Genomic DNA, 55,481 nt, shown 5'->3' with positions numbered 1-55,481 from the left:
TCACAAGGGACGGTGTGGACGTCCGGAGGATGCCGCAGCTGGTACCTCGACGGCGAAGGGGTGAACCGGGCGGTCTGGCCCGGCTCTACGCTTTCGTACTGGCGGACCACCCGCGCGATCAACCTCGGCGACTTCGAATACACCCGCCGCGAGGACCGCGAGAACGACGACGCCTATCATGGCCCCGCGCACCTGATCGACGAGAACGGTGACGAATACACGGTCCGGGCGCACATCATCGCCCACTTCGAACCCCTGGACAACACGGTGCACTGGTCAGGGCGGCTGGAACAGTCGTCCGGCCTGATTCGTCTGCACCAGAGCCTGAATCAACCCGTGCACCTCCGTATCCCCGGCGAGGACGCAGTGCCGGCGATGCTGACCGACAACGACCCGTGGGGTGGCAGTCAGATCGTCGGCGAAGGAGCGTCGCCGTACCCGATGTACGACGCCGCAGATATCGAGGCGGCGGTCCATGCGTGAGTACCGCGGAAAGACGGTTGTCATCACCGGCGCCGGCGGCGGGATCGGCGCAGCGATGGCCGACGAATTCACCTCTCGTGGAGCCCACCTTGCCTTGTCGGATATCGACGGCGCCAGCCTCGACGAGACGGTGCGGCGATGCGCGGCGCGCGGCGCGACGGTTGCCGGTGAGGTGCTCGATGTGGCCGATCGTGACGCGATCTACGATTACGCCGGTCACGTTGCGGCGAAGTTCGGTGATATTCACGTGGTGGTGAACAACGCCGGGGTGGCCGTGCACGGACCCGTGATCGATACCGCTGACGACGACCTGGAATGGATCATGCGGATCAACTTCTGGGGTGTCGTACACGGCAGTAGGGCGTTTCTGCCACACCTGATCGCCTCTGGCGATGGGCAATTGGCGAACGTGTCAAGTGTTTTCGGACTCGTCGCCGCACCAAAGGACGCGGCCTACAACGCCTCGAAGTTCGCCGTACGGGGGTTCACCGAGTCCCTGCGCCAAGAACTACGCCTGAGCGGTGCGCCGGTAGCGGTGAGCTGCGTGTTGCCGGGCGGAATCAAGACCGGCATCGCGCGGTCGGCCCGGGTCATCGGTGATCACCCCGATAGCGTGCAGAAGCTCTTCGATCGGGTGGCGATGACCTCGCCTGACAAGGCAGCCCGCATCATCGTCAATGGCCTGCGCCGGAGCCAGGCGCGCATTCTCGTCGGGCCCGACGCCCACGCCATCGCAGTGCTTCCACGCGTGTTCGGTGCTCAGTACGGCCTTTTAGTTGAATCCGCAGCACGCTTGCTCCGCGCGTGATTCGGTTTCTCAAATCTCTCAAGGATTCTCGTGGCATACGTCATCACCCAAAACTGTTGCAACGACGCGTCGTGCGTGGCGGCCTGCCCGGTCGGGTGCATTCACCCGTCGCCGGACGAGCCAGGCTTCGCCGCCGCTGAGATGCTGTACATCGATCCCGGCACGTGCATCGACTGCGGTGCGTGCGCCGATGCGTGCCCGGTTGAAGCAATCCGTCCAGGCAAAGAGCTCAGCGTCGAACACGAGCGCTATCGGCAGATCAACGCTGATTACTATCGGCGGCACCCGTCGCCGGCAACGTTCAAACGAGCCGCTATCCCGCGCCCACTGGTCACCCAGCCATTGCGTGTGGCCATTGTGGGATCGGGCCCAGCCGGCCTCTACAGCGCGGAAGCCTTGCTGCATCACCCAGGTGTGCGAGTGGACATGTTCGATCGACTCCCATTTCCGCATGGCCTGGCTCGCTATGGAGTGGCGCCCGATCACCCGGCCACCAAAGCGGTCGTCGACCAGTTCGATTTCTCCCCGGAGAAGTCGCAACGCTTCGGCCTGCACCTGGGAATCGAGATCGGCACCGACATCTCGCACACCGAACTGCAACAGCGGTATTCGGCAGTCATCTACGCCACCGGGGCGTTTCATCCGCGGCTCCTGGACATCCCTGGTGCCCAGCTGCCGGCTCTGTACCCGCCGCGGCCTTCGTGGGCTGGTACAACGATCACCCCGATCATCGTGACCTCGGGCCCGACCTGTCCGGTGACCGGGCGGTCATCGTGGGGAACGGCAACGTCGCCCTCGACATGGCCCGGATCCTCGGCGCCGATCCCGAAACCCTGCGCAACACGGCGATTTCCCAGCATGCACTGAGTGCTCTGCGCGACAGCATGATTCGCGAGGTTGTCGTCATCGGCCGGCACGATCCGCAGGACGCTGCCTTCACAGTTCCCGAGCTGCTGGCTCTGACGCATATGCCGGACATCGATGTCATTGTCGATCCCGCTGATCTGTCGCGCGGTCCCGCGTCGAGCCCAGGGATGCAGCTGTTGAACGAGATCGCGCACACGCCGGCCAGTGGGGCCCGGACCCGCATCGTCTTCCAGTTCAACTCCACACCGACTGCGATCCGGGGCGGTCAGCGCGTCAGCGGACTGCAACTGCAGACGGCGGCCGGCGCGCTCCATGAGATCGAAGCCGGCCTTATCCTGCACTCCATTGGTTTTCAGGGGAGGGCGATACCGGGCGTCCCCTTCGATGATCACCGACACACGGTTCCGCACCAGCAAGGACGTGTCCTGGACACCGCCACCGGGCAGCCGATGCCCGGCGTCTACACCGTCGGATGGATCAAGCGCGGCCCCACCGGTGTGATCGGCACCAACCGCACCTGTGCCGACGAAACAGTGTCTGCGCTCCTCGAGGATGCCGGCGCCGGGAAGCTCGCCGCATCAAGTCTCCAATCCGCGATGTGATGCATATGGATGAGTTCGATTACGACGTCCTGGTCATCGGTTCTGGCTTCGGAGGCAGTGTTGCGGCCCTGCGTTTGACCGAGAAGGACTACCGCGTGGGTGTGATCGAAGCCGGACGGCGGTGGGATCCGGAGGATCTGCCGAGGACCAATTGGAATGTCCGGAAATCGATTTGGGCACCGCGCCTCGGCTGGACGGGACCGCAGCGGATCACGCTGTTGGGTAAGTGCATGGTGGCCAGCGGCGCAGCCGTCGGTGGGGGATCGATCGTCTACGGCAACACCTTGTACGAGCCGTTGCCGGACTTCTACACCGACGTGGCGTGGGGGCACATCGCCGACTGGCGCGCGGAACTTGCGCCGTACTACTGCCAGGCCAAACGAATGCTCGGCGTTGCGGCGAACCCTCGAACTACCTCAGCCGATGAAATCCTGCTGGACGTCGCAACAGACCTGGGGGTGGCCGACACGTTCCATGCGACGAACGTCGGCGTGTTCTTCAACGAGGGCCGTGAAGGGGAGCCGGTCGATGATCCCTACTTTGGTGGTGTGGGTCCGCAGCGGGCGGGCTGTACCCACTGCGCGCGGTGCTTCACCGGCTGCCCGCACAACGCGAAGAACACGACTACCCGCAATTACCTCTACTTGGCCGAACAAGCCGGGGCACAGGTCATCCCGTTGACAACCGCGACGGCTGTCCGGCCACTTCCGGAAGGCGGCTATGCGGTCGATACGCGCCGCTCGACCGGCGTGACCGGACGGGGCAAGCGGACTTTGACCGCCCGCCAGGTGGTGCTCGCCGCTGCCGCGCTGGGCACCCAGAAACTGCTGCACACGATGCGCGACAACGGGATCCTGCCGCATTTGTCTCCTCGTCTCGGTGAGCTCAGCCGCAGTAACTCCGAGGCCGTGCTCGGCGCACGGAGCCGCACCCGCACGGACTTCGCCAGCGGGGTGGCCATCACTTCGTCGATCCACCCCGAACCCAACACTCACGTCGAGGTATGCCGGTATGGCAAGGGCCAGAATGCGATCACCGTTCTGACGGTTCCGCTCATCGATGGTGGCCCATACCGTCTGCTGCGTTTCCTGCTTGCTGCGGCACGACGGCCGCTGGTGTTCCTGCGCACCCAGAACGCACGCAGGGCATCCGAGAAGGCGGTGGTCCTGCTCGTGATGCAGTCGCTGGACAACTCGCTGACGTCATACCTTCGTCGAGGACGGCTGACCACCAGGCAGGGCGGCGGCGACCCCAACCCGGAGTGGATTCCGTTGGCCCACGACATCGCCCGTCGTTTCGCGGACAAGATCGAGGGCGACCCGGAAGGCGGCGTCAACGACGTCGTCAACATCCCGACCACCGCTCACTACATCGGCGGATGCGTCATCGGCACGTCGGCCGACGAGGGTGTGGTCGATCCGTACCAGCGCGTGTTCGGCCACCCCGGATTGCATATCGCCGACGGATCGGCGATCACCGCCAATCTCGGCGTCAACCCGTCGCTTACCATCACAGCGCAGGCCGAGCGGGCAATGGCATTCTGGCCCAACAAGGGTGAGCCTGATCCACGCCCCGGCCTCGGTGAGCCCTACCAAAGGGTCATGCCAGTCACGCCGAAACATCCAGTCGTTCCGCAGGACGCGCTGGGTGCGCTGAGGCTGCCTGTCAGATCCTGAGATCAGTGACCCACCGTCTAGGACGAAGACAGCCTGGACGGCATCCTCGGTTCACGGATTATCTATCACCCACCGGTCAGGCCGCCGCTGCCCCTCTGGTGAGCGTGACGTCGAGTCGGGAGAGTCCGCGCAGGTTGGGGTTGGTGGTCCAGATGGGTGTTCCGGCCACTTCGACCCGGTCGACCTGGTCGACGATTTCGCGCAGCACTGCCTGGCCCTCCAGGCGGGCCAACTGAGCTCCGAGGCACAGGTGCACGCCCGAGCCGAAGGCCACGTGCCCGGTGGGATTTCGGTCGGCCCGGAACACGTCCGGATCCTCGAACTGGCGCGGGTCGCGGTTGGCCGCACCCCACGCCAGCAGCACCCGCGAACCCGCCGGGATCGTGACATCGCCCACCTGGTAGTCGACACGTGCTGTGCGGTAGAAGCTTTGGATAGGGGAGAGAAACCGTAACTGCTCTTCGATGGCGGACGGGATCAGGTCGGGATGCCGGCGCAGGACATCCAGCTGGTCGGGGTGCTGGGCCAGGGTGAGGAACAAGGTGGAAAGCAGGTTGGTAGTGGTCTCATTGCCGGCCAGTAGCAGCAGCACCGCGACAAAGAACAACTCCTCGTCGCTGAGTTGCCCGGCCGGCCGGCCGTTGTCGGTGCGCCGGGTCAATCGACCAAGCACGGTGTTCTCGTCGAGTAGCTCGCCCCGGCCGAGCCGGTCGGTGAAGAAGTCATACAGATGACGGAAACCATTGAGAGTCGGCACAATTTCGGCCAGTCCCGACCAGGTGAAGTTCACGTCCGCAATGCGGATCGCCTCGTTGGACCAGTCGCGGAACGCAGACTGGTCTTCCTCGGCGATGCCCAGGATGTGCGAGATCATTGCCATCGGCATCGGCACGGCCAGTGTTGACACGACCTCTGAGGTACCTCGGGTGGACATCTGTGAGACCAGGTCTCGGGCGAGGCGGTCGATCATCGGCTGCCATGACTCGAGGGAGCCACGGGTGAAGCCCGGCAATGCCTGCTTGCGCATCCGGGTATGTTCCGGTGCGTCCGTCATCAGCAGCACCGGCAGCCGGATCCGGCCGTAGGTGACTCCCTCCGCGCTGGACAGCACATTGTCGGCGCGTGCGCCGGCCCGAACGTCGGCGTACCGGGTCAGTACGTAGATATCGCGTCTCGGGTTGTAATGAACTGGTGCTCCGGCGAGCAACTCTCGGTAGCGTGGGTAGGGATCGGCGGCCGTGGCCGGGTCGAACGGATCGAAATCGGTGAGATCCACCCCGGTCGGGATGGACCTGTTCCTGACTCGCGTCACAGCCTCTCGGGTCAAGTTGCCGGCGAGTGTCCTGGCGATCAGCGGCCCGTATCTGCCGGCCAACCGGATATCGCTTCGCATCGTCATATCCCCAAAGTAGGAAGCGTCGGGCACAGGCGGAATGAGGCATTGGGACAGAAGCTTGATAATTCCGGACACCGGCGGCCACGGTTGATACCTTCAGCGCGATGACCGGTCACAGCGCTCAGGTTCGGCGCCCCGCGGTGGCTGCGCGTCACATCTGCGCGGTGGCCGCCGAGATGGGCCTCGATGTTGACGGTGTGCTCGTCGGTACGTCAGTCGCACCCGCCGACCTGAGAGATCCCGAGTTCGAAGTCTGCGGCGAAGACGAGATCACCATGGCGCGCAATCTGATTCGAATCGCTTCTGATCCACCGGGCCTGGGTGTCGCGGTCGGAACTCGGATCAATCTGACCAACCTCGGCATGTTCGGATTTGCCGCAATGGCATCGGGGACTCTGCGCGAGTTGATCTCGGTAGGACTGCGTTTCTTCTCGCTGACGACGTTGCACGTGTCGATGACGTTGATGGAACAACCCATCCGGTGCGACGTTGCCCTGGATGCCGACCACCTTCCGGAGGATGTGCGGCGGTTCTTCGTCGAACGCGACGTCGCGGCCATCGTCGCGACGGTGCCAACCTTCGTTTACCCGGTACTTGCCCGCTATGTCGGTGAGATGCACGTCGAAGTCGCCGCCGACGAGGAATACCTGCGCCCGTTGTTCGAGGCGGTGGGAATCCGCAACGTCAGTTACGGATGCCGGCGCACCGTCACGGGCTTTCCCAGCGCATTGCTCGATGAGCCGTTGCCGCAGGCTGATGAGCACACGCTCGCCGAATGTGTCGCCCAATGCGAGCAGATTGTGGCACGACGCAATCTCCGACACGGGTTCTCGGCGCTCGTGCGCTCGCAATTGCTGTCCTCGCCCGGCGCCATGCCGGGCCTGGATGAGGTTGCATCCGCCCTGCATCTGCACCCGCGCACCCTGCGTCGCCGGCTTACCGCAGAAAGCACGACATTTCGTGCCCTCACCAACGAGGTGCGGGCGTCATTGGCGACCGAACTCTTGTCACAGGTCGGATTGACCGTCGAGGAGGCCGCCCGCCGACTCGGTTACGCCGAGACCGCTGCGTTCAACCACGCGTTCTCACGCTGGTTCGGCGTCGCCCCCACCGAGTACCGTCGGCGCCGAGCCGGTCTCGGTGAGCCCCATGCCCGGTGACCGCTTGTTCAAACGCATCGGTGGCCATCGCGGCGAATGTCGCTACCGGTCCGACGATTCTGGCGTGTGAGGCGCTGCTCGACGCGACCCATGCTGTTCGGTGGAAGTGTCGTTCGCGGCCATCAGCATGCAATTTAAATGCCGATTTGCTGGTTACTTGAGCCGTTCCGGCAATTCAACGACGTAAGATGCAACGGTGACCGCGCGCGGGGACGGGCAAGCCAGGCGGCGCACGCAGGCCGAACGCAGCGCCGCGATGCGCAGCCGGCTGCTGGACGCCACCGTGGAATGCCTGGTCACCTACGGTTACGCGGGTACCACCACGCAGCGGGTCGCCGAGGTCGCCGGTGTGACTCGCGGTGCTCAGGTTCACCACTTCCGGTCCAAGGAAGACCTGGTGGTGGCGGCGATCGAGCATCTTGCGGAGCAGCGTGCGCAGGCTGCGGTCCGCGATCTCGGTCGGGTGACGGCGAGCCCCGACGCTGCCTCGATGGTGCTCGACTATCTGTGGGAATCGCATCAGGGACCCGTTTTCGTTGCAACACTTGAACTCTGGGTGGCAGCGCGCACCGATGAAGTGTTAGCCGCGCAGATCGAGCGCGTCGAACCGATCGTGACCGGCGCCTTGGTCGGCGCGCTTGCGCAGCTGGTCCCGGACCGGGTCGCACAGAAGGAACTGCGCGACCTGGCCTATACGGCCATGGATGCGCTGCGGGGGATCCTGTTGTCGAGTTTCGCCGATCGCGACCCCAAGCGGGCCAGGAAACGCTGGGACCGCGTGTGTGTGCATTTGCGCCGCATGATCTCCGACTCCCTGAGTGCTGAAATCTCGTCGTAGCCCCGGCCGCACTGCGGCCTGTTCTCGATAGTTCATTCACGACTCTGAAGGGGTCCGTCGGCCCTCTTGTTAAGATACCAACAGGTTGGTATGTTTTTTTCATCGCACAGAAAGAGAGGGTGTTGATGCCCAACAAGGTGTATGTGATCGGTGTCGGGATGACGAAGTTCGAGAAACCCGGCCACCGGACCAACGACGACGGGTCGGCGTGGGACTACCCCGACATGGCGCGCGAATCTGGCTCGAAAGCATTGGCGGACGCGGGGATTGAATACCGCGAGGTTCAGGAAGCCTATGTTGGCTATGTCTACGGAGAGTCGACGTCGGGTCAGCGGGCGGTCTACGAGCTCGGGATGACGGGTCTACCGGTCGTCAACGTGAACAACAACTGTTCGACCGGTTCCACCGCGTTGTACCTCGCGGCACGCGCGGTGCGTAGCGGCCTGGCCGACTGTGCCCTGGCGCTGGGGTTCGAGAAGATGCAGCCCGGTTCCCTCGGGTCGACCTACGACGATCGCGAGCAGCCGATGGCCAAGCATTTCCTGGCCCTCGCGGAGATCTCCGAGGTACTGTTTCCACCCGCGCCGTGGATGTTCGGCGCGGCAGGCCGCGAACACATGAATCAATACGGCTCCACGGCAGAGCATTTCGCGAAGATCGGGTACAAGAACCATAAGCATTCGGTCAACAACCCGTACGCACAGTTCCAGGACGAGTACAGCCTCGAGGACATCCTCGGTGCGCGGATGATCTACGACCCGCTGACCAAGCTGCAGTGCTCACCGACCTCTGATGGGTCCGGAGCGGCAATCCTGGCCAGTGAGGACTTCGTCGACAAGCACGGCCTGGCAGACCGGGCCGTGGAGATCGTCGGCCAGGCGATGACCACCGATTTCGAGAACAGCTTCGACGGCACCTGCAAGGCGTTGATCGGGCATCACATGAATGTCGCTGCCGCTCGGCAGGTTTACGACGAATCCGGGTTGGGGCCCGAAGATTTTCAGGTGATCGAGCTGCACGACTGCTTCTCAGCCAACGAACTCCTCCTGTATGAGGCGCTGGGCCTGTGTGGCGAGGGCGAGGCACCGAAGCTGATCGACAACGGTGACACCACCTACGGCGGGCGGTGGGTGGTCAACCCGTCCGGCGGGCTGATCTCCAAGGGGCATCCTCTCGGCGCGACCGGCCTGGCCCAGTGCGCCGAATTGACCTGGCAGCTGCGGGGCACCGCCGACAAACGTCAGGTCGACGGCGTCACCGCCGCACTGCAACACAACATCGGACTCGGCGGAGCCGCAGTCGTGACCGCCTACCAGCGCGCCGAGCGCTGACCGGAAAACCCGACAACACAAGGAGTTACGATAATGGGACACATCGAAGCAACCCGTGAACTGGCGGCCGGACCGGACGCGCTGTGGGCGACCGTGTCGGATCCGCAGACCTGGGACAAGTGGTTTACCGTCCACGACAAGTGGCTCGAGGAGCCGCCCGCCACGTTGACCGCCGGGGCGAAGCTCAGCGCCAAGATCGTGATGCTGGGCATGGCGAACAAGATCGACTGGACCATCGAATCTGTCGACGCGCCCAACAGCCTCGTGCTTTCCGGCACCGGCATGGCCGGGGTGAAGGCGAAGTTCGCGTTCACCATCGACCCGATCGACACCGGATCTCGGTTCACCGTCAGTGGTGACTTCGAAGGAGCGCTCGTCAAGGGCGCGCTCGCGAAGGCCGTGGAGAAGGACGGTGTCAAACAGCTCGACAAGAGCCTCGATGCACTCGACGCGCTGGCATCGGCGTCGGCATGACCGCCGCGAACAAGGCCACAGACGAAGAACTGGTCTTCGACGACAGCGGGCTGAACACCTGGACCGATGAGGAACGGTTCGAGGTCACTCGTGAGCGACTGGCCGAATACGCCGCAGCCACCAATGATCCGATCCCGGCGCACCGCTCCGGCGATGTGGCCCCTCCGGTGTTCGCGATCGTTCCGGTGTTCGAGGCCTTGCTGGTGCCCGCAGTCGACGTGCTGCCGGTCGAACTCATCCCGCGGGTCGTGCACGGCGAACAGGACTTCCACTTCCACCGGCCGATCCGGCCCGGCGACAAGTTGGTGTCACGCGGAAAAATGATCGGCTACGAAGGCCTGGACAACGGCACCCGGGCAGCGATATATCTCGAATGCCGCACAGAAGACGGCGAACTGGTCAACGAACAGTACGTCACCACGTTCGTGCGGGGCTTCGATGCCGGCAAGACGATGGGGGAGTTGAGCCCGAGTCACCGGTTCGATGAGACATTGCGTGCCGGGGCCCCGGTTGCCACCGTCGTCCAGCATGTCGACGACGATCAGACGTTTCGGTACAGCCCCGCCTCGGGTGACCCCATGCCGATCCACCTCGACGAGGAGGTGGCGCGCGACGCCGGTCTGCCCGGAATCATCGCGCACGGTCTGTGCACCATGGCGTTCACGTCATGGGCCGTGCTCACCGAGGTTACCGGGGCGGATGTCAACCGGCTCAAGAGGTTTGCCGTGCGGTTCTCGAAGATGGTGCTTCCCGGCGATGACCTTGAAACCCGTATCTGGCAGAAAGGGTCGGCCGACGGCATCACGTCCTACGCGTTCGAAACCGCACGAGGATCCGATCTCGTCATCACCGACGGCCTGGCCGAAATAGCAGAGGAGACATAACCATGGGTGCACTGGAAGGACGCGTCGCGGTGATCACCGGCGCGGGCCGCGGCATCGGCCGTGAACACGCACGGCTGTTCGCATCGGAAGGCGCCAGCGTCGTCGTCAACGATCTGGGCGGCAGCAATGCCGGTGAGGGCGCAGACGCCGGGCCGGCCCACGAGGTGGTGGCCGAGATCGAGGCCGCCGGCGGCAACGCAGTGGCCAACACCGCGAACGTGGCGACCTGGGATGGCGCGAAATCCCTGGTTCAACAGGCGATCGACGAGTTCGGTCGACTCGACGTCGTCGTCAACAACGCCGGAATCCTGCGGGACGGGTTCATCCCGACGATGGCCGAGTCCGATTGGGACGCGGTGATCGCGGTGCATCTCAAGGGGCATTTCTCGGTGCTGCGACATGCGGCCGAGTATTGGAAGGCACAGTCGAAGGCGGGCGATCAGCCGATCGCCTCGGTGATCAACACGGCATCGGGTTCTGGCACGACGATCCCCAATGCCGGCCAGGTGAACTACGGATCGGCCAAGGCGGCGATCGCCGCGATGACCCTGGTAGCCGCCGATGAGTTGGAACGCTACGGCGTCCGGGTGAATGCGATCGCGCCGATCGCTCGGACCCGGCTCACCCTGGCCACCCCCGGGATGGGTGCGCTGATGGCCGAACCCGAGGATGAGGGAGAGGCAGACCTGTTCAGCCCGGCCAACATCTCACCGCTCGTCGCCTACCTCGCGACGGAGAAGTGCCCGGTCACCGGTCGGGTGTATGCCGTTCAGGGCGGGGCAATCTCGCAGTTGGCGGGTTGGCACGACGTCGAGACCATCGAGACCGACGGAGTGTGGCAGATCGACGATATCGCCGGGCGGTTGCCGTCATGATCGAGTGGTCCGACACCGACATCATCATGCGCGACACGGTGCGCGAGTTCATCGACAAGGAGATCCGGCCGCACCTCGACGGGCTGGAGAGCGGTGAGCTGTCGCCATACCCGTTTGCCCGCAAACTGTTCAGCGAGTTCGGTCTCGACGTCATGGCAGCCGAAGCCGTCAAGACCATGCTCGACAAGGAGCGCGAGCGCGGATCCGGCGAGAACCGGCAGAAATCCGGCGGCATCGGTGGTCTCGGCGAGCAGGTGTCAATGGCCGCGGTCATGGTCTCCGAGCTGGCCGGGGTGAGTATCGGGCTGCTCAGCACCGTCGGTGTCAGCCTGGGGCTAGGGGCGGCGACCATCATGAGCCGCGGCACGCTGGCGCAGAAGGAGCGGTGGCTGCCCGAGCTGATGACACTCGACAAGGTCGCCGCCTGGGCGATCACGGAGCCGGATGCGGGGTCGGATGCGTTCGGCGGGATGAAGACGTATGTCAGACGTGCCCCAGATGGCACAGGCGACTATCTGCTCACCGGGCAGAAGACCTTTATCACCAACGGTCCCTTCGCCGATGTGCTGATCGTCTACGCCAAGCTGGACGAGGGTGATCCATCGGTTGACCGGCGGGACCGCCCCGTGCTCACCTTCGTCCTGGAATCCGGGATGCCGGGCCTGACCCAGGGCAAACCGTTCAAGAAGATGGGCATGATGTCCTCACCCACGGGTGAGTTGTTCTTCGACAACGTGCGGATCAGCCCCGATCGGTTGTTGGGGGAGACCGAATCCCACTCCGGCGGCGATGGACGTGACAGTGCGCGGGCCAACTTCGCGGCTGAGCGGGTTGGTGTGGCGCTGATGTCGCTCGGCATCATCAACGAGTGTCACCGGTTGTCTCTCGACTATGCCAAGACGCGCATGTTGTGGGGCAAGTCCATCTCGTCATTCCAGCTGATCCAGCTGAAGCTGGCCAAGATGGAGATCGCCCGGATCAACGTGCAGAACATGGTGTTCCAAACTCTGGAACGGCTGAAAGACGGCTCGCTCCCAACACTTTCCGAGGCGTCGGCGATCAAGCTGTATTCCTCTGAGGCCGCGACCGAGGTGGCAATGGAAGCCGTCCAGCTGTTCGGCGGCAACGGCTACATGGCCGAATACCGCGTCGAGCAGCTTGCGCGGGACGCCAAGTCGCTGATGATCTACGCGGGCAGTAACGAGGTGCAGGTGACGCATATCGCGAAGGGGCTGCTCGCGGGATGATCGCCGAAAGCCGGGCCACGATCGACGGGGTCGGCACCAGGGTGTTGTCGGTGCCGGGCGACGGAACCCCGGTGGTTCTGCTACACGGCTATGCCGACAGCGCCGACACCTGGCGCGCGGTGCTCACGCGACTGGAAGCATTGGGACGCCAGGCGTTTGCGGTCGATCTGCCCGGCTTCGGTCGGGCAGATCTCCGCCGCCCCGGTCCACTGCTTCCGCAGTTCGATGCGTTCGCCGACGCACTCCTTGCCGATCGCGGACCTGCGATTCTGGTCGGCAATTCGCTCGGCGCGGCGACTGCGGTCCGCGCGGCGACCCGCAATCCCGACCTGGTGGCCGCATTGGTTGCCCTGGATGATCCACTCAACGCACGCCACTGGATTGCCAAACTGGCCCGAAATCGGGTTGTCCCAGACGGATTCTGGTCATGCGTCGCCCGCATCCCGGTTCCGGCGCGCACGCTGCGCCGGCTCACGATGAAAACTGTGCCGAGGGTGCTCTACGGCCCTGGGATAGCCGCGGATCCCGAGGTCGTGGCATATTGGTCCGGCCTGGTGTCGGGGGCGTCCGATGTGGCGACGTTGGGTCGGGACGCCTTCCGGTATGCCCATGAAGCCCTGGGTACCCACCGTGACGTCCGCGTCGGTTGTCCAACCGTGGTCGTACATGGCGCACGCGATCGAATAATCCCGGTTCATGCCAGTCAGGCACTGCACCAACAGATTCCAGGAAGTGAGCTCGTCGTGCTGTCCAGATCCGGTCATTGCCCCCAACTCGACGATCCCGATTCGGTGGTTCGGCTCATCACAGGTATCGGAGCGCCCGGATGATGGGTCCACTGTGTCAGCTACGCGATGTCATTGCGGCGGCTCTGGTTCTGCGACGGCGCGGTCTGGTCGATCTGGGCAATCCCGTCGAAGCCGTCCGCGCTTCTCACGCCATCCGCAAGTACGGGTCATTCGGCGGTCTGATCACCCACACCGCCTCGCGCTACGGTGACGCGACCGCGCTTGTGGACGAAGCCGGAACGCTGAGCTTCCGCGATCTCGAACGAACGTCGAATGCATTGGCTCGTGGGCTTTCCCGCAAAGGCATCGGTGCCGGTAAGGTAGTCGGAGTCCTCGAGCGCAATCATCGCGGGCTGATGCTTGCGTTGGCAGCGGCGGGCAAGGCCGGCGCCAGGGTGGTCCTGCTCAACACCGGATTCGCCGCGCCGCAGCTGGCCGATGTCTGTGCCCGGGAGCATGTTTCCGCGGTCGTGGCCGATCAGGAGTTCTCCGCACTGCTCGACGTGTTGCCGGACGACATCGAGCGCATCGTCGGATGGGCCGATGGCGCGACGACGCTTACGACTCTGGACACCATCGCAGGGGACGAGTGGACTGATCCGTTGCCCGCCCCGGCCAGCACCGGCGGGATGGTGTTGCTGACCAGCGGCACCACCGGAACGCCCAAAGGGGCGCCGCGAAACAAGGTGAGCCCGCTGCAATCCGCTCAACTGCTCGACCGGATCCCGTGGCCTGCGGGCGGCGCCTACTGCGTGACGGCGCCGATGTTCCATGCCACCGGCCTGGCCACGTGTTCGCTCGGGCTTGTCCTGGGCAACCGTGTCGTGCTGATGCGCCGGTTCGACCCAGAGGAAACGCTTGCGTCGATCGAAAGTCACCGGGTGAGCGCGCTCATCGTCGTGCCGACGATGCTGCAACGCATCCTCGACCTCGGACCCGACGTGCTGGCCCGCTACGACACCTCTTCCCTGAAAGTGATTTTCGCGGCCGGATCGGCGCTGTCCCCAGACCTGTGCCGGCGCACCGCGGAGGTTTTCGGCGACGTGCTCTACAACCTCTACGGGTCCACCGAGGTCGCCGTGGCCGCTGTCGCCACCCCGAGGGAGTTGCGCGTCGCACCCGGCACCGTGGGACGCCCGCCGGTCGGATGCACCCTGGCCGCCTACGACGACCGACGCCGCCGGATCACCGAACCCGGGCGGACCGGAACGCTTTTCGTTTCGAGTGGGCTCAGCTTCTCGGGATACACCGACGGTGGCCACAAGGAGATCGTCGACGGTCTGTTGTCATCGGGGGACACCGGCCATTTCACGGCTGACGGGCTGTGGTTCGTCGACGGTCGTGACGACGACATGATCGTCTCCGGAGGAGAGAACGTCTTCCCGCTCGAGGTTGAGAACCTGCTCGCCGATCACCCCGCGGTGGTCGAGTCGTGTGTCCTGGGCGTGGACGACGATGACTTCGGAAAACGGTTGCGCGCATTCGTGGTTCGCAATCCGGATGTTGATCTGGATGCCGATGGCGTCAGGACGTATGTACGTGCGGGGCTGGCCCGGCACAAAGTGCCCCGGGACGTGATCTTCGTCGATGCCCTGCCGCGCAACGAGACGGGGAAAGTCCTCAAAGGCGTATTGCGGGAGGAGTTTCGATGAAGACGACCGCATACCAAGGTGGCCGTGTGGTAGCGATCACCGGGGGAGCCAGGGGAATCGGCAGGGCGTCTGCAGCCGAGTTCCTACGGGCGGGTGCGCGGGTCGCACTCGGCGACGTCGATGCAGACCTGGTCGCGACGACCGCGGTCGAACTCGCCGAGGCGACCGGGGGTGTGGTCTGCGGGCTGCCGCTCGACGTCACCGACCGGACATCGTTCGCGTCGTTCCTCGATGCCGCCGAAGATCGGTTCGGTCCATTGGACGTGTTGGTCAACAACGCCGGCATCATGCCCACGGGCAAGTTCGCCGACGAGACCGACGACATGACCGACCGCATGGTCGCGATCAACCTCTGCGGTGTCCTTCACGGATCGAAGATCGCCGCGAAGCGGATGGCCGGACGAGGCGGTCACATCGTCAACGTCGCGTCATTGGCCGGTGTGAGCGCGTTTCCGGGCCTGGCCACCTACTGCGCGACCAAGCACGCCGTCGTCGGGTTCTCCGAGACACTTCACCTCGAGCTTGCGGCGGACGGCATCGGAGTCACCGCGGTGCTGCCGGGTGTCGTGCACACCGAACTCTCTGCCGGACACAGCACTCCGAAATGGATTCGGCCGATCTCGGAGGTGGAGCCCGACGATGTCGCGGCCGCGATCGTGGCCGCGGTGGGGAGTCACCGGACCAGGGTTGCGGTACCGCGAACTCTCGGAGTGGTGATGAAGATCGCGTCCGGTCTACCCGACAGAGTGCGGCACAGACTCTCCCACGCCGCGCATTTCGACACCGCGTTCACCCACGTCGACCCCGGCGCACGAGAGGCCTATCACCGGCGGCTCCGGTCCTGAGCTCTCAAAGCTGGCCGTGGCGAGGCGGTTTCGTGCCTGAGAGGGTGTAGTTGCCGATGTGACGGACCTTCCACCGGGTGGCGTCGTGCAACGTGTGGGTGCGGGCGTCACGCCAGTACCGCGACAGGTTGCCGGACGCCGAGGCGCTGCGGGTCCCGCCGAACTCGAACAGTGCGCTGCCGGCCTGCACCGCGGCCCGCGCGGCGGACACCTTGGCGATCGCCACCGCGATCGAGGCGGCCGCGGCGCTGTCCTCGGTGAGATCGGCTCGGGCCGCATCGACCTGGCGGGCCGCCTCGACGAGAAGCGCTTCCGCACCGCGCACCGTCACCGTCAGCTCACCGGCCACCTGCACCAGGGTCGGGTCTTCGACGGCGCTGGACACCGCGGCCTCGAAATGTGGCCGGGCCTTGGCGGCCTGACGCACCGCCTCCTCCAGCGCGCCCGTGGCGATACCCACGTCGAGAGCCGCGTGCAGCACCTGGGCTCGGGCCCCGTACACCGTGGGGCGCGTGAAGATCGGGCTGAACTCGACCACATGTGCCGCCGGCACCTCGACGGCGTCGAGGGTGACGGTGCCCGAGGCGGTGGTCCGCTGGCCCATGCCGTCCCAGTCGTCGACGACCTCCACCCCGCGGGCATCGCGCGGAACGAACGCGATCGCCTTGGGTGTGGTCGCCGTCGGCACCTGTCCCGAACCATCGGCCAGCGAGGCCCGCACGATCAGCCAGTCGGCGAACAACGCGCCGGTGGAGTAGAACTTGCGGCCGCTCAGGACATACCCGGTGTCGGCCAGCGTGAGCGTCGTGGTGTCCACGTCGATGGGGTGCGGACCCCGTTCGGATTGGGCATTGGCGAACAACGCCCCGTCCAGCACCAGCCCGTAGAAGTACGCCTGCTGTGCCGGCGTGCCCTGCAGTCGCAGCGCCTCCAGGAACGTGAAATGTGAGTGCGGGATCTGACCGATGGACGGATCACCGTGTGCCAGCAGGCGGAACACCTCGGCGAGTACGGCGACGGGTACGTCGGGCCCGCCGTGCTCGGCGGGCACGGTCAGTGCCAGCAGGCCGGATTCCTTGAGCGTTTGCACCTGCTCGTGCGGCAGGATCCGGTGCGCGTCGCGGGCACCGGCCCCCTCGGCGAACGATCTGGACAGCTGCGTCGCGGCGGCCAGTGCGGCTTCCGTCGACGAGATGCGGGTGGCACCGGCCAGATCGGTCATCGCGGTGCGCCGACGAACGGGATCGAGGTCGGGGCGGCGGCCTGGTCGCCTCCGCCGAACAGACCGCGCTCGCGCAGGATCGGCACCACCCCCTCGCCGAACCAGAACAGCTCCTCCAGATGCGGATAGCCGGAGAAGATGAACTCGTCGATGCCGATCTCGGCGTACTCGGCGATCCGGTCGGCCACCTCGGTATGGCTGCCCACCAGAGCGGTTCCGGCACCGCCGCGCACCAATCCGACGCCCGACCACAGGTTCGGGGCGATCTCCAGGCTGCGGGCGTCACTCCAGGTGCCGTTGGTGCGGTTGGCCTCGTGCAGGGCCAGCATGCGCTTCTGGCCCTCGGACTGGCTGCGGGCCAGCCCGGCCTGTGCCGCTGCGACGGTCTCCTCGTCCAGGGCGGCGACCAGCCGGTCGGCCTGGGCCCACGCCTCCTCGGAGGTGTCCCGGGAAATGGTGTGCAGGCGGATGCCGAAACGCAGCTTGCGGCCCTGCTCCTCGCCGAGTGCCCGGATCCATTCGATTTTCTTCCGTACGGCGGCCGGCGGCTCGCCCCAGGTCAGATAGACGTCGGAGTGCCGGGCCGCCACCGGGCCGGCTGCCTGCGAGCTGCCGCCGAAGTACAGCGGTGGAACCGGGGTGGGTGGCAGGGCCAGCGAGGCTTCCTCGACGTCGATGTACTCGCCCTTGTGGGTCACCGTCTCGCCGGCCCACAACCGCCGCACGACGTCGAGGAACTCGTCGCAGCGCGCATACCGTGCGTCCTTGTCCAGGTGGTCGCCGAACGCCCGCTGTTCGTGCGCTTCGCCTCCGACGACGACGTTCAGCAGGATCCGTCCCGGTGCGTGCCGGGCGAACGTGGCGGCCATCTGTGCCGACAGGGTCGGGCTGACCAGGCCCGGGCGGAACGCCACCAGGAATGCCAGCGAGGTGGTCTCGCGGGCCAGCAGCGCCGCGGTGATGAACGCGTCCTCGCACCAGGCACCGGTCGGGATGAGTGCGCCGGTGAAACCGAACCGCTCCGCCGAGCGGACGATCGAGGCCAGGTAGTCGATCGAGGCTTCACGGTCGCCACCGGCGGCGCCCGCGGGCGTGCCGTGGCCGCCGCCGACGATCAGTCGGCTGTCGCCGTAGGTGGGAAGGAACCAGTGCAGAGAGACAGTCACGAACAGGTCATCTTGGTGCCGGATCGGCCAGAGCGCACGGGTAAAAATCGCCGTGATCGGCTTCGGCGTGTCGTCAGCTCGCGACGACCCAGATCGCCTCGGCCGCCGGATTGCCCAGCTCGACCTGGACGCTGGCGTCGTCTCCGCCGGTGGCCGCGTCGCCGGGCGTACCCGGGCTTTGTACGGCCACCGAGATCACGCCGGCGAAATCACGTCGCGCCAGTACCCGCACCCGGGAATCGAGGCTGATGCCGACGCTGTCGAAGTAGCGCAGCATCTCCGGATCGGCGTCGGAGATGCGGGCCACCGTGCCCGCGTCGCCGTCCTGGCACGCCGAGAGCTGGCGGGCGGGCGGGGTCGGCACCTGGCCGTCGGCCGCCGGGATCGGGTCGCCGTGCGGATCGCGGGTGGGGTGGCCCAGCTTGGCGTCGATGCGGTCGAGCATCCGATCGGACACCGCGTGCTCGAGGATTTCGGCCTCGTCGTGCACCTCGTCCCAGCCGTAGCCCAACTCCTGCACCAGGAAGGTCTCCATCAGCCGGTGCCGACGCACCATCGCCAGCGCCGCGCGCCGGCCCGCATCGGTCAGGGTCACCGCGCCGTACTTCTCGTGGTGGACCAGGCCCTGGTCGGCGAGTTTGCGGATCGATTCCGAGGCCGTGGATGCGGACACGCCGATCCGCTCGGCCAGCAGTTTCGTGCTGACCTTTTCGCGAGACCACTCCTGGGCTGTCCAGATGACTTTCAAATAGTCCTGGGCAACCGTGGAGAGGTCTTGATGGTTACCGTCGGGACTCACAGTAGGAAAGTTTAGGCAATCATCACCTGATCGGGGGATCTAGAGGCGACCGTGCCGCCTTCGGGTCGTAGGCTGATTGCGTGCAGCGCTGGCGTGGGCAGGACGAGATCCCCACGGACTGGGGCAGGTGTGTAGTCACCATCGGGGTGTTCGACGGGGTTCACCGTGGACACGCGGAGTTGATCAGCCATGCGGTGAAAGCGGGCCGATCACGCGGAGTACCGGTGGTTCTCATGACCTTCGACCCACATCCGATGGAGGTGGTGTTTCCGGGGAGTCATCCGGCGCAGTTGACGACGCTGACCCGGCGGGCCGAGCTGGTCGAGGAACTCGGCGTCGACGTATTTCTGGTCATGCCGTTCACCTCGGATTTCATGAAGCTCACCCCTGAGCGCTACATCCACGAACTGCTCGTCGAAGACCTGCATGTGGTGGAGGTCGTCGTGGGGGAGAACTTCACCTTCGGCAAGAAGGCGGCGGGCAACGTCGCGATGCTGCGCGCGGCCGGGGAACGCTTCGGGTTCGCGGTCGAGAGCATGTCGCTGGTGACCGAAACGCTCGATGCCGAGCATCGCGATGAGCGGGTCACCTTCTCGTCGACCTACATCCGGTCCTGCGTGGACGCCGGCGACGTGGTGGCCGCCACCGAAGCCCTGGGCCGTCCCCATCGCGTCGAGGGCGTCGTGGTGCGCGGCGACGGGCGCGGCCGGGTACTGGGCTTCCCGACGGCCAACGTGGCGCCGCCGATGTTCTCGGCGATTCCGGCCGACGGCGTGTATGCCGCCTGGTTCACGGTGCTGGGGCACGGCCCCGTGATGGGCACCGTCATCCCCGGCGAGCGGTACGAGGCCGCCGTCTCGGTCGGCACCAACCCGACGTTCTCGGGGCGGACTCGCACGGTCGAGGCGTTCGTGCTGGACACCAACGCCGACCTGTACGGGCAGCACGTCGCGGTCGATTTCGTGGCCCGGATCCGGGGTCAGGAGAAGTTCGAATCGGTGAAGGATCTGGTCGTGGCCATGGAGGCCGACACCGACCGGGCCCGCGCGATTCTGGCTGCGCAATAGCACGCGATTCTGGCTGCGCAGCAGAAACTGCTAGACTTTCGGCCGATCCGGTGCATGCTGCAGTCCGCGGTGGCTGTGCCGAGAATATGTTCGCGGGACTGAAATGATGGAGTTACTTTCGTGGCGCTTACTGCCGAGCAGAAAAAAGAAATCCTGACCAGCTACGGCCTGCACGAGACCGACACCGGTTCGCCGGAGGCCCAGGTCGCCCTGCTGACCAAGCGGATCTCGGACCTGACCGAGCACCTCAAGCAGCACAAGCACGACCACCACTCGCGTCGCGGCCTGCTGCTGCTCGTCGGCCGTCGTCGCCGGCTGCTGAAGTACGTCGCCCAGGTTGACGTGGCGCGCTACCGCTCGCTGATCGAGCGCCTCGGGCTGCGTCGCTGACGCGGCGTCGATGCCACCACTTTCCGCGGCTGCCCCTATCGGGGCAGCCGCGATACTTTTCATCGCCGGTTTGACGGCATGCTCGTCCGCGGCGGCCGCGGACATGAAGGCAGGGGACTGCCTCAAGATGAGCGGCACGTACGAACGCCCGGACGCCAGTCGGGCCGAGTGCGGCAGCGACGCATCGAACTACAAGGTGATCTCCACGGTCACCGACAGCGATCAGTGCCCCGGCGACGTCGACACCTACTACTCGGTGCGCAGCGCATTCGACGACGAGACACAGACGCTGTGTCTGGACATCGACTGGATCACCGGCACCTGCATGAGCATCGATCCGGAGAACGACAAGGACCCGTACCGGGTGGATTGCGCGGATTCGTCTGCGCCGCACCGGCAACGGGCCACCGAGGTCCTCCGCGGGGTGTCGAACGTCGATCAGTGCGCCAGCGGAGTGGGCTACGCCTACTCGGAACGCCAGTTCACCGTATGTGTGGAGGACGTCTCCTAAGCAGGTCTGCGATGGCGGTCATGCTGTTGCTGCCGTGTAACATGAGGTCGTTCAGCGGCAGAAATCTGCGCTGAACACAGGTGCGGCACCCGCGAACCGTGGGCGTTGTTCCTGCGAGTCATATCGGGCCCGCCTGGTCGGGCGGTCTTCGGTAGTGGCTGCCGGAACCCCGTTGCCGGGGTCCATCCGGCCGCTTCGATCGACGGCCGTAGCCGTAACCAGGGCCCGTGGCGTATCGCCACCGTGACGCCGCGAAAACAGTTGAATGAATTCGAAAGAGGCCAACGGACTCTATGTCTGTAGTTGAACTTGAAGACGGTGTGTTCGAATCCACCGCAACCCTCGACAACGGGAGCTTCGGCACCCGCACCATCCGTTTCGAGACCGGGCGGCTCGCCCAGCAGGCCGCCGGCTCCGTCGTCGCCTACCTCGACGACGAGACCATGCTGCTGAGCGCCACCACCGCCAGCAAGACGCCGAAGGATCACTTCGACTTCTTCCCCTTGACCATCGACGTCGAGGAGCGGATGTACGCCGCGGGCCGGATCCCCGGCTCGTTCTTCCGGCGTGAGGGCCGTCCCTCCACCGATGCGATCTTGACCTGTCGCCTGATCGACCGGCCGCTGCGCCCGTCGTTCGTCAGTGGTCTGCGCAACGAGATCCAGGTCGTGGTCACCGTGCTGAGCCTGGATCCCAAGGATCTGTACGACGTGCTGGCCATCAACGCCGCCTCGGCGTCGACCCAGATCTCCGGCCTGCCGTTCTCGGGTCCGGTCGGCGGCGTGCGCGTCGCCCTGATCGATGGCCAGTGGGTCGCCTTCCCGACCGTCGAGCAGCTGGAGAAGGCTGTCTTCGACATGGTCGTCGCGGGCCGCAAGGTGGGCGACGACGTCGCGATCATGATGGTCGAGGCCGAAGCCACCGAGAACGTGATCGAGCTGGTCGCCGGCGGCGCGCAGGCTCCCACCGAGGCCGTCGTCGCCGAGGGCCTGGAGGCTGCCAAGCCGTTCATCGCGACGCTGTGCGACGCCCAGGCCGCGCTGGCCGAGAAGGCCGCCAAGGAGATCGCCGAATACCCGCTGTTCCCGGACTACGCCGAGGACGTCTACGACGCCGTGGCCGCGGTTGCCACCGACGCGCTGTCGGAGGCACTGACCATCGCGGGCAAGCACGAGCGCGACGACCGCACCAACGAGATCAAGGTCGAGGTGCTCGAGCGTCTGGGCGAGACCTACGCCGGCCGCGAGAAGGAGATCGGCGCGGCCTACCGCTCGCTGACCAAAAAGCTTGTGCGCCAGCGCATCCTGACTGACCACTTCCGTATCGACGGCCGTGGTGTGACCGACATCCGTGCGCTGTCGGCCGAGGTGGCCATCATCCCGCGGGCGCACGGCAGCGCGTTGTTCGAGCGCGGCGAGACCCAGATCATGGGTGTCACCACGCTGGACATGGTCAAGATGGCCCAGCAGATCGACTCGCTCGGGCCCGAGACCAGCAAGCGCTACATGCACCACTACAACTTCCCGCCGTTCTCGACCGGTGAGACCGGTCGCGTGGGTTCGCCCAAGCGCCGCGAGATCGGCCACGGTGCGCTGGCCGAGCGGGCCCTGGTTCCCGTGCTGCCCAGCGTCGAGGAGTTCCCGTACGCCATCCGTCAGGTCTCGGAGGCCCTTGGCTCCAACGGCTCCACCTCGATGGGCTCGGTGTGTGCCTCGACTCTGTCGTTGCTGAACGCCGGTGTGCCGCTCAAGGCGCCGGTGGCCGGCATCGCCATGGGCCTCGTCTCCGACCAGGTTGACGGTGAGACCCGCTACGTGACGCTGACCGACATCCTCGGCGCCGAGGATGCCTTCGGCGACATGGACTTCAAGTGCGCAGGCACCAAGGACTTCGTCACTGCCCTGCAGCTCGACACCAAGCTGGACGGCATCCCGTCCAAGGTGCTGGCCGGTGCGCTGGCGCAGGCCAAGGACGCGCGTCTGACCATCCTCGACGTGATGGCCGAGGCGATCGACGCGCCCGACGAGATGAGCCCGTACGCACCGCGGATCACCACGATCAAGGTGCCGGTCGACAAGATCGGCGAGGTCATCGGGCCCAAGGGCAAGATGATCAACTCGATCACCGAGGAGACCGGCGCGTCGATCTCCATCGAGGACGACGGCACCGTGTTCGTCGGCGCCAGCAATGGCGAGGCGGCCCAGGCCGCGATCGACAAGATCAACGCCATCGCCAACCCGCAGCTGCCCAAGATCGGTGAGCGGTTCCTCGGAACCGTGGTCAAGACCACCGACTTCGGCGCGTTCGTGTCGCTGCTGCCGGGTCGTGACGGCCTGGTCCACATCTCCAAGCTGGGGCGTGGCAAGCGCATCGCCAAGGTCGAGGATGTGGTGAAGGTCGGCGACAAGCTGCGCGTCGAGATCGCCGATATCGACAACCGCGGCAAGATCTCGCTGGTGCTCGTCGATGAGGAGTCAGCAGAGCAGGCCGACGGTGGCGACAAGGCTGCCGACGGCGCCCCGGCCACGGCCGACGCCGCAGCCGCTGCCGAGTCCTGATCACCTCAGCTCGACACAAGGCGTCTGCACTGAACACCACACATGTCCGCCGGACCGATCTTCCCGGCGGACTCCGGGTGGTCACTGAGTACATCCCGTCGGTGCGTTCCGCATCCGTCGGGGTCTGGGTGGGTGTCGGCTCCCGCGACGAAGGACGAAGCGTCGCGGGTGCCGCCCACTTCCTGGAACACCTGCTGTTCAAGGCCACCCCGACGCGTAGCGCAGTCGAGATAGCTCAGGCTGTCGATGCCGTCGGCGGTGAGCTGAACGCGTTCACCACCCGCGAGCACACCTGCTACTACGCACACGTGCTCGACTCCGACCTGGAACTCGCGGTCGACCTGGTGGCCGACGTCGTGCTGCGGGGTCGTTGTGCCACCGAGGATGTCGAGGTGGAACGCGACGTCGTTCTCGAAGAGATCGCCATGCGCGATGACGACCCCGAGGACAGCCTCGGCGACGTCTTCCTCTCGGCGATGTTCGGCGATCACCCGGTGGGACGTCCGGTGATCGGCAGCGTCGAGTCGATCGAGACGATGACGCGCGCGCAGCTGCACTCGTTCCACGTCCGTCGTTACACGCCCGAGCGGATGATCGTGGCGGTGGCGGGCAACATCGACCACGACGTCGTGTTGTCCTTGGTGCGACAGCATTTCGGTCCGCGGCTGGAAGCCGGGCGCACCGCAGTGGCTCCGCGCAAGGGCGCGGGACGGGTCGGCGGCAAACCGTCGTTGCTCGTGGTCGATCGCGACGGGGAGCAGAGCCACGTGTCGCTCGGCGTTCGCACGCCGGGCCGGCACTGGGAACACCGGTGGGCGCTGTCGGTGCTCAACACCGCGCTCGGCGGTGGCCTGAGTTCGCGTCTTTTCCAACAGATCCGGGAGTCCCGCGGCCTGGCCTACTCGGTGTACTCGACGGTCGACACCTTCGCCGACAGCGGGGCGCTCTCGGTGTATGCGGGATGTCAGCCGGAACGGTTCGAAGAAGTGGTCCGGGTTACCACCGATGTTCTGGAAGGCGTTGCCAGAGACGGGATCACCGCCGACGAATGCCGCATCGCCAAGGGCTCGTTGCGTGGTGGGCTGGTGCTCGGGCTGGAGGATTCCGGTTCGCGCATGCACCGGATCGGGCGTAGCGAGCTCAATTACGGTGAACACCGGACCATCGATCACACGTTGTCCCAGATCGAGGCGGTTACTCTCGAAGAGGTCAACGCGGTGGCTCACCAGTTGCTGTCTCGTGACTACGGTGCCGCGGTTCTCGGTCCATATCGTTCGAAAAAGACTCTGCCGCAACGGCTTCAAACTATCGCCGGCTGACCCGCTACGCTGAGTCCGATGACGGGACTCTCGCGACGCAATGTTCTGATCGGTTCGCTCGTGGCGGCGGCTGCCGTCGGTGCCGGTGTGGGTGACACCGCACCGGCTCTCGCGGCGCCGGTCGATGACCAGATCGCGGAACTGGAACGTCGTGACAACGCCCTGATCGGCTTGTACGCGGCCAATCTGGATTCCGGGCGGATTCTCACGAACCGGGCCGACGAGATGTTCGCGATGTGCTCGACGTTCAAGGGCTATGCCGCCGCGCGGGTGCTGCAGATGGTCGGGCGCCGTCAGATTTCGCTGGACAACCGGGTCTTCGTGGACCCGGAGGCGATCGTGCCGAACTCCCCGGTCACCGAGACCCATGCCGGTGCCGAGATGACGTTGGCGGAGCTGTGTCAGGCAGCGTTGCAGCGCAGTGACAACACCGCGGGCAACCTGCTGCTGAAAACGATTGACGGGCCGGCGGGTATCACCGCTTTCGCCCGCAGTGTCGGAGACGAGCGCACCCGGTTGGACCGCTGGGAGGTTGAGCTGAACTCGGCGATACCCGGTGACCCCCGGGATACCTCCACCCCGTCGGCATTGGCGGTCGGGTACCGCGCGGTGCTGGCCGGTGACGCGTTGAGCCCGCCGCAGCGCCGCCAGCTGGAGGACTGGATGCGGGCCAACCAGACTTCGAGCGTGCGTGCCGGGCTTCCGGAGGGCTGGACCACAGCCGACAAGACCGGGAGCGGGGATTACGGCAGCACCAACGACGTCGGGATCGCCTATGGGCCGAACGGGCAACGGTTGTTGTTGGCGGTGATGACACGGTCGCAGGCCGACGACCCGAAGGCCGACAACCTGCGCCCGCTCATCGGTGAGTTGACGGCGCTGGTGCTGCCGTCGCTACTCTGAGTGCCCGGCGGATTCGATTGCCGTCGAGCCGTTCTCGGTGTTCTGGATCTCGATCTGGCGGGCACCGGCGGGGTTCTCCGACAACGGCACCCGCACGGTCAGGATGCCGCGCTCGTAGCCGGCGGTGATGTTGTCCTCGTCGGCTTCGGCGGGCAGTGTCACGGTGCGCAGGAATGAGCCGTAGGAGAACTCCGACCGCGCGGTGGTGTCGGCTCGCTCCGAACGCTCGGCCTTCACCGTCAGCTGGCCGTCGGCCACGGTGATCTGAACGTCGTTGGCCGGATCGATACCGGGGATCTCGGCACGCAGTTCGTAGTGGTCCTCGGTGACCTCGTCCTCGATGCGCATGAGGTTGCGTTCGAAGATCGGCCGCAGGCTGGCGAACGGGGTGATCCCGGCGAAGAACTCCGAGAGCTCGGGCAGCAGCGGGCGGGGCTGGTGCGCGACGGGCAGGTTGACCATGGGTGACTCCTCAGTCCTGGAACGTCGATCGGAGGAAAAGGCCTTGTAACGCTTGCCCTTTCGATCCAAGCACCGACGTGGAGCCACCGGCCGAATGTGTGGTGAACAGCGTGCGTACGGGCGGCTGCTAGGTCACCCGCAGGGAGTCGTCGCGCTCCAGGACGAAGAAATAGGGCTTGCGGGAGTTCCGCAGGTCCATCGCCCCGATCACGGCGTCGTCGGACAGGCGCCGGAACACGTCATTGATGGGCAGCTGGTCATAGACCATCGTCGCGGTGTCGACGCCGCGGTAGCGGGTGGTCCGCAACCTGGCCTTGGGTGCGCGGGTTTGTAGTACGGGCCGCAACGCTGCGATCGGCGCCGACATCGACCGGTTCCGAAGCAGGGGGATCCTGGTCGACACCGCAAGGCCCGCGAAGGCCGGCGCCGGGTTGAGGGCCCACAGCGATGCGCCGTCACCGGCGGGGAACAACAGCGGGTGAACGGTCTCGCCGTCGACGAACTGTTTGCCCCACCAGCCACTGGCCGCCAGCAGGCCGTCCATCGGATGTCCGGTGGGCAATTCGGCACCGTGCCAGGTGCCGAGCATGAACTCCGGCTCGACGGCCTCGGCCGCGTCGAAGGCGCCCAGCGCCTCGCTCGTGGTCATCGGAACGGTGGGAAACAACTGCTGCAGCATGGACGCCACCATACTTGACACGTGTCAAGAATGGCTACGGGCTGAAATGCACATCGCCCGGCCGGAGTGAACTCCAGCCGGGCGACGGTGCGTGAGATCAGGCCAGGACCGTGGCCGGATCGGTGAACGGCATGTCGAGGTCGGAGGCGACCTGCTCGGACAGCAGCGCGCCCTCGTGCGTCGAGAGCCCCTTGGCCAGTGCCGCATCCGCCGCGCAGGCGGCCTTCCAGCCCTTGTCGGCCAGTTTGAGCACGTACGGCATGGTGGCGTTGGTCAGCCCGAAGGTCGACGTGCGCGGCACCGAGCCGGGCATGTTGGCCACGCAGTAGAACACCGTGTCGTGCACGGCGAACGTCGGATCGTCGTGGGTGGTGGGCCGCGAATCCTCGAAGCAGCCACCCTGGTCGATGGCGATGTCGACCAGCACCGCGCCCGGCTTCATGTGGGCCACGGTCGAATTGGTGACCAACTTGGGGGCCTTGGCGCCCGGGATCAACACCGCGCCGATCACCAGGTCGGCCTTCTTGACGGCCTCTTCCAGCTCCAGCGACGACGAGTAACGGGTCTCGATGCCGGCGTTGGTCTCGTTGTCGATCTTGCGCAGCGTGTTGATGTTCAGGTCGAACACCGTGACGTGGGCGCCCATGCCCTTGGCGATGCGGGCGGCGTTGTAGCCGGCGACGCCGCCGCCGATGACGACGACCTCGGCCGGTGCGACGCCGGGGACGCCGCCCATCAGCACGCCGCGGCCGCCCTGCGTGCGCATGAGGTGGTACGAGCCGACCTGTGCGGACAGCCGGCCGGCGACCTCGCTCATCGGGGCCAGCAGTGGCAGCGCCCCGTCAGCGGTCTGCACCGTCTCGTAGGCGATCGAGGTGGTGCCCGATGCCAGCAGCGCGTCGGTGCATTCCTTGGATGCCGCCAGGTGCAGATAGGTGAACAGCGTCTGGCCCTTGCGCATGCGCGAGTACTCGGCAGCGATGGGCTCCTTGACCTTGAGGAGCAGTTCGGCGTCGGCCCAGACCTGGTCGGCCGTGGTGACGATCTGAGCCCCTGCGGCCTTGAAGTCGTTGTCGGTGATGGCCGAGCCTTCGCCCGCGCCGGCCTGGATGATCACGTCGTGCCCGCGTCGCGTCAGCTCCGCCACGCCCGCCGGGGTGATCGCCACTCGGTACTCGTTGTTCTTGATCTCGGTCGGGACACCGACGAGCATGATCGCTCCTTCACAGTTTGGGATGCTGAAATAATTGTGAAGAACCTTCGGTTATTGAGCAATATCTCCGATAAAGATTCGTTATAGTCGTCTAGTGGTGGAAGAATCATCAATATTGCCCGGACGTGCGGCCCGTTCGCCGAAGGATGTTCGGCACGAGCTCGATGAAGTGGACCGGCGCATCCTGCTGGCGCTGCATGCCGATGCCCGCATTTCCAACAGCGCGCTGGCCGATGCGGTTGGTGTCGCCGCGTCGACCTGTCACGGTCGGGTGCGCAGGCTCCAGGAGATCGGAGTGATCCGGGGCTTCTACACCGACATCGATCCGGCTGCCGTGGGGCTGAGCCTTCAGGCGATGATCTCGGTGAGCCTGCAGTCGAATGCGCGGGGCAAGATCCGCAATTTCATCGCCCACATCCGCAAGCTGCCGCAGGTGATGGACGTGTACTTCCTGGCCGGGGGAGACGACTTCATCCTGCATGTGGCCGCTCGGGACACCGATGATCTGCGGGCGTTCGTGGTGGAGCACCTCAACGCCGACGCCGATGTCGCGGGCACGCAGACGTCGCTGATCTTCGAGCATCTGCGGGGAGCGTCACCGCTCTGAGGTGACCCCCTGATGTCACTGCGCCCGCAGTACCAGCCCGTTGCCGTCGGTGCCGGAGAGCTTCAGTTCGTCGGCGTCGATTGCGGTCTGGACCGTGCCCTTGAGAACCTGGAGCACGGCCTGCTCAACCTCGCCGACCTCCGGTGCGCAGGCCATCCTGGTGGTGGCCAGCGGGCCGAACTCGATGACTGCCGGCGACCCGGAAACCGTTGCGTGGCCGGTGATCCGGTTGCATCCGGTCGAGCCACTCACGGCGCCGTCGTCCCCGATCGTCAGCGTGGGCTTGGACTGCTCGAGCGCGACCGAGGTGGTGACCGCCTGAGCGGACACCAGGCTGGTGACCTGCCAGGTGGTACCGGTGAGCGGTCGATCGGGGTCGACCACCTTCTTGTCCCGCAACGTCACGGTCGCGGCGTCCGTGCGCAACGTGAGGGCATCGCCGGACAGAGACCAGGTGGGCTTGGCGTCGAAGAACTTCGAGACCCAGGCGTCGGAATCGCCGACCGGTGGCGCGCAGGCCATCATCGTCATGGCCAGCTGCGTCGTGATCCGCCCGTCGGCCAGGTCGGCGCTGCCCGAGCCGTGGTTACAGCCGGCGAAGGTGCTGATCTGCTTCCCGTCGAAACCGACGGTCAGCGGCCCACCGCCGGGGATCTGGTCGCCCTCGACCTGGACCGAGACAAAGGTGCGGCCGTTGAGATCGTCGGCGTCGGCGGCCGCGTTGTCGGAACACCCCATGAACAGAAGGGCGACGACGGCGAACGGCACCAGCGGGATCAGACGCATGGGTCCACCGTAGAGGGCAGATGCACATGTGCTGCGGGTACTCGCAATCAGGTTGCCTGACAGTCAATTTCGCCGCCGTTCTCACTCGCGTCGATATCCGCGACGGCGTCGGTCCAGTGATGCGCTCGCGGGACGTTACTTCGGTTACTTCTATCCACAAGATGTGACGCACGCCTTGTGGCGGTCGCAATTTGATGTTTGCCGCACTCGGCCCCGTGCAGTTGCAGTCGTCTCTGATCGTTTGCGAGAGTTCTGCTCGCTCACTCTGCTGACCAACTGGTTGGCCGCGTCAACAGGTTGGAGGTTTGCGCGTGGCCTCATCCACCGCGACATCGCGGGCCCAGCCCCAACGACGGTTCAAGCACTGGCGATACGACCCGCCCTACAAGACGGCGTCAGCGGGGATGATCCTCCTGCTGGTCGCGGTGCTGACGTTGACGTGGATGCAGTTCCGCGGATCCTTCGAGAAGAAGACGCAGCTGACCGTGTTGTCCGGACGGGCCGGTCTGTCGATGGATCCGGGTTCGAAGGTCACCTTCAACGGTGTGCCGATCGGTCGCCTGGCCTCCGTGGATGTCGTGACCGTGGATGACAATCCCGAGGCCAAGCTGACCCTGGATGTCAAGCCTCAGTACCTGAAGCTGATCCCGGAGAACGTGACCGCCGAGTTGCGGGCCACGACGGTGTTCGGCAACAAGTACATCTCGTTCTTGTCGCCGGCCAACCCGTCGGCGGCGCGGTTGTCGCCGTCCACGCCGATCCGGGCGCAGGGTGTGACGACGGAGTTCAACACGTTGTTCGAGACGATCACCGCGATCTCCGAGCAGATCGACCCGATCAAGTTGAACCAGACGTTGACGGCCACCGCCCAAGCCCTCGACGGTCTGGGTGACAAGTTCGGCCAGTCGATCGTCAATGGCAACGACATCTTGGGCGATCTGAACCCGCGGATGCCTCAGATCCGCCGCGACATCGCGGGTCTGGCCGATCTGGGTGAGGTGTACGCCAATGCCGGCCCGGATCTGTTCGATGGTCTGACCAATGCGGTCACCACCGCGCGCACGCTCAACGATCAGCGCGGCAATCTGGATCAGGCTCTGGTGGCCGCGGTCGGTTTCGGCAACACCGGGGGCGACATCTTCGAGCGCGGCGGGCCGTATCTGGTCCGCGGCGCCCAGGACCTGATGCCGGTCAGCGAGATGCTCGACCGCAACAGTCCGGCGCTGGCGTGTTCTGTCCGCAACTACGCGGAGGCCGCGCCGAAGTTCGCCGCCCAGACCCGCAACGGCTACGCGCTTGAGCTGCAGGACTTCCTGATGGGCGTGGGCAACCCGTACGTCTATCCCGACAACCTGCCGCGGGTCAACGCCAAGGGCGGGCCCGAGGGCCGGCCCGGCTGCTGGCAGCCGGTCACCAAGGACCTTTGGCCGGCGCCCTATTTGGTGATGGACACCGGTGCCTCGATCGCCCCGTACAACCACCTCGAGATGGGTCAACCGCTCGTGTCCGAATACGTGTGGGGCCGCCAGATCGGCGAGAACACCATCAACCCTTAGACGTCTGGACGGGCCGAACGGCCGCCACCCCTTCCACGATTCGAAACTCAGTTCGATTCCGTGGCAGATCTGGCCGGACCGAGGCTGCAGTGACAAGAGAGGTCACAGGTTTCCCGGACCGGCCCGAACATCACCGACAGCGCCGGGCAGTAGGCTCCCAACCATGCGAGTTGGCGTTCTCGGGGCTAAGGGCAAAGTCGGCGCGACCATGGTGCACGCGGTCGAATCCGCGGAGGATCTGACATTTTCGACCGGGGTCGATGTGGGTGATCCGTTGACGTTGCTCACCGACACCAAGACCGACGTGGTCATCGACTTCACCCATCCCGATGTGGTGATGGACAACCTGAAGTTCCTCATCGGCAACGGTATTCACGCCGTCGTCGGCACCACCGGATTCACCTGGGAGCGCATCGAACAGGTCGAGGCCTGGCTCAAAGAAAAGCCCGGGGCGGCGGTGCTCATCGCACCGAACTTCGCCATCGGTGCCGTCCTCTCGATGCACTTCGCCCAGCAGGCGGCCCGCTACTTCGAATCGGTCGAGATCATCGAACTGCATCACCCGCACAAGGCCGACGCGCCGTCCGGGACGGCCGCACGCACCGCGAAGCTCATCGCCGAGGCGCGAAAAGGGATGCCGCCCAACCCGGACGCCACCAGCACCGGCCTCGACGGCGCCCGCGGCGCCGACGTGGACGGCGTGCCGGTGCACTCGGTGCGGCTGGCGGGGCTGGTCGCTCACCAGGAGGTGCTGTTCGGAACCCAGGGCGAGACCCTGACCATCCGGCACGACAGCCTGGACCGGTCCTCGTTCGTGCCGGGTGTGCTGCTGGCTGTGCGCAAGATCGGCGAGCGGCCGGGTTTGACCATCGGCATTGAACCGCTGCTCGATCTGTCGTGAGTGACGGCGCGCGGTCGCTGCGCATCCAACTGGTGATCGGCTTCATGTGCCTGGCGCTGATCGTCTACTTCCTGATGCTGGGGCGCGCCGCGTTCGTCTTCATCGGCTCGGGGGAGCCGGCCGCGATCGGCCTGGGCGTGGCGCTGTTGGCATTCCCGCTGATCGGTATCTGGGTGCTGGTCACCACGCTGCGTGCCGGCCTGGCGCACCAACGGTTGGCTCGGCTCGCGCGTGAGCAGGGCATGGAACTGGATGTCAGTGAGTTGCCGACGCGGCCATCGGGGCGCATCGAACGCGATGCGGCCGACGAACTGTTCATGACCGTCAAGGCCGAGCTGGAAGCCGACCCGGACAATTGGGTTCGCTGGTACCGGCTGGCCCGCGCGTATGACTTCGCCGGTGATCGTGGCCGCGCGCGCGAGACCATGCGCACGGCGGTGCGGTTGCAGGAGCAGCGGTCGGCATGACCAAGACACTGCTGGTGGTGCATCACACGCCGTCTCCGGCGACGCGAGAGCTCCTGGAAGCAGTGCTGGCCGGAACGCACGATCCGGACATCTCGGGCGTCACGGTCGAATCGAAGCCCGCGTTAGCAGCGACCGTCACGGACATGTTGTCCGCCGACGGCTATTTGTTCGGCACCACAGCGAATTTCGGCTATATGAGCGGTGCACTGAAACACTTCTTCGATACCGTGTACTACCCGAGCCTCGATCACGTGGCCGGGCGTCCGTACGGGCTGTGGGTGCACGGCAACAACGACACCGTCGGTGCGGCGAGTGCGGTCGACAAGATTGTGACCGGGCTGGCGTTGGTCAAAGCGGCTGACGTGTTCGAAGTCACGGGAGTGGTCGACGCAGCCGTCCGGGAACGGGCCTACGAGTTGGGCGGCACGTTGGCTGCCACGCTGATGGACTGACGAGAGGACAGCAATGCCGGGGATCGCCGAACTTGCACTCGGAGCCGCGCCCATCGCCGGTGGCGCGATGCTCGGGGTGATCGCAGGCAACCTGAAACCGCCGGACATCCGCGGGATGATCACCAAGGATCTCGATCTTTTGGATCGGCTGCCCGCCGAAGACGTCGAACGGAAAGCGCGGCTCAAGGCCAGCATCGACGAGCGAATCGACGGCTTGATCGATGCAAGTGACCGCAGTCGTGAAATCCGCGAAGCCGCGATGTCCTACCGCGGAAATTGGCGGGACATTGTCGTTTTCGTCTGCGCGCTGCTGTTCACGTTCATCTGGTGGAACGTCAGTCACAGCCGGTCCAACTGGCTGGTGATGTTCATCGCGATGATCATCGTGTCCGTCGCCGCGGGCATCTACGCGGGCCGCGGTGTGGCTCGCGCGATCAATACCTTCGTGCACCGCAACGACGCCAAACCGCAGGCCTGAGCGAACCTCAGTAGTGGTACGTGTCGGACGGGGCCGGCACGTGATCCGGATCGTCGCTGTACTCGGGTTCGTGGATGCCGTACGCCCTGGCCAGATCGAGGATCTTGTTGGCCCGGGCGATACGGGGCAGGTCCGACCCGTTGCGAATCTCCCCGCCGTCACGCTGGAACTCGGCGAAAAACTCCTTGGCCCAGCTGATTTCGTCCTGAGACGGCGCCAGGCCCTCGTTGACCGTCGGGCACTGGTCGGGCGTCAGGCAGATCTTGCCGGTCATGCCGAACTCGGCCGACACCGCGGTGGCCTCCGACAGCCGCAGCGCACTGGACCCCACGGTGGGGCCGTCGATGGCGCCGGGAAGCCCGGCGGCCTTGGCGGCGATGGTGAACCGTGACCGCGCATACGCCAGAGTGGCCGGGTTGTCGCCGAAACCGGTATCGCGCCGGAAGTCGCCGATGCCGAACGCGAGCCGGAATGCCCCCTTGGCAGATGCGATCTCGGTGATCCGTTCGAGGCCGCGCGCGGTCTCGACCAAGGCGACGATCGGCACATCGGGCAGGCGGCGGGCGGTCTCGGTGACATGGTCCACCGACTCGACCATGGCCAGCATCACACCGCCGACCGATGTGCCGGCCAGCATCTCCAGGTCATCAGCCCACCACGGGGTGCCGAAGCCGTTGATCCGGACCCAGTCGCTGTTGTCGTCGGCCAGCCACCGCGTCACCTTCTCGCGCGCGGCCACCTTGTCCTTGGGGGCCACCGCATCCTCGATGTCGAGGACGACGATGTCGGCGCGGGACCGGGCCGCAGGAGCGAACCGCTCGTACTGTGCACCGTTTACCAGCAACCAGCTCCGGGCCAGTACCGGGTCGATGCGAAATCCGGGCTCGGTGGGATGGGACTCATCGGAGAAGGGCTGGTCATACACGCCGTCAATCGTCGCCTACGGCCTATGCCGGGGCGAAAGCGGCCCCGAACACCCGCTCGGTGTTCTCCCAGTGCCGCTTTGCGGCGGCCTCGTCGTACACCGCCGCATGATCGGGCACCGCGAAGCCGTGCGCTGCGGGATAGAACTCGATGGTGTGGTCGACGGCGGCGCCGGACAGCGCGTCTTCCAGCCTCTTGGCGTCGTCCTCGGTGAAGGAGGCGTCGTTCTCGGCTGCGGCAACGTAGACCACGGCCTGGATCTTGTCGGCCAGCAGGTGGGGGCTGTCCGGATCGTCGGCGACTGCCAGCCGGCCGCCGTGGAAGGACAGCGCGGCCGCGACCCGCTCCGGCACCCGGGTGGCGACGATCAGGGAGGCCCGCCCACCCATGCAGTAACCGGTGGTGCCGAACTTCTCGCCGGTGACGTCGGACCGCGCCGCGAGGTAGTCGAAGAACGCCTCGGCGTCGGCGGCGAAGACCTCGGGGGTGAGACTGCCCATCAGCTCGAAGAGCTGCTTGCGCTGCTCTTGGTCGGTGAACACGGTGTTGAGGTCGAAGGGTCCCCAGCCCGGGGTGCGGTAGTAGACGTCGGGTACCAGCACGACGTAACCGAATCCGGCCAGCTCGGCCGCCATCTCTTCCATGGTGGGTCGCAGGCCGCCGGCGTCCGGGAACAAAACGACCCCAGGCCAGGGGCCGTCTCCCTCCGGCGTGGCGACGGTGACGCGGCAGGTGCCGTCAGCGGTGGTGATCGTGTCTGTGGTGGTCGGCATGGCTACCGTTCTACTCCCCGTGACGGCACGTAAGCTGAGTGTGTGCCGATCCAGACCCCCTACGAGGACCTGTTGCGGAAGGTGACCGAGCAGGGGGTGGTGAAATCCGATCGCACCGGTACCGGCACCCGCAGTCTGTTCGGGCACCAGATGCGTTACGACCTGGCCGCCGGCTTTCCGTTGATCACCACCAAGAAGGTGCACACCAAATCGGTGATCTACGAGCTGCTGTGGTTCCTGCGCGGAGATTCCAACGTGCGGTGGCTGCAGGACCACGGTGTCACCATCTGGGATGAATGGGCCAGTGAGACAGGCGATCTCGGTCCGGTTTATGGAGTGCAGTGGCGTTCGTGGCCGACTCCGTCAGGTGAACACATCGACCAGATCTCCAACGCCCTCGATCTGCTCAAGCGTGATCCCGATTCGCGGCGCAACATCGTCTCGGCATGGAATGTCGGTGAGATCCCGCAGATGGCGCTGCCGCCGTGCCACGCCTTCTTCCAGTTCTATGTGGCTGACGAGAAGTTGTCCTGCCAGCTGTATCAGCGCAGCGCTGACCTCTTCCTGGGGGTGCCGTTCAACATCGCCAGCTACGCCCTGCTGACGCACATGATGGCCGCGCAGGCCGGGCTGGGCGTCGGCGAGTTCGTCTGGACGGGCGGTGACTGCCACATCTACGACAACCACGTCGAGCAGGTGGCCCTGCAGCTCGGCCGCGAGCCCCGGCCGTATCCGGAACTCGTTCTGGCACAGCGGGATTCGTTATTCGATTACACCTATGAAGACATCGCGATCGTGAACTACGATCCGCACCCGGCGATCAAGGCTCCTGTCGCTGTATGACCGGCAAGCATGTGGCAGGCGATCTTCGACGCCTGGCGATGATCTGGGCGCAGTCCACCTCCGGCGTCATCGGCCGGGCCAACGGCATCCCGTGGCAGCTACCTGAGGATCAGGCCCGGTTCAAGCAACTCACGCTCGGGCAAACCGTGGTGATGGGCCGGCTGACCTGGGAGTCGCTGCCGGCCAAGGTCCGTCCGTTGCCGGGGCGGCGCAACGTCGTCATCACCCGCGATCCCGGATACGTGGCCGAGGGTGCCGAGGTACTGGCCGGACTCGACGACGTCTTCCGGGGTTGGGTGATCGGTGGGGCGCAGATCTATGCACAAGCGCTGCCGTTCGCGGACCGCTGCGAGGTCACCGAGATCGACATCGACCTACCACCCGCCGAGGGCGACGCGATGGCACCGGAGCTGGACGATTCCTGGACCAAGATCACCGGCGACTGGCTGACCAGCAGTGCCGGACTGCGGTACCGGTTCTGCAGCTACGTGCGGACTCGGTAGCCGGCGAGCCTGCGCACTTCGCTGTCGGGGTCATCCGCGGCCAGCTCGTCGATCCGTTTCTCCAGGGCCTTCACCTCATCGCTGTCGAGGTTGCCGGGGCCCATAGGGCCGATCAGATCAGAGATGACGATGACCGCGTGGCGACGGATCACCGGCTCGGTGTGCTCGAGCCCGGGCCGGACCCCGGGGAGGTCGGCGGCGTCGAGCGTGCAATATCCGCGCCCCGGCTTCAGGTCCTCTGCCACGATCGCCGCGACTGCCGGATCGGCGAGGCCGGCGGCCAGCAGGGCGTAATCCAGCGGCGGGTGCCCACGCCCGTGATCGCGGAACGAACGGTACGGTGCGGCGACCGCGGCCGACCTGCTGTCGGCCCGCAGCTCGGTGCGGGCCAACACCTCCAGGCCGGCGCCGAGGCGGCCCAGGGCGGTCGCCACCCAGTCGTGGGCGTTGCCGCGCAGCGGTAGTGCTGCCCACAGTGCGTCCAACACCTCGGGCGTCGCGATGTTCAGGTCCGCGAGGAGTTTGGCGCCCACCCAGGCGGTCTCGGGGTGACCGAGTGCCGCAATCCCGACCGGTACCGCGGCGGTACCGGTGTCGAGCAGGAGCTCGGTCGCGCGTTCCCGGCCGAGGTCGGTGGGCGGCCCGGGGGTCAGACCGGCTGCTGCCGCCAGTGCGTCCACCCGCTGCTCGACCGGCATGGCCAGCACGTTTCGTTCGGTTTCGGCTGCGGCGACGTACTCGGGAAAGTGCCGCCGCAGTTCATCGGCGGTCAACGAACGAACGAGAAGGTCCGCGTCCTCGTCGTCGAGGTAGACCACCGCGTCGTCGGGCAGGGTTCCGTCGGCGATCAGCGTCGTGCGGGTTCGGGCGGCGATGGTGAGCATCGCCTCTGCGAACCGGTCCCATTCCTGTTCCCACTGCGCGCGGGACAGCCCGGTGACGGCTGCGCTGAGCCGCTCACCCCACCGCGAATCGGTTTCGGCCCACTCGTAGTTCTGGTATTCCCAGTCGGGTGGGCTGAACCGGCAGTCCGGGTCATCGACCGACTCCTCGGTGGCCAGTGCCAGGTTGGGCAGGTCGATCACCCCGGTGGTCTCGGCGTAGAACTCGCTGAACGCCGCTGCGTACGGCGTCTCGGCGTCGGCCGCCTCGACCATCTCGCGAACCGCCGTCGCGGCGGCCAGGCTCAAATCCGTCTCGAACGCATCCCAGTCGAACACCACGCGGACCAGTATCGCCAACGCGCTTCGCCGACTTGTCGGGCCCATCGCTCCAATCCGCTCCGCTACTTGTCGGTCCCGTCGCTCCAATCCGCTCCGCTACTTGTCGGTCCCGTCGCTCCAATCCGCTCCGCTACTTGTCGGTCCCCTAGGGAACGATGGCAGGGTGGCCACACTGACTACGGCGCAGGCCCGCCGCATCGCCATCGCCGCGCAGGGTTTTCACGAATCCAAACCCCGCGGCCCGGTCACCCGTGCGCATCTGCGCAAGCTGATCTCCCGGATTCAGGTGCTGCAGCTGGATTCGGTGTCGGTGGCGGTGCGGGCGCACTACGCCCCCGTGTTCAGCCGGCTGGGACCGTACGACCGCGACACATTGGACCGGGCCGCGTGGTCGCACAGCGCGCGTTCACCCCGGCTGCTGGTGGAGTACTGGGCACACGAGGCCGCACTGATGGCAGTCGAGGATTGGCCGCTGCTGCGGTGGCGCATGCGCGAGTACACCCACGGCCGGTGGGGCACCGAGATCGTCCGGAAGAACCCCAAGCTGGCCGAGAACATCGTCGCTGCCGTCGCCGAACTCGGCCCTTCGACCGCCGGACAGATCGAGGCCCACCTGGAATCGGAGCCGCGCGGCCGCAAAGGACCGTGGTGGGACCGCAGCGAGACCAAGTGGGTGGCCGAGGCACTGTGGTCGTCGGGGGTCTTGACGACGGCGACGCGCGTGGGGTTCGCCCGGCACTACGACCTCACCGAACGGGTGCTGCCACCGGAGGTACTGGCCCGGAAGGTCGGCGACGAGGAGGCGGTTCGCGAGCTCGCGCTGCGGGCCGCCACCGCGCTGGGCGTCGGCACCGAGGCCGACATCCGTGACTACTTCCGGCTGGCGGCCAGACAGGTCAAGCCGGCCATCGCCAAACTGGTGGCCGACGGCGAGCTGGAGCCCGTCGATATCGATGGTGCCCCGGCGTATCTGCGCGCGGGCCAGGCCGTGCCGCGCCGTGACCGCGGGACAGCGCTGCTGTGCCCGTTCGACCCGTTGATCTTCTTCCGCCCGCGGATGGAGCGGCTGTTCGGTTTCCACTACCGGATCGAGATCTACACGCCCGCGCCCAAACGCCAATTCGGTTACTACGTATGGCCGTTCCTGCTGGACGGTGAACTGGTGGCGCGAGTGGACCTGAAACGCACCGACGCGGCGCTGCACGTGCCGGGCGCGTTCATGGAGGACGGCCAGGACCCCGCGCGGGTGGCGGAGGCCCTGGCCGTCGAGCTGAGGACGATGGCGTCGTGGCTGGGGGTGGGCGGGGTCGAGGTGGGGGGCCGTGGCGACCTCGCCGAGCCGTTACGTCGCCGGTTCCTCAGCTAGCTCGGGGACCCCGCGTCCTCGGATCATGTTGGTGACGAAGATGATCGCGCCGATCACGAGCCAGACGATGCCGCCGATCTTGGCCAGCGCGTCGGCGTTGATCAACACGTAGCCGATGATCAGGAAACCGATGGTCGGCACCACGAGGTGCAGCAGGTAGTTCTTCGACTTCTGGCGCACCAGGTAGTACCAGATGACCGAGGCGTGCAGCAGGCAGAAGCCGAACAGTGCACCGAAATTCACCAGCGACGAGATCAATCCGATCTGACCGACGAAGAACAGCACCAGCACCAGGCTCAGGGCGCTGACCACCAGGATGGCGGCGATCGGCACCTTGCGGGAGCTGATCGTGGACAGGAATGCGGGCAGCTGGCGGTCGCGGCTCATCGAGAACAACAACCGGCTGGTGGCGGCCTGGGCGGCCATCGCGTTGGCGAAACCGACGGCCAGCACGTTGACCACGAAGAACGCGTTCATCCAGCCGGTGCTGGACGCGGCCTGCACCAGCAGGAAGAACGCGTTGCCGACCTCGTCGTCGCTGAACGATTCGCGGCCTCCGGCCAGCAGGCTGGCCAGCCAGGTCTGGGTGATGAACAGGAATGCCACCACGAACAGGGCGACGATCATCGCCCGGCCGGCCGGGTTCTTCTTGCCGGTCGATTCCTCGGCCAGTGTCGAGATGCCGTCGAAGCCAAGGAAGCTCAGCACCGCGATCGACAGCGCGGTCGCGATCAACGGTGCGGTGACCACTTCGGAGTTCCAGATCGGCAGTGCGCTCCACCCGACGTCGGGTAGCGACTGTCCATTGATGGCGCGGACCGCGATGATCACGAACAGCACGACGAAAACCAGTTCCACGGCGAGGAATACGCGGTTGACGAGCTTCAGCGAACCCACGCCGAGCAGGTTGATGATCGTGTTGACCACCACGAAGACGATCGCCCACACCCAGCGCGGAGTGTCCGGGAACAGTCCGACCATCGATTCGGCGGCGAAGACGTAGAGCAGGGTGGGGATCAACAGGTAATCGAGCAGGATGGCCCAGCCGGCGAAGAAGCCCAGGCCGGGGTGGATCCCGCGGCCCACATAGGCGTACACCGATCCCGCCAACGGGAACGACTTCGCCATCTGGGAGTAGGCCAGTGCGGTGAACACCATCGCGATCAGCCCGATCAGGTAGACCAGCGGCACCATGCCCGACGCGCTGTTGTAGACCGTCCCGAAGATGGTCCACGGTGCGATGGGCACCATGAACACCAGGCCGTAGACGATGAGGTCGGCCGTGGAGACGGAGCGGCTGAGTTCCTGCTTGTAGCCGAATGATTCGAGATCGCGTTGCCCTTCACCGGTGGTGAGACGGGCGGCGGCCGCTTCGGTTGCCATGGCGTTCCTGTCGGAGTCGAGGGGTCGGAGTCGAGAGGGATGTACGTCAGACCCGGGCGGCAGCGGCCAGATCGTGCTGATGCAGGAACTCGGCGATCACCGAGCGGAACTCCTCGGGTTTCTCCAGATGAGTGCAGTGGCTGGTGTCGGGGAACACGTGACTGCGGGCGTCGGGAATGAGCTCGGCATAAGGCTGCCAGGTCGCCGGGGTGGCCTCGTCGAACTCGCCGGCGATGACGAGTGCCGGGGCGGTGACCGACGCCAGCCGGTCGATGATGGTCCAGTCACGCAGAGTCCCGATGACGTGAAACTCATTGGGGCCGTTCATCGTGTAGTACACCGTCGGCTCGGCCTCCATCTGGGCCACGGTGTCGGCGAAGTCCTTGGGCATCGGCTCGACCCGGCAGACGTGGCGGCGGTAGAACTCCTCCGTGGCGGCCAGGTATGCGGGATCGGTGACCGTGCCGTCGGCCTCGTGTCGTTCCAGCGCGGCCCGGGCATCGGCAGGCAGCTGGGCGCGAAGTTCGGCCGCGCCCTCGACCCACAACTGCATCGAGGCAGGCGAGTTGCAGATTGACAGCGAAGCCAGTCCCTCCGGGACACGGACGGCGATCTCGGCGCCGAGCATGCCGCCCCATGATTGTCCGAGCACGTGGTAGCGGTCGATCCCGAGGGCCTCGCGGACGGTGTGGAACTCGTCGACGAAGAGCTGGGGGGTCCAGAAACCGGCAGGGGCCTCGGGCAGGTGTGTGCTGTTACCGCAACCCAACTGGTCGTAGTGGATGACGGTGCGGCCGGTCTCGTCGGCCAGGGCGGCGATGTTGGCGACATAGTTGTGGGCCATGCCGGGGCCACCGTGCAGGACGAACAGGGGGAGGGCGCCGGGGTGCGCGGATTCCGGGGTGGTGATCTGGACCCAGGTCTCGTGGCCGCGGAAGGCCACCGTGCGGGTGGAACAAGGCATGGCGGACAGCATGGACCAATAATGGTCTCGCAACAAGACCATTAATCAGAATTTAATTTCAGCCGCCGATATTGTGTGCCCATGGGGAATCCCGAGCCGCAGACGACAGAGCCCGTGGGCACCCCGCCCGGGTTGCTCGAGCGCGAACTCGAATCCTCCTCGCGGGTGGACGAGATCACCGACCGTCTCGTCACCGCATTGGCGATCGGCGAATACCTGCCCGGGTCCCGCCTGCCTGCCGAGCGTGAACTCGCCGCGTCCCTGCGGGTCGGGCGGATGACGGTACGAGCGGCCCTGTCCAGGCTGGTCGAGCTGGGCTTGGTGGAGACTCGGCGCAGCGGCCGCGGCGGCGGCACCTATGTGCTGCAGCAATGGCCGGAATCATCGACCCCCGCCGTCGGGCGCACCCTGACCATGCGGCTCGACGAACTGCGGGACCGCTGCGACGCCATCTGCCGCATCCACGGTGCGGTGTGCCGTGCGGCCGCGGAGTCGCGCACCGATCACGATCTGTCCATGCTGCGGGAACGGCTTGAGGCCTACCGTTGCGCGGAGAGCGGTCTGGCCGCCCAGCAGGCGGACAGCGCGTTGCACCTGGCGATCATGGACGCGGCCGGCAATACCGTGCTCAAACAGATGCTGCTCGAGTTGGAAGCCTCCGTGAGCATCGCCGCACCGGCCCACCTGTGGGGTGAATCGGCGACGATGCGCCAGATGGAGCTACGGGCCTTGCGGGAGCACGAACTGCTGATCGATGCGATCGCCGGGCGTCGCGGGGACGACGCAGAAGCGCTGGCGCGCGCACACCTGGCGATCGACTTCGAACACATCACCGCCGCGATGCGGCGCGCCGGAGGCCTGGCCGACTGATGGTCGGCCAGGGTTGTCCTAGCCGAGGAACCGTTCGCGGTAGTCGCGGAATCGCTCGGCAAGGGCGGCCGGATCGAGGTTCAGGTTCGCCGCGTCGTAGATGACCCCGCCGTAGCGTCCGCGCGGGTGTTCGGTGAGGAAGTCGGTCATCGCCGCCCGTACATCGTCGCCGAACGGCTGGTCGGCGAGTCGGTAGATGTCGGACAGCGTGCGCCGTTCGTCGGCCATGAAATCGTCGAATCGGACGTCGATGGATTGCCCGGCGGGCAGCACATCGCGGTCGCGGATGCAGCCGGCTAGCAGATCGTCGATGCGGTTCAGCCAGTGACCGGTCAGCTTCGTCACGTCGGGTCGTGTCACGGCCATGCGTGTCGCATAGCAGATCATGGTCATCATCGACAGCGTGACGTCGACCGGATCGCGATGGGTGACAACGAAAGTCGCATCCGGGAAGGTGGCGACCAGCGTCGGGAACTGTTCGAGATGCTGGGGTGATTTGAGTACCCAGCGGCTCCCGCCGCGCAGCCATTGCATCGCCTGCAGGCTGCGCTTGACGTAGGCATAGGACGGCGCCTGGTCGTGTGCCTTGTAGTGAGCGGTGAAACTCGGTACGTAATAGGTGGTTTCGAAAAGCATGCCGGAGATGTCGTTGGCCAGGAGCTGGATCTCCTCGTGGGCGTGCTCGACGGTCATGTCGTGCATCCGGCGAAATTCCGGCAGCGTGGTATTCACCAGCTCCAGGCCGGCCGCACAGCGATCCCGGCGCGGTTCGGGGGTGTCCTCACCCGGGCCGGGTAGCGGTTCCAGGCTCTCCCAATAGGGCAGATAGCGCAGGGCGGGATCGGCGGCGAGAAGGTTGTGCAGATGGGTGGTGCCGGTACGGGGGAGACCGCAGATGATCATCGGTCGTTCGATCGCGATGTCCTCGATCTCGGGATGATCAGCGATCAGTGCCTCCAGGCGCAACCGGTTGACCAGGTTGCCCACCAACTGCTCGAACGCGATCGCGAGTCCCGTATCGGACAGGCCCGCCTCGTCGCGCAATGCGGTACACAGCACGTCGAGACGTTCCCGGAACGCCGGGTCGCCGAAGTCGTCCAGCCCGGTGCGCTCGGTTGCGGCTGTCAGCAGCGCTGCAGGGTCCAGCTCCAGATTCGCGCCGTAGGCGGCCAGCCCTTCCCGGATCGGTTGGGCGGCCGGGGGATACACCGGCTCTGCCAGGTCATCGAACCGGATCGGCGCCGGACGTTGCATGCTGGTGGTCACAGGGCCGCTACCTCTGCCACGTCGACCACCCGGCACTGCGGGTGCGCGGGAGTCTCGTCGGGCAGGAACCAGCGCAGCCAGATCAAGCCCTTGGGTCGGCCGGCTGTCGAGACCCAGTTCGGGTGGCCAGGATCCTTGTCGCTGATGACGATCCGCCACGACCCGTCCGGTTCGTAGGTCACGTGGGCGCCGTTGATCGTGACGCGATCGTGGGTGTAGTCGAAGGTGTGCAGGAACGGATTCCACAGGCAGAGGTTCCAGAACACGCACTCCGGTGAGGTGCCCTCGATGATCAGCGCCTGATCGGGTTCCAGGTCGTAGGCGCCCATGGCGTACGCCGCGTCGGCGGCCGACCACCCGTAGGCGTTCTGAGGGACCGGGAACGGTGGGTGCAGCTGATTGGCGGGCTCAACCCTGGTGGGCAGGAAGGACACCTGCTCGTGCAGCCAGGCCTTGGCGTAACGGAAGCGCCGGGCCAGCTCGGCGGCGCTGTCCGAACGCCGGGCGGGCGGGTCGAGCGTCTCGATCCGCCACGTCGGTCGGCGGTCAGTGGTGGGATCGTTGAGATAATCACGGGTCAAAGCGAATTCGGTGTCGGCGTCCAGTTTGAGCCAGGCGCCCGGATGGGAATCGGGGCTCATGATGAACTCGAAATTGCCGTCCTCATCGAATTCGAGGTCGCGATTGTTGATGGTGCCGACGATGCGGTCGCTGTAGCGGCCTTCACCAGGCCCGCCGTAGACCGTCATCGACAGGTACACCGCATCGCCGCGGTTGCCGGTGACGCGATAGGTGCGGGCCGGGTTCAGTGGTGCGAGCTGATAGAAGGCATCCGAATTGTCGCCGCCCCACTTGAGGTACGGGCTGATGACGTCGACCAGGATCGGTTTGTCGCGGTCACCCCAGACATAGGCGTCGACGCTCACCCGCAGCAGGCTGAACGTCAGGCGGTACCCGTCGAGCAGGTCGGGTTCGCTCAGCGCGGGTTCTGCGGTCAGCAGTTTCTGCTCGATACCGCGAAGCTCGTCGAGCAGCGCGTTGAACGCCTCTGACAGCTCGGCCTTGTCGGTCATGCTTGGTCCTTCCTTCGGGGGTGGGTACGTCCGGCTCCTTCGATCAGCAAGGAGCACAGTCGATCTGCGGTGGTATCGACGTCGACATCCGGTTCCATGTGGGCGGTGTAGAACGCGGTACCGAGTACTGCCTGATAGACCATGTCGACGTCGACATCGGGGTGGACCCGGCCCTGTTCCACTCCGGAGGAGACCAGAGACCGAAAGGCGTCCTTGGTCCGCGCGTCGAGCAGTTGCTGGGTCCGGATGTGAAGTTCGGGGTCGCGGCGGCGTTCGGTGAGGATGCCGAGCGCGGCGGCCTCGACGACCGGGTCGCGCCAGAAGGTGAGGACCGCGCGGGCGAAGGCGCGCAGGTCGGTCTCGAAATCACCTGAGACTGAAATGAGTTCGCCGCCGGGCGGCTGGCCGAATGCGGCGTCGAAGACCAGGTGGGCCTTCGACGGCCAACGCCGGTAGATGGTGGGCCGGCTGACGCCCGCCTCGCGCGCGATGGCCTCGATCGACAGCTGGTCATAGCCGTCACCTGCGAGCAGGCGGCGGGTGGCGCCCATGATGTCGCGCTGGGTTTGTGGATCGCGCGGTCGTCCGGGACCTGTGAGGGAGGACACACCATTAAGTTACGACCTGTCACGTAATTGAGTCAAGGGTCGATTTCGGCGTAACCCGCCGCAAGGTGCGGATCAGATCATCTGCAGTGCTGCGAGGTAGAGATCGGTCGAGGCGAAGGCATTGGTGGGCTTGATGCGCTTGTGGGCGACCCCGCCGAGGCGCCGCTCGGAGAAGATGATGCGGCCATCGGGGCTGAACCCGATCTCCAGTTCGGTCGCCACCCCTGTCGCGCTGAGCAGAGGGTGCTCCCACACCATGGTGCGGTACTCCGCGTTGGGTCCGCTGTCGAAGATCAGGTCCCAGTCTTTCTCATTGGCGCGTTCTCGGACCAGATCCAGCATCTCGTAGTGCACGGTCGCTCCTCTCGTGTTCGCTGTCGATCGGTATCGTGGAGATAGGTTGTGCCGCAGTGGTTTCGGCGGGTTGTTCACAGGGGGTGCCGGCCTGTCGGCCCTCCCAGTGTGGTGCAACCGGCGTTCGGCGTCTGTCCGCTGATCGGCCCTGCGTCAGGGCCAACCCGGGATCCGCCGATCGGGGGACAACGGGGACGAAATGGTCGCTGCCCCTCGATCAGCGACCATTTCTCCGGAGTGACCACTGCGCCAAGTGCATACAGGGCCAGAGGGTTTCGCCGTTTCGTGCCGACAATTCCGCGTAGCATCGACATCCGACACGTGCGGATAACGACTGCGTCAGGAACTCTGGGCGCGGTCGTACTCGGCTGCACTGGAGAAGGCGAGCGCCACGGCGCCGGTCACGGCGGCGATGAAGGCGATGGTCACCAGCCAGCCGTATCCCGGCCGTGAAACGTCGCCGAGCAGAACCACCCCGACGATGCCGGGGACCACGGTTTCGCCGACCACCAATGCCGCCGCGACCCCGTTCACCGACCCGACCTGCAGTGCGACGGTGAACAGATAGAACCCGCCGAGACCGGCGACCAGGATGGCCCACAACGCCGGGTCGGCGATCAACACACCCACGTCGAGGGGCTCGAGACCATCCACAACGCGCACCGCAACCGCCATCGCCCCGTAGAGCACCCCGGCGATCAGGCCCGCGGGCACGGCGGCATTCCGCCCGAGCAGCCGGACCAGCGTGGCGCCCAGGCCCAGGATGACCGCCGAGACCACGAGCACACCCCAATGCATGATCGCGCCGGGGTCGCGGTCGCCGAGGCGCCCCGCGGTGGCCCCCAGGATGCACAGCGCGACAAGAACTATGGCGATCGCGGTCCAGTCGCGCCGGTGTAGCCGGACGTGGAGCACGAAGATGCTCAACACCGCGGTGACCACGAGGTTGGCGCTGATGATCGTCTGCGACAGGAACAGTGGGATCAACCGGGCCGATACCAGGCTGCCCGCGAAACCGACGAGGTCGAGCGCCATTCCCACGATGAAGATCGGCGCGAGCATGGCGGCGATGGTCGACCGCAGGGTGGGGCCGGCCTGCGCGGTCTCTGCTGCCCCGACGGAATGCCGTGCGGCATACGACTGCAGAACCGAGGCTGTGCCGTAACCGATGCACGCGAGCAGCGCGGCGGCCACGCCGATCAGCACTGTGAACCGTCTTGGTGTGCCCGTGCGAACGGGACGGCGCGGGACATCACGCGATTGTATGCGGCGTAATCCCAGCCCAGGGTGGTGAATTGAGGTGATCCACCGTCCGGCGGTCTGTCAAGGCTGCGGTCGTTGGACGACTTCCAGGTAGTCCTCGGGCACGGTGACGACCGCTTGGGTCCTGCCCTCGCCATCAGTGAACTCCACTTCATATGCCGGCGGGAGATCAGGCCCGGCGTACTTGGTGTGGTCCATGACGACCGTCCCTTGTGCCCCGGCCGCGAGATCGTGGTCGGGCAGCGGCCGTCGGAGCCGGACTATGTCGTATTCGGCGGGTTTCACGTGATCCATCCTGCTCACCTCATCGAATGTGGGCCGAGTTTGAGTCAGGTGGTTCAGCCCGTCGAACGCGCGACAGTAGGGTGGGCGAGTGGCCGAGATCGCGCCGCTGCGCGTGCAGCTGATCGCCAAGACGGAATTCCAGGCGCCGCCTGACGTGCCGTGGAGCACTGATGCCGATGGCGGGCCCGCGCTCACCGAGTTCGCCGGCCGGGCCTGTTACCAGAGTTGGTCGAAGCCCAATCCGAGGACGGCGACCAACGCGAGCTACATCCGTCACATCATCGACGTCGGGCATTTCTCGGTGCTGGAACACGCTTCGGTGTCCTTCTACATCAGCGGGATCTCCCGGTCGGCCACCCACGAGCTGATCCGGCACCGGCATTTCTCCTACTCCCAGCTCTCGCAGCGCTATGTACCCGAGAACGACGCCGAGGTGGTGGTGCCGCCCGGGTTCGAGGACGACCCGGAGCTGGTGGAGATCTTCGCCGCCGCCGTCGACGCCAGCCGCGCCACCTACGCCGAACTGCTGGCTCGCCTCGAAGCCAAGTTCGCCGACCAGCCCAACGCTGTCTTGCGCCGCAAGCAGGCCAGACAGGCCGCCCGGGCCGTGCTGCCCAACGCCACCGAGACCCGCATCGTGGTCACGGGCAACTACCGCGCCTGGCGCCATTTCATCGCGATGCGGGCCAGCGAACACGCGGATGTGGAGATTCGCAGGCTGGCGATCGCCTGTCTGCGTGAGCTCGTAGAAGCAGCTCCGGCGGTGTTCTCCGATTTCGAGATTTCGACGCTGGCAGATGGTAGTGAGGTGGCAACCTCCCCGCTGGCGACGGAGGCTTGAGACCACCGGGTAATCTTGGCGCGTGAGTACGAGCGGAATCGATGTAACGGCGCAGTTGGGCACGGTGTTGACCGCAATGGTGACGCCGTTCAAGCCCGACGGCTCGGTTGACCTCGATGCCGCAGCCCGGCTGGCCAATCACCTGGTCGACGCCGGCTGCGATGGCCTGGTGCTTTCGGGTACCACCGGCGAATCGCCGACCACCACCGATACCGAGAAGCTCGCGCTGTTGCGCGCGGTGCTGGAGGCGGTGGGGGACCGGGCCCGCATCATCGCCGGCGCGGGCAGCTACGACACCGCCCACAGCGTGCATCTGGCCAAGGCCAGCGCCGCCGAGGGTGCACACGGCCTGCTCGTGGTGACGCCGTACTACTCGCGGCCCCCGCAGGCCGGTCTGATCGCGCACTTCTCCGCCGTCGCCGACGCCACCGCCCTGCCGAACCTGCTCTACGACATTCCGCCGCGGTCTTCCATTCCGATCGCCTGGGAGACCATCCGCGTCCTGGCGGGGCATCCGAACATCGTGGGCGTCAAGGACGCCAAGGGTGACCTGCACGGTGGCGGCCAGATCCTCGCCGAGACCGGGCTGGCGTACTACTCGGGCGACGACACGCTGAACCTGCCCTGGTTGGCCATGGGTGCCGTCGGATTCGTCAGCGTCTGGGGACATCTGGCCGCAGGTCAGTTGCGAGATATGTTGACCGCGTTCAATTCCGGCGATATCGCCACGGCCCGCAAGATCAACGTGTCGCTGGCCCCGCTGGCCCGTGCCCAGGCCCACCTCGGCGGGGTGACCATGTCCAAGGAGGGCCTGCGGTTGCAGGGATTCGATGCCGGTCTGCCACGGCTGCCGCAGATCCCTGCCAGCCCTGCTGAGATCGAGGCGCTGGCCGCCGACATGCGTGCGGCAGCGGTGTTGCGCTAGTGAGCACCGAACTCGCGCCCCCCAAGCCCCTGGCCCCCGGCGGTCTGCGAGTTACCGCGCTGGGTGGAATCAGCGAAATCGGCCGCAACATGACGGTCTTCGAGCATCTGGGCAAATTGCTCATCGTGGATTGCGGTGTGCTCTTCCCGGGACACGACGAACCCGGGGTCGACCTGATCCTGCCGGACCTGCGTCACGTCGAGGACCGGCTCGACGATGTCGAAGCGCTCGTCGTCACCCACGCCCACGAGGACCACATCGGCGCGATTCCGTTCCTGCTCAAGCTCCGTCCCGACATCCCGGTGGTGGGCTCGAAGTTCACCATCGCACTGATCCGCGAGAAGTGCCGCGAGCACCGCATCAAACCCGAGTTCATCGAGGTCGCCGAGCGGCAGAGCAGCCAGCACGGGGTCTTCGAGTGTGAGTACTTCGCGGTCAACCACTCGATCCCGGGATGCCTGGCGGTCGCCATCCACACCGGTGCAGGCACGGTGCTGCACACCGGTGACATCAAGCTCGACCAGCAGCCGCTCGACGGCCGCCCGACCGATCTGCCGGGCATGTCGCGGCTCGGTGATGCCGGGGTCGACCTGTTCCTGTGCGACTCGACCAACTCCGAACACCCGGGCGTCAGCCCGTCGGAGACCGAAGTCGGCCCGACGCTGCACCGGTTGATCCGCGGCGCCGAGGGCCGCGTGATCGTCGCCTGCTTCGCGTCGAACGTCGACCGCGTGCAACAGATCACGGATGCCGCGGTGGCACTCGGCCGGAAGGTTTCGTACGTCGGACGCTCGATGGTGCGCAACATGGGCATCGCCCGCGAGCTGGGCTACCTGAAGGTCGACGACGCCGACGTCCTCGACATCGGCGCGGCCGAGATGATGCCGGCCGAGAAGGTCGTCCTGATCACCACCGGTACCCAGGGTGAGCCGATGGCGGCACTGTCGCGGATGTCGCGCGGCGAGCACCGCAGCATCACTCTGACCGCGGGCGATCTGATCATCCTGTCCTCGTCACTGATCCCGGGCAACGAGGAAGCGGTCTACGGAGTCATCGACGCGCTGGCCAAGATCGGCGCCCGGGTGGTCACCAATGCCCAAGCGCGCGTGCATGTTTCAGGCCACGCCTATGCGGGTGAGCTGCTGTTCCTCTACAACGGGGTGCGTCCGCGCAATGTGATGCCGGTACACGGCACCTGGCGACACATGCGGGCCAATGCGGCGCTGGCCGCCAGCACCGGGGTGCCGCCGGAGAACATCGTGCTGGCCGAGAACGGCGTGAGTGTGGACCTGGTTGCCGGTAAGGCCTCGATCTCCGGTGCGGTGACCGTCGGCAAGATGTTCGTCGACGGTCTGATCACCGGGGATGTCGGCGACGCCACCCTCGGCGAACGCCTGATCCTTTCGTCGGGTTTCGTGGCGGTGACGGTGGTCGTGCACCGCGAGACCGGGAAACCCGCCGCTCCCGCCCACCTGTACTCCCGCGGGTTCTCCGAAGATCCCAAGGCGCTGGAGCCGGTGGCACGCAATGTCGAGCGGGAACTGGAAAGCCTTGCCGCCGAAAACATCACGGACCCGACGCGGATCGCCCAGGCGGTCCGGCGCACGGTCGGCAAATGGGTGGGCGAGACCTACCGGCGCCAGCCGATGATCGTTCCGACCGTCATCGAGATCTAGCCGAATTGGTGCGCTGACCGGCTTGGCGGTGCCGCTAGTGTCCTGAGTCATTAATTACGATCTAGCTGTTAGACTGGGTCGTGCCGACTCCGCGTGCTGCCAAGATTGTGTTGACCGCTGATGAGCGGGCTGAGCTTGAGGGTTGGGCCAGGCGTCGGACTAGTGCTGCAGGCTTGGCGATGCGGTCGCGAATTGTGTTGGCAGCCGCCGATGGTGGGTCCAATACCGAACTGGCGCGGCGGCTGGATCTGTCGATCACCACGGTGCGTCGGTGGCGTAATCGGTTCGTCGTGGACCGCTGCGACGGATTGCTCGACGAGCCGCGCCCGGGCCGGCCGCGTGTCGTGGGTGATGAGCAGATCAAGGATCTGATCACTGCAACGTTGGAAACGACTCCACCGGATGCCACGCATTGGTCGACGCGGTCGATGGCCGATCACCTGGGCTTGAGTCAGTCGATGGTCTCGCGGGTCTGGCGCGCATTCGGATTAGCTCCACACAAACAGGATTCATGGAAACTGTCCAAGGATCCGCTGTTCGTGGAAAAGGTCCGCGACGTGGTCGGTCTGTACCTGGACCCGCCGGAGCGGGCGGTGGTGCTCTGCGTTGACGAAAAGACGCAGATCCAGGCTCTGAACCGCACCCAGCCCGTGTTCCCGATGCTGCCCGGTACCCCAGCGCGGGCCAGTCACGACTACATCCGCCACGGCACCTCGAGCCTGTATGCGGCCTTGAACCTGACCACAGGAACGGTGATCGGCTCACTGCACGCGCGCCACCGCTCCACTGAATTTCTCGCCTTCTTGAAGAAAATCGACGCCGAAGTCCCCGCCGATCTGGATTGTCACGTCGTGCTCGACAACGCCTCCACCCATAAGACCCCCGCCGTAAAACGTTGGCTGACAAGCCATCCCCGCTTTGTGCTGCACTTCACCCCGACCAGCTCATCATGGCTCAACCTGGTCGAACGGTGGTTCGCCGAGCTGACCACCAAGAAACTGCGCCGCGGCACCCACACCTCAGTGCGCCAACTCAACGCCGACATCCGAGCATGGATCGACACCTGGAACGACAATCCGCGCCCCTACGTCTGGACGAAGACCGCCGACCAAATCCTAGCCAGCATCGGGAACTACTGCACTCGAATTAATGACTCAAGACACTAGATTGGGGTGGTGAGCCGTCCCGCACCACAGGTGCCATTCGAGCGACGCCGTCCGATTCCTCCGCTCAACTCGGCGGACGAAGTCAAGCACGCGGTGGTGTACCCGAACACGATCCGTGCTTTCGTGGCGACGATGGCTGTCGGGGCCGTCTACCTGTTGGGCGTGGCGGCCTACGCCATCGTGACCCGTGACCACCAGAACATGGTTGTGTATGCCGTGCTCGTGGCGGTGTGGTTCGCGTTCTTGTTCGGTGCCACCAAGTTGTTGCTCCCGAGTTTGATGAGTCGCTTCTATGCCCGGGTGATGCATGGCGGGGTCCTGTGCGATGTGTACCCGGCCGGATTTCCTGATGCCGAGACCGCGATTCTGATCGACGCACGGCTACCCGACGCGCAGGCGGCCTACGTGCACGATGCGATCGTCTCCTGGCTCGGACGGTTGGCTTCGGATCCGGCGGCCCGTACCCAAGCCGGAGACCTGTTCGGCGGCAGTCGGATTCGCAGTGCCGACGAACTCGCCGGCCCAGGCGCCAGGGGCGGATTTCTCGTGGCCGCGGACAAGAATCCGTACCAGGGTTGGCGTCTGATTCTTCCCGAGGAGAATCCGCGGGACCCGCACCGCCCGTACGCGAACGGTCTTGTGGTTCGGGTCGACACGCCCAGCCTGGAATCAGCCGGCAAGTAGCAGGATCCCACCGGTCAGCAGGGCGGCGACCTTGATGAGCTCGAACGCGACGTAGACGTAGTGCGCCTGTGACCGCCCCGCTGCTTCCTCGCCCGGCGCGACGGCCAGCACAGCGTTCGACCGCTGAGTCAGCTTGGGCCGCACGGCGATCAGTTGCACGGCCAGCGCCGCGACGGCAATCGCGAAGGCCGTGATGGCTGCCGCGGACGGGCGGTGCACGGCGAGGATCACGATGATGGCCACGGCGAACGCGGTCTCCACCGTGTTGAGTGCGCGAAAAACCATGCGACCGATGCCGAGTCCGATCTGCAGCGTCACACCCGGCGCCCGGAACTTCAGTGGCGCCTCGATGAACGAGATCGCCAGCACCATGCCCAGCCAGCAGAACGTCACGGCGACCGCGACAGCCAGACCGGCATTCATCATGAATCTCCTTTCGGGCCCAACCGGGCCACGCACAGATCCGGTTCGACGAATGCGTCGAGCCGCTCGACCGCGACGGGCGCCTGCCAGCTTTCCAACGCCCCCTGCATCAACCCGAGGTGGATCGGGCACACGACCGCGGCACGGGTCTGGGCGAGTTCGAGAAATGGGCAGTGGCGCAATCGGAGCTGGCCATCCTCGGGTGGCTCCGGCGCGAACCCGATGTCGCCGAGTGTCTGCACGAGGGCGTCAACGGGGGAGTCGGTAGCCGGGCGCGGGATCGTGCGTCCCCAGGCTCGGCCCATCTCCCGGGCCCTGGCGGCCGGGTTGACGTCGGCGGCCAGTCCGTTGGCGAGGATCTCGGCCAGCATCCGGTAGTGGGTCGGGCCGGTCGGATCCATCCGGCGCACCGCCCGGTACAGCTGCGGGGGGCGCCCGGGGCTGCGGTGGTGAGGTTGCACACGTTCCACCTGTCCTCCGGCCTCGAGGTGTTCCAGGTGGAACCGCACGGTGTTGGCGTGAACTGCGAGTTCTGTCGCGATCTGCGCGATGGTCATCGGCGTGGCCGAGGTCTTCAACGTGCTGAGCACGTCGACTCGGCGCTTCCCGATCGCGGCGATCATGGATAGAGTTTACACAAATAGAAGTTGTAGAAACTAGAGCGAGGCGCTACCGACCCGGAAAGGGATCTGTCCGATGGCTGAAGACCTGACCGGCCGCGACGATGTCGAGCTGCTGCTGTGGCGGTTCTACGGCAAGGCGCTTTCCGATCCGATGCTCGCCGAGCCGTTCGCCGAATTGCGCGCAAAAGGCCTGCGATCCCATCTGCCCGTCATGTGTGACTTCTGGGAGACCGTGCTGTTCCGTGCCGGGCTCTACCAGCGGAGCGCGCTGATCGTGCACCGTGAACTGCACGCCCGTCATCCGTTGTCGGCCGAGCATTTCGTGCGTTGGCTGGTGTTGTGGACCGACACCGTCGACGAACTCTTCGAGGGTCCGCACGCCGAGCGGGCCAAGCTCCAGGCGGGGCGCATCGCCAAGGCCATGCACCGGCGACTGGCCGGCGTCGATGCCGCCGAGCTCGACGCCCTGGTTGCCTGCTAACGCTTTTCGGCGAAGGCCGTCCATTCCACCTGCGAGGCGGTCAGATCCCGGCCCGACGGTGAGATGTAGTGCTCGATGAGGTAATCGGGCCCGGCCTGCTCGGTCAACTGCCAGCCGTAGGGCTCGACGAAGGCCGCCACGCGCTCCGGGTCGAGCCCGAATTGCCACAGCCTGCTGCGAACCCGGAACCGCCGATACAACGATTCGGCCCCGTACCGGTTGGTGCCGTCGATGAAATCGCTGCGGACGTACGTGAACGCCAGCCGGCTCCCCGGCGCCGCCGAGCGGAGGAACTCGAACGTCGACCCCACGCCGTCGGCGCTCAGATACTGCGTCACGCCCTCCCATACGAAGAAGGTGCGGTGTGTGCCGAGGTGGCCGTGCCTGGCGAGTTCGGCGGCCAGGTCGTCGCGTTCGAAATCCACCGGCACCAGGTGCACCGAGTCCGGCACGGCTCCCAGCGCGCGGCGCACCACCGAGCGTTTGCGCTCGATGTTGACCGGCAGATCAACCTCGAACACCGGGATGGCGCTGTGCCGGGCCAGCCGGTAGCCCTTGGTGTCCAGGCCGGCGCCGAGAATCACCACGGCGTCGATATCCGCCAACGCCTGCGTGAGCTTGTCGCCGATGTAGTGCTTGCGGCAGGTCAGGTTCGCCCACAGCCCGGGACCCGAGCGCTCCGTGGCCCGGATCAGAAGTCCGCGGGCAACGGACCATCGGGTGGTCCGGGTGAATGCGCGCAGCGCGGGCGGCAGGAACGTGCCCGCCAGATCGTCGTCGACGAGCCGTCGCCGCACCGGCTCGTACTGCTCGACGGCGGCCAGCACCATCGGGCCGACCGCGGTCGCGGCGACGGGGTCGCTCATCGCTTGTTGACGATGCCGGCGTCCACGGGAAGTGTCACGCCGGTGACGTAACGCGCCTGGTCCGACACCAGCCAGGCCACCGCGTTGGCGATGTCCTCGGCCTGCACCACCTGCACCGGCAGCGCGTTGGAGAAATCGGTTGGCGCCTTGAGTTCCTCGGAGATGTGGCGCAGCCAATCCCGGGTGAACTCGTTGTTGATCATCGGGGTGTCCACTCCGGTGGGGTGGATCGAGTTGACCCGAATGCTGTGCGGGGCAAGGAAGTTGGCGTAGGCCCGCATCAGGCCGACCACTCCGTGCTTGGCGGCGGTGTAGCCGAGTGAGCCGCGGTCGCCGCCGCCGACGCCCATCAGGCCGGCCGCCGAGCTGATCAGCACGATCGATCCGCCGTCGCCCTGGGCGACCATGATCGGGATCGCCGCCTCGACGGTGTGGTGCACGCCGGAAAGGTTGACGTCGATGACATCGCGCCAGCCGTCGGGGCCCGACTGCATCGGGGCGATCCCGGCATTGGCGACGACGATGTCGAGCCGGCCGAGCTGGTCCACCCCGGCCTGCAGCGCCGCGCGCAGGGCTTCCTCGTCGCGGACGTCGGCCTGCGTGGCGACGATGCGCGCCCCGGTCTCCTCGACCAGC

The 55,481-nt window shown here is 66.0% G+C and carries 60 protein-coding genes (2 of these 60 running past the window's edge); 37 read left to right on the top strand and 23 right to left on the bottom strand.

Translation table 11 applies throughout. The features are described 5' to 3' along the window. The 5 genes in view from ACNQVK_RS23965 to ACNQVK_RS23945 are tightly spaced (at most 30 nt apart) and all read left to right on the top strand, a layout consistent with a single transcriptional unit that may run on beyond the window. On the top strand, positions 1–483 hold the end of the coding sequence (locus ACNQVK_RS23965) for a DUF4873 domain-containing protein (protein WP_418031510.1). Its footprint begins 762 nt before the window's first position; 483 of the gene's 1,245 nt are visible here — the last part of the coding sequence; its start codon lies beyond the left edge, outside the window; it ends in the stop codon at positions 481–483. Further along, complete coding sequence (locus ACNQVK_RS23960) at positions 476–1,291, top strand: SDR family NAD(P)-dependent oxidoreductase (protein WP_418031509.1); 816 nt, start codon at positions 476–478, stop codon at positions 1,289–1,291. Before ACNQVK_RS23965 ends, ACNQVK_RS23960 begins: the two co-directional genes overlap by 8 nt. Positions 1,292–1,321: 30 nt before the next feature. Beyond that, complete coding sequence (locus tag ACNQVK_RS23955) at positions 1,322–2,158, top strand: 4Fe-4S binding protein (protein WP_418031508.1); 837 nt, start codon at positions 1,322–1,324, stop codon at positions 2,156–2,158. Next, positions 2,092–2,760, top strand: coding sequence for a hypothetical protein (locus ACNQVK_RS23950; RefSeq protein WP_418031507.1), 669 nt, complete (start codon positions 2,092–2,094; stop codon positions 2,758–2,760). Before ACNQVK_RS23955 ends, ACNQVK_RS23950 begins: the two co-directional genes overlap by 67 nt. Positions 2,761–2,765: 5 nt before the next feature. Beyond that, positions 2,766–4,436: a GMC oxidoreductase gene (locus ACNQVK_RS23945; protein WP_418031506.1), complete on the top strand. Its 1,671-nt coding sequence runs from the start codon at positions 2,766–2,768 to the stop codon at positions 4,434–4,436. 76 nt (positions 4,437–4,512) lie between these two features. On the opposite strand, the gene ACNQVK_RS23940 is transcribed toward ACNQVK_RS23945, so the two are convergent. Then, the gene (locus tag ACNQVK_RS23940) at positions 4,513–5,835 is read right to left on the bottom strand and encodes a cytochrome P450 (RefSeq protein ID WP_418031505.1); all 1,323 of its coding nucleotides are present in this window, start codon (positions 5,833–5,835) and stop codon (positions 4,513–4,515) included. A gap of 101 nt (positions 5,836–5,936) precedes the next feature. On the opposite strand from ACNQVK_RS23940, the gene ACNQVK_RS23935 reads away from it, so the two are divergent. The 10 genes from ACNQVK_RS23935 (at position 5,937) to ACNQVK_RS23890 (ending at position 15,926) form a co-directional block, all read left to right on the top strand. Next, positions 5,937–6,992 (top strand): AraC family transcriptional regulator ligand-binding domain-containing protein, encoded by a 1,056-nt coding sequence (locus ACNQVK_RS23935; protein WP_418031504.1) that lies wholly within the window; start codon positions 5,937–5,939, stop codon positions 6,990–6,992. 256 nt (positions 6,993–7,248) lie between these two features. Continuing rightward, complete coding sequence (locus tag ACNQVK_RS23930; protein ID WP_418034290.1) at positions 7,249–7,830, top strand: TetR/AcrR family transcriptional regulator; 582 nt, start codon at positions 7,249–7,251, stop codon at positions 7,828–7,830. A gap of 125 nt (positions 7,831–7,955) precedes the next feature. Beyond that, the gene (locus ACNQVK_RS23925; RefSeq protein WP_418031503.1) at positions 7,956–9,161 is read left to right on the top strand and encodes a lipid-transfer protein; all 1,206 of its coding nucleotides are present in this window, start codon (positions 7,956–7,958) and stop codon (positions 9,159–9,161) included. Positions 9,162–9,194: 33 nt separating this feature from the next. Continuing rightward, complete coding sequence (locus tag ACNQVK_RS23920) at positions 9,195–9,635, top strand: SRPBCC family protein (RefSeq protein ID WP_418031502.1); 441 nt, start codon at positions 9,195–9,197, stop codon at positions 9,633–9,635. Beyond that, positions 9,632–10,519 carry a MaoC/PaaZ C-terminal domain-containing protein gene (locus ACNQVK_RS23915; RefSeq protein ID WP_418031501.1) on the top strand — a complete coding sequence of 296 codons (888 nt, stop codon included), beginning with the start codon at positions 9,632–9,634 and terminating at the stop codon, positions 10,517–10,519. The genes ACNQVK_RS23920 and ACNQVK_RS23915 overlap by 4 nt, the downstream gene beginning before the upstream one ends. A 2-nt stretch (positions 10,520–10,521) precedes the next feature. Continuing rightward, positions 10,522–11,394, top strand: coding sequence for an SDR family oxidoreductase (locus tag ACNQVK_RS23910; RefSeq protein ID WP_418031500.1), 873 nt, complete (start codon positions 10,522–10,524; stop codon positions 11,392–11,394). Then, positions 11,391–12,641, top strand: a complete 1,251-nt coding sequence (locus ACNQVK_RS23905; RefSeq protein WP_418031499.1) for an acyl-CoA dehydrogenase family protein — start codon at positions 11,391–11,393, stop codon at positions 12,639–12,641. The genes ACNQVK_RS23910 and ACNQVK_RS23905 overlap by 4 nt, the downstream gene beginning before the upstream one ends. Next, positions 12,638–13,471, top strand: coding sequence for an alpha/beta fold hydrolase (locus ACNQVK_RS23900; RefSeq protein WP_418031498.1), 834 nt, complete (start codon positions 12,638–12,640; stop codon positions 13,469–13,471). The genes ACNQVK_RS23905 and ACNQVK_RS23900 overlap by 4 nt, the downstream gene beginning before the upstream one ends. Then, positions 13,468–15,081 (top strand): acyl-CoA synthetase, encoded by a 1,614-nt coding sequence (locus ACNQVK_RS23895; RefSeq protein WP_418031497.1) that lies wholly within the window; start codon positions 13,468–13,470, stop codon positions 15,079–15,081. Before ACNQVK_RS23900 ends, ACNQVK_RS23895 begins: the two co-directional genes overlap by 4 nt. Continuing rightward, a complete protein-coding gene (locus tag ACNQVK_RS23890; RefSeq protein WP_418031496.1) occupies positions 15,078–15,926 on the top strand; it encodes an SDR family oxidoreductase in 849 nt (282 codons plus the stop codon). The genes ACNQVK_RS23895 and ACNQVK_RS23890 overlap by 4 nt, the downstream gene beginning before the upstream one ends. Positions 15,927–15,930: 4 nt before the next feature. Here the strand turns inward: ACNQVK_RS23890 and ACNQVK_RS23885 are convergent, their stop codons facing one another. The 3 genes from ACNQVK_RS23885 to mntR all read right to left on the bottom strand — a co-directional run bounded on the left by ACNQVK_RS23885 (position 15,931) and on the right by mntR (position 19,113). After that, the gene (locus ACNQVK_RS23885) at positions 15,931–17,148 is read right to left on the bottom strand and encodes an SfnB family sulfur acquisition oxidoreductase (RefSeq protein WP_418031495.1); all 1,218 of its coding nucleotides are present in this window, start codon (positions 17,146–17,148) and stop codon (positions 15,931–15,933) included. Next, positions 17,145–18,314: an LLM class flavin-dependent oxidoreductase gene (locus tag ACNQVK_RS23880; protein ID WP_418031494.1), complete on the bottom strand. Its 1,170-nt coding sequence runs from the start codon at positions 18,312–18,314 to the stop codon at positions 17,145–17,147. Before ACNQVK_RS23880 ends, ACNQVK_RS23885 begins: the two co-directional genes overlap by 4 nt. 73 nt (positions 18,315–18,387) lie before the next feature. Then, positions 18,388–19,113 (bottom strand): manganese-binding transcriptional regulator MntR, encoded by a 726-nt coding sequence (mntR, locus tag ACNQVK_RS23875; RefSeq protein WP_418031493.1) that lies wholly within the window; start codon positions 19,111–19,113, stop codon positions 18,388–18,390. Between the two features lie 80 nt (positions 19,114–19,193). Here mntR and ACNQVK_RS23870 point away from each other — a divergent pair, with 80 nt between their 5' ends. The 6 genes from ACNQVK_RS23870 (at position 19,194) to bla (ending at position 25,861) form a co-directional block, all read left to right on the top strand. Next, entirely contained in the window at positions 19,194–20,180 is a 987-nt protein-coding gene (locus ACNQVK_RS23870) for a bifunctional riboflavin kinase/FAD synthetase (protein WP_044517712.1), read from the top strand. Between the two features lie 120 nt (positions 20,181–20,300). After that, entirely contained in the window at positions 20,301–20,570 is a 270-nt protein-coding gene (gene rpsO, locus ACNQVK_RS23865; protein WP_055113116.1) for a 30S ribosomal protein S15, read from the top strand. Between the two features lie 10 nt (positions 20,571–20,580). Next, positions 20,581–21,081 (top strand): LppU family putative lipoprotein, encoded by a 501-nt coding sequence (lppU, locus tag ACNQVK_RS23860; RefSeq protein ID WP_407939257.1) that lies wholly within the window; start codon positions 20,581–20,583, stop codon positions 21,079–21,081. Between the two features lie 293 nt (positions 21,082–21,374). Continuing rightward, positions 21,375–23,639 (top strand): polyribonucleotide nucleotidyltransferase, encoded by a 2,265-nt coding sequence (locus ACNQVK_RS23855; protein WP_273732228.1) that lies wholly within the window; start codon positions 21,375–21,377, stop codon positions 23,637–23,639. A 29-nt stretch (positions 23,640–23,668) separates the two neighbouring features. Then, positions 23,669–24,958, top strand: coding sequence for a M16 family metallopeptidase (locus ACNQVK_RS23850; RefSeq protein WP_418034288.1), 1,290 nt, complete (start codon positions 23,669–23,671; stop codon positions 24,956–24,958). 18 nt (positions 24,959–24,976) lie between these two features. Next, entirely contained in the window at positions 24,977–25,861 is an 885-nt protein-coding gene (gene bla / locus ACNQVK_RS23845) for a class A beta-lactamase (protein ID WP_418031492.1), read from the top strand. Here bla and ACNQVK_RS23840 read toward each other — a convergent pair. The 3 genes from ACNQVK_RS23840 to ald form a co-directional block, all read right to left on the bottom strand. Then, the gene (locus ACNQVK_RS23840; protein ID WP_418031491.1) at positions 25,853–26,323 is read right to left on the bottom strand and encodes an Hsp20/alpha crystallin family protein; all 471 of its coding nucleotides are present in this window, start codon (positions 26,321–26,323) and stop codon (positions 25,853–25,855) included. The two genes, bla and ACNQVK_RS23840, sit on opposite strands and share 9 nt — an antisense overlap. A 127-nt stretch (positions 26,324–26,450) precedes the next feature. Beyond that, entirely contained in the window at positions 26,451–27,002 is a 552-nt protein-coding gene (locus ACNQVK_RS23835; protein ID WP_418031490.1) for a DUF4334 domain-containing protein, read from the bottom strand. Between the two features lie 97 nt (positions 27,003–27,099). Continuing rightward, positions 27,100–28,215: an alanine dehydrogenase gene (ald, locus tag ACNQVK_RS23830; RefSeq protein WP_418031489.1), complete on the bottom strand. Its 1,116-nt coding sequence runs from the start codon at positions 28,213–28,215 to the stop codon at positions 27,100–27,102. Positions 28,216–28,309: 94 nt separating this feature from the next. On the opposite strand from ald, the gene ACNQVK_RS23825 reads away from it, so the two are divergent. After that, positions 28,310–28,822, top strand: coding sequence for an Lrp/AsnC family transcriptional regulator (locus ACNQVK_RS23825; RefSeq protein ID WP_090425227.1), 513 nt, complete (start codon positions 28,310–28,312; stop codon positions 28,820–28,822). A 15-nt stretch (positions 28,823–28,837) separates the two neighbouring features. On the opposite strand, the gene ACNQVK_RS23820 is transcribed toward ACNQVK_RS23825, so the two are convergent. Further along, a complete protein-coding gene (locus ACNQVK_RS23820; protein WP_418031488.1) occupies positions 28,838–29,608 on the bottom strand; it encodes an META domain-containing protein in 771 nt (256 codons plus the stop codon). Positions 29,609–30,012: 404 nt separating this feature from the next. On the opposite strand from ACNQVK_RS23820, the gene ACNQVK_RS23815 reads away from it, so the two are divergent. From ACNQVK_RS23815 to ACNQVK_RS23795, 5 genes are all read left to right on the top strand, one after another. Next, a complete protein-coding gene (locus ACNQVK_RS23815) occupies positions 30,013–31,164 on the top strand; it encodes an MCE family protein (RefSeq protein ID WP_418034286.1) in 1,152 nt (383 codons plus the stop codon). A 163-nt stretch (positions 31,165–31,327) separates the two neighbouring features. Beyond that, positions 31,328–32,065 (top strand): 4-hydroxy-tetrahydrodipicolinate reductase, encoded by a 738-nt coding sequence (gene dapB / locus ACNQVK_RS23810; RefSeq protein WP_418031487.1) that lies wholly within the window; start codon positions 31,328–31,330, stop codon positions 32,063–32,065. Beyond that, on the top strand, positions 32,062–32,532 hold the full coding sequence (locus tag ACNQVK_RS23805; protein ID WP_418031486.1) for a hypothetical protein: 471 nt from the start codon (positions 32,062–32,064) through the stop codon (positions 32,530–32,532). The genes dapB and ACNQVK_RS23805 overlap by 4 nt, the downstream gene beginning before the upstream one ends. Further along, positions 32,529–32,984 (top strand): flavodoxin family protein, encoded by a 456-nt coding sequence (locus tag ACNQVK_RS23800; RefSeq protein ID WP_418031485.1) that lies wholly within the window; start codon positions 32,529–32,531, stop codon positions 32,982–32,984. Before ACNQVK_RS23805 ends, ACNQVK_RS23800 begins: the two co-directional genes overlap by 4 nt. Positions 32,985–32,997: 13 nt before the next feature. After that, positions 32,998–33,462, top strand: coding sequence for a hypothetical protein (locus ACNQVK_RS23795; RefSeq protein ID WP_276130571.1), 465 nt, complete (start codon positions 32,998–33,000; stop codon positions 33,460–33,462). A 7-nt stretch (positions 33,463–33,469) separates the two neighbouring features. On the opposite strand, the gene ACNQVK_RS23790 is transcribed toward ACNQVK_RS23795, so the two are convergent. Together ACNQVK_RS23790 and ACNQVK_RS23785 are read right to left on the bottom strand one after the other, a co-directional pair. Further along, a complete protein-coding gene (locus ACNQVK_RS23790) occupies positions 33,470–34,387 on the bottom strand; it encodes an HpcH/HpaI aldolase/citrate lyase family protein (RefSeq protein WP_044517737.1) in 918 nt (305 codons plus the stop codon). A gap of 22 nt (positions 34,388–34,409) precedes the next feature. Then, the gene (locus tag ACNQVK_RS23785) at positions 34,410–35,159 is read right to left on the bottom strand and encodes a dienelactone hydrolase family protein (RefSeq protein ID WP_418031484.1); all 750 of its coding nucleotides are present in this window, start codon (positions 35,157–35,159) and stop codon (positions 34,410–34,412) included. A gap of 42 nt (positions 35,160–35,201) precedes the next feature. On the opposite strand from ACNQVK_RS23785, the gene ACNQVK_RS23780 reads away from it, so the two are divergent. Then, positions 35,202–36,002 carry a thymidylate synthase gene (locus ACNQVK_RS23780; protein ID WP_418031483.1) on the top strand — a complete coding sequence of 267 codons (801 nt, stop codon included), beginning with the start codon at positions 35,202–35,204 and terminating at the stop codon, positions 36,000–36,002. Next, positions 35,999–36,505, top strand: a complete 507-nt coding sequence (locus tag ACNQVK_RS23775) for a dihydrofolate reductase (RefSeq protein ID WP_418031482.1) — start codon at positions 35,999–36,001, stop codon at positions 36,503–36,505. The genes ACNQVK_RS23780 and ACNQVK_RS23775 overlap by 4 nt, the downstream gene beginning before the upstream one ends. On the opposite strand, the gene ACNQVK_RS23770 is transcribed toward ACNQVK_RS23775, so the two are convergent. Continuing rightward, positions 36,487–37,773: a DUF4303 domain-containing protein gene (locus ACNQVK_RS23770; protein ID WP_418031481.1), complete on the bottom strand. Its 1,287-nt coding sequence runs from the start codon at positions 37,771–37,773 to the stop codon at positions 36,487–36,489. The two genes, ACNQVK_RS23775 and ACNQVK_RS23770, sit on opposite strands and share 19 nt — an antisense overlap. A gap of 118 nt (positions 37,774–37,891) precedes the next feature. Between ACNQVK_RS23770 and ACNQVK_RS23765 the strand changes: the two genes are divergently transcribed. Beyond that, complete coding sequence (locus ACNQVK_RS23765; protein ID WP_418031480.1) at positions 37,892–39,094, top strand: winged helix-turn-helix domain-containing protein; 1,203 nt, start codon at positions 37,892–37,894, stop codon at positions 39,092–39,094. Here the strand turns inward: ACNQVK_RS23765 and ACNQVK_RS23760 are convergent. Both ACNQVK_RS23760 and ACNQVK_RS23755 read right to left on the bottom strand, forming a co-directional pair. After that, positions 39,071–40,477: an APC family permease gene (locus ACNQVK_RS23760; protein ID WP_418031479.1), complete on the bottom strand. Its 1,407-nt coding sequence runs from the start codon at positions 40,475–40,477 to the stop codon at positions 39,071–39,073. The two genes, ACNQVK_RS23765 and ACNQVK_RS23760, sit on opposite strands and share 24 nt — an antisense overlap. Positions 40,478–40,523: 46 nt before the next feature. Beyond that, positions 40,524–41,453: a proline iminopeptidase-family hydrolase gene (locus tag ACNQVK_RS23755; RefSeq protein ID WP_418031478.1), complete on the bottom strand. Its 930-nt coding sequence runs from the start codon at positions 41,451–41,453 to the stop codon at positions 40,524–40,526. Positions 41,454–41,522: 69 nt separating this feature from the next. Here ACNQVK_RS23755 and ACNQVK_RS23750 point away from each other — a divergent pair, with 69 nt between their 5' ends. After that, entirely contained in the window at positions 41,523–42,311 is a 789-nt protein-coding gene (locus ACNQVK_RS23750) for a FadR/GntR family transcriptional regulator (protein WP_418031477.1), read from the top strand. Between the two features lie 18 nt (positions 42,312–42,329). Here the strand turns inward: ACNQVK_RS23750 and ACNQVK_RS23745 are convergent, their stop codons facing one another. The 6 genes from ACNQVK_RS23745 to ACNQVK_RS23720 form a co-directional block, all read right to left on the bottom strand. Beyond that, a complete protein-coding gene (locus ACNQVK_RS23745) occupies positions 42,330–43,577 on the bottom strand; it encodes a sulfotransferase family protein (protein ID WP_418031476.1) in 1,248 nt (415 codons plus the stop codon). Further along, a complete protein-coding gene (locus tag ACNQVK_RS23740) occupies positions 43,574–44,650 on the bottom strand; it encodes a DUF1214 domain-containing protein (RefSeq protein ID WP_418031475.1) in 1,077 nt (358 codons plus the stop codon). The genes ACNQVK_RS23745 and ACNQVK_RS23740 overlap by 4 nt, the downstream gene beginning before the upstream one ends. Further along, positions 44,647–45,258, bottom strand: coding sequence for a TetR/AcrR family transcriptional regulator (locus ACNQVK_RS23735; protein WP_418031474.1), 612 nt, complete (start codon positions 45,256–45,258; stop codon positions 44,647–44,649). The genes ACNQVK_RS23740 and ACNQVK_RS23735 overlap by 4 nt, the downstream gene beginning before the upstream one ends. Positions 45,259–45,330: 72 nt before the next feature. Continuing rightward, on the bottom strand, positions 45,331–45,612 hold the full coding sequence (locus ACNQVK_RS23730) for a hypothetical protein (RefSeq protein WP_044517754.1): 282 nt from the start codon (positions 45,610–45,612) through the stop codon (positions 45,331–45,333). Between the two features lie 339 nt (positions 45,613–45,951). Further along, a complete protein-coding gene (locus ACNQVK_RS23725) occupies positions 45,952–46,818 on the bottom strand; it encodes a hypothetical protein (RefSeq protein WP_418031472.1) in 867 nt (288 codons plus the stop codon). Between the two features lie 117 nt (positions 46,819–46,935). After that, entirely contained in the window at positions 46,936–47,169 is a 234-nt protein-coding gene (locus tag ACNQVK_RS23720; protein WP_418031471.1) for a DUF4926 domain-containing protein, read from the bottom strand. Positions 47,170–47,248: 79 nt separating this feature from the next. Here ACNQVK_RS23720 and thyX point away from each other — a divergent pair, with 79 nt between their 5' ends. From thyX to ACNQVK_RS23695, 5 genes are all read left to right on the top strand, one after another. After that, on the top strand, positions 47,249–48,001 hold the full coding sequence (gene thyX, locus ACNQVK_RS23715) for an FAD-dependent thymidylate synthase (RefSeq protein WP_273732206.1): 753 nt from the start codon (positions 47,249–47,251) through the stop codon (positions 47,999–48,001). Between the two features lie 22 nt (positions 48,002–48,023). Next, complete coding sequence (gene dapA, locus ACNQVK_RS23710) at positions 48,024–48,926, top strand: 4-hydroxy-tetrahydrodipicolinate synthase (RefSeq protein WP_418031470.1); 903 nt, start codon at positions 48,024–48,026, stop codon at positions 48,924–48,926. Next, positions 48,926–50,602, top strand: coding sequence for a ribonuclease J (locus tag ACNQVK_RS23705; protein ID WP_418031469.1), 1,677 nt, complete (start codon positions 48,926–48,928; stop codon positions 50,600–50,602). The genes dapA and ACNQVK_RS23705 overlap by 1 nt, the downstream gene beginning before the upstream one ends. A gap of 80 nt (positions 50,603–50,682) precedes the next feature. After that, the gene (locus tag ACNQVK_RS23700) at positions 50,683–51,768 is read left to right on the top strand and encodes an IS630 family transposase (protein WP_025997290.1); all 1,086 of its coding nucleotides are present in this window, start codon (positions 50,683–50,685) and stop codon (positions 51,766–51,768) included. Between the two features lie 9 nt (positions 51,769–51,777). After that, on the top strand, positions 51,778–52,452 hold the full coding sequence (locus tag ACNQVK_RS23695; RefSeq protein WP_418031468.1) for a hypothetical protein: 675 nt from the start codon (positions 51,778–51,780) through the stop codon (positions 52,450–52,452). Here the strand turns inward: ACNQVK_RS23695 and ACNQVK_RS23690 are convergent. Next, positions 52,438–52,875 (bottom strand): hypothetical protein, encoded by a 438-nt coding sequence (locus ACNQVK_RS23690; protein ID WP_418031467.1) that lies wholly within the window; start codon positions 52,873–52,875, stop codon positions 52,438–52,440. The two genes, ACNQVK_RS23695 and ACNQVK_RS23690, sit on opposite strands and share 15 nt — an antisense overlap. After that, a complete protein-coding gene (locus ACNQVK_RS23685) occupies positions 52,875–53,498 on the bottom strand; it encodes a helix-turn-helix transcriptional regulator (RefSeq protein WP_418031466.1) in 624 nt (207 codons plus the stop codon). The genes ACNQVK_RS23690 and ACNQVK_RS23685 overlap by 1 nt, the downstream gene beginning before the upstream one ends. A 73-nt stretch (positions 53,499–53,571) precedes the next feature. Here ACNQVK_RS23685 and ACNQVK_RS23680 point away from each other — a divergent pair, with 73 nt between their 5' ends. Continuing rightward, positions 53,572–53,979 carry a group III truncated hemoglobin gene (locus tag ACNQVK_RS23680; protein ID WP_418031465.1) on the top strand — a complete coding sequence of 136 codons (408 nt, stop codon included), beginning with the start codon at positions 53,572–53,574 and terminating at the stop codon, positions 53,977–53,979. On the opposite strand, the gene ACNQVK_RS23675 is transcribed toward ACNQVK_RS23680, so the two are convergent. Both ACNQVK_RS23675 and ACNQVK_RS23670 read right to left on the bottom strand, forming a co-directional pair. After that, on the bottom strand, positions 53,976–54,845 hold the full coding sequence (locus tag ACNQVK_RS23675; RefSeq protein WP_418031464.1) for an SAM-dependent methyltransferase: 870 nt from the start codon (positions 54,843–54,845) through the stop codon (positions 53,976–53,978). The two genes, ACNQVK_RS23680 and ACNQVK_RS23675, sit on opposite strands and share 4 nt — an antisense overlap. Continuing rightward, on the bottom strand, positions 54,842–55,481 hold the 3' portion of the coding sequence (locus ACNQVK_RS23670; protein ID WP_418031463.1) for a mycofactocin-coupled SDR family oxidoreductase. Its footprint extends 188 nt past the window's final position; the window shows 640 of its 828 coding nt (coding positions 189–828); its start codon lies off the right edge, out of view — the gene reads right to left on this strand; the stop codon is at positions 54,842–54,844. Before ACNQVK_RS23670 ends, ACNQVK_RS23675 begins: the two co-directional genes overlap by 4 nt.

Origin of the sequence: Mycobacterium sp. 134, from assembly GCF_048282715.1 — a bacterium.
Taxonomy (GTDB): domain Bacteria; phylum Actinomycetota; class Actinomycetes; order Mycobacteriales; family Mycobacteriaceae; genus Mycobacterium; species Mycobacterium septicum.
This window is presented reverse-complemented; position numbering and strand designations above follow the sequence as displayed.

What these genes read in the sequence shown, in the direction of transcription:
- ACNQVK_RS23800 (WP_418031485.1), top strand. Translation starts at nt 32,529, where the DNA reads ATGACCAAGACACTGCTGGTGGTGCATCACACGCCGTCTCCGGCGACG.
- ACNQVK_RS23795 (WP_276130571.1), top strand. Translation starts at nt 32,998, where the DNA reads ATGCCGGGGATCGCCGAACTTGCACTCGGAGCCGCGCCCATCGCCGGT.
- ACNQVK_RS23840 (WP_418031491.1), bottom strand. Translation starts at nt 26,323, where the DNA reads ATGGTCAACCTGCCCGTCGCGCACCAGCCCCGCCCGCTGCTGCCCGAG.
- ACNQVK_RS23915 (WP_418031501.1), top strand. Translation starts at nt 9,632, where the DNA reads ATGACCGCCGCGAACAAGGCCACAGACGAAGAACTGGTCTTCGACGAC.
- dapB (WP_418031487.1), top strand. Translation starts at nt 31,328, where the DNA reads ATGCGAGTTGGCGTTCTCGGGGCTAAGGGCAAAGTCGGCGCGACCATG.
- ACNQVK_RS23770 (WP_418031481.1), bottom strand. Translation starts at nt 37,773, where the DNA reads ATGGGCCCGACAAGTCGGCGAAGCGCGTTGGCGATACTGGTCCGCGTG.
- ACNQVK_RS23685 (WP_418031466.1), bottom strand. Translation starts at nt 53,498, where the DNA reads ATGATCGCCGCGATCGGGAAGCGCCGAGTCGACGTGCTCAGCACGTTG.
- ACNQVK_RS23855 (WP_273732228.1), top strand. Translation starts at nt 21,375, where the DNA reads ATGTCTGTAGTTGAACTTGAAGACGGTGTGTTCGAATCCACCGCAACC.
- ACNQVK_RS23760 (WP_418031479.1), bottom strand. Translation starts at nt 40,477, where the DNA reads ATGGCAACCGAAGCGGCCGCCGCCCGTCTCACCACCGGTGAAGGGCAA.
- ACNQVK_RS23920 (WP_418031502.1), top strand. Translation starts at nt 9,195, where the DNA reads ATGGGACACATCGAAGCAACCCGTGAACTGGCGGCCGGACCGGACGCG.
- ACNQVK_RS23755 (WP_418031478.1), bottom strand. Translation starts at nt 41,453, where the DNA reads ATGCTGTCCGCCATGCCTTGTTCCACCCGCACGGTGGCCTTCCGCGGC.
- ACNQVK_RS23690 (WP_418031467.1), bottom strand. Translation starts at nt 52,875, where the DNA reads ATGAATGCCGGTCTGGCTGTCGCGGTCGCCGTGACGTTCTGCTGGCTG.
- ACNQVK_RS23835 (WP_418031490.1), bottom strand. Translation starts at nt 27,002, where the DNA reads ATGCTGCAGCAGTTGTTTCCCACCGTTCCGATGACCACGAGCGAGGCG.
- ACNQVK_RS23720 (WP_418031471.1), bottom strand. Translation starts at nt 47,169, where the DNA reads ATGGATCACGTGAAACCCGCCGAATACGACATAGTCCGGCTCCGACGG.
- ACNQVK_RS23910 (WP_418031500.1), top strand. Translation starts at nt 10,522, where the DNA reads ATGGGTGCACTGGAAGGACGCGTCGCGGTGATCACCGGCGCGGGCCGC.
- ACNQVK_RS23950 (WP_418031507.1), top strand. Translation starts at nt 2,092, where the DNA reads ATGGCCCGGATCCTCGGCGCCGATCCCGAAACCCTGCGCAACACGGCG.
- ACNQVK_RS23675 (WP_418031464.1), bottom strand. Translation starts at nt 54,845, where the DNA reads ATGAGCGACCCCGTCGCCGCGACCGCGGTCGGCCCGATGGTGCTGGCC.
- ACNQVK_RS23885 (WP_418031495.1), bottom strand. Translation starts at nt 17,148, where the DNA reads ATGACCGATCTGGCCGGTGCCACCCGCATCTCGTCGACGGAAGCCGCA.
- lppU (WP_407939257.1), top strand. Translation starts at nt 20,581, where the DNA reads ATGCCACCACTTTCCGCGGCTGCCCCTATCGGGGCAGCCGCGATACTT.
- ACNQVK_RS23740 (WP_418031475.1), bottom strand. Translation starts at nt 44,650, where the DNA reads ATGACCGACAAGGCCGAGCTGTCAGAGGCGTTCAACGCGCTGCTCGAC.
- ACNQVK_RS23815 (WP_418034286.1), top strand. Translation starts at nt 30,013, where the DNA reads ATGATCCTCCTGCTGGTCGCGGTGCTGACGTTGACGTGGATGCAGTTC.
- ACNQVK_RS23900 (WP_418031498.1), top strand. Translation starts at nt 12,638, where the DNA reads ATGATCGCCGAAAGCCGGGCCACGATCGACGGGGTCGGCACCAGGGTG.
- ACNQVK_RS23960 (WP_418031509.1), top strand. Translation starts at nt 476, where the DNA reads ATGCGTGAGTACCGCGGAAAGACGGTTGTCATCACCGGCGCCGGCGGC.
- ACNQVK_RS23930 (WP_418034290.1), top strand. Translation starts at nt 7,249, where the DNA reads ATGCGCAGCCGGCTGCTGGACGCCACCGTGGAATGCCTGGTCACCTAC.
- ACNQVK_RS23775 (WP_418031482.1), top strand. Translation starts at nt 35,999, where the DNA reads ATGACCGGCAAGCATGTGGCAGGCGATCTTCGACGCCTGGCGATGATC.
- ACNQVK_RS23945 (WP_418031506.1), top strand. Translation starts at nt 2,766, where the DNA reads ATGGATGAGTTCGATTACGACGTCCTGGTCATCGGTTCTGGCTTCGGA.
- ACNQVK_RS23925 (WP_418031503.1), top strand. Translation starts at nt 7,956, where the DNA reads ATGCCCAACAAGGTGTATGTGATCGGTGTCGGGATGACGAAGTTCGAG.
- ACNQVK_RS23820 (WP_418031488.1), bottom strand. Translation starts at nt 29,608, where the DNA reads ATGCGTCTGATCCCGCTGGTGCCGTTCGCCGTCGTCGCCCTTCTGTTC.
- bla (WP_418031492.1), top strand. Translation starts at nt 24,977, where the DNA reads ATGACGGGACTCTCGCGACGCAATGTTCTGATCGGTTCGCTCGTGGCG.
- ACNQVK_RS23905 (WP_418031499.1), top strand. Translation starts at nt 11,391, where the DNA reads ATGATCGAGTGGTCCGACACCGACATCATCATGCGCGACACGGTGCGC.
- ACNQVK_RS23940 (WP_418031505.1), bottom strand. Translation starts at nt 5,835, where the DNA reads ATGACGATGCGAAGCGATATCCGGTTGGCCGGCAGATACGGGCCGCTG.
- ACNQVK_RS23935 (WP_418031504.1), top strand. Translation starts at nt 5,937, where the DNA reads ATGACCGGTCACAGCGCTCAGGTTCGGCGCCCCGCGGTGGCTGCGCGT.
- ACNQVK_RS23890 (WP_418031496.1), top strand. Translation starts at nt 15,078, where the DNA reads ATGAAGACGACCGCATACCAAGGTGGCCGTGTGGTAGCGATCACCGGG.
- ACNQVK_RS23785 (WP_418031484.1), bottom strand. Translation starts at nt 35,159, where the DNA reads ATGCCGACCACCACAGACACGATCACCACCGCTGACGGCACCTGCCGC.
- ACNQVK_RS23895 (WP_418031497.1), top strand. Translation starts at nt 13,468, where the DNA reads ATGATGGGTCCACTGTGTCAGCTACGCGATGTCATTGCGGCGGCTCTG.
- ACNQVK_RS23750 (WP_418031477.1), top strand. Translation starts at nt 41,523, where the DNA reads ATGGGGAATCCCGAGCCGCAGACGACAGAGCCCGTGGGCACCCCGCCC.
- ACNQVK_RS23680 (WP_418031465.1), top strand. Translation starts at nt 53,572, where the DNA reads ATGGCTGAAGACCTGACCGGCCGCGACGATGTCGAGCTGCTGCTGTGG.
- ald (WP_418031489.1), bottom strand. Translation starts at nt 28,215, where the DNA reads ATGCTCGTCGGTGTCCCGACCGAGATCAAGAACAACGAGTACCGAGTG.